Annotated in this window: 55 protein-coding genes (2 of these 55 only partly in view); all 55 read left to right on the forward strand. The window is 43.9% G+C overall.

Going from position 1 to position 57,671, the window contains the following annotated elements; all coding sequences use genetic code 11:
- Positions 1 to 1,234: the 3' portion of a flagellar motor switch phosphatase FliY gene (gene fliY, locus FS736_RS03150; protein ID WP_144475005.1), read on the forward strand. Its footprint begins 44 nt before the window's first position; only the last 1,234 of its 1,278 coding nucleotides appear in the window; the start codon falls outside the window, past its left edge; the stop codon is at positions 1,232 to 1,234.
- Positions 1,235 to 1,252: 18 nt separating this feature from the next.
- Positions 1,253 to 1,615, forward strand: coding sequence for a response regulator (locus tag FS736_RS03155; protein WP_023614882.1), 363 nt, complete (start codon positions 1,253 to 1,255; stop codon positions 1,613 to 1,615).
- Positions 1,616 to 1,640: 25 nt separating this feature from the next.
- Positions 1,641 to 2,318, forward strand: coding sequence for a flagellar biosynthetic protein FliO (locus FS736_RS03160; protein ID WP_395883493.1), 678 nt, complete (start codon positions 1,641 to 1,643; stop codon positions 2,316 to 2,318).
- Positions 2,311 to 2,976, forward strand: coding sequence for a flagellar type III secretion system pore protein FliP (fliP, locus tag FS736_RS03165; RefSeq protein WP_144474883.1), 666 nt, complete (start codon positions 2,311 to 2,313; stop codon positions 2,974 to 2,976). Before FS736_RS03160 ends, fliP begins: the two co-directional genes overlap by 8 nt.
- A 14-nt stretch (positions 2,977 to 2,990) precedes the next feature.
- On the forward strand, positions 2,991 to 3,260 hold the full coding sequence (gene fliQ, locus FS736_RS03170; RefSeq protein ID WP_144474884.1) for a flagellar biosynthesis protein FliQ: 270 nt from the start codon (positions 2,991 to 2,993) through the stop codon (positions 3,258 to 3,260).
- A 4-nt stretch (positions 3,261 to 3,264) separates the two neighbouring features.
- Entirely contained in the window at positions 3,265 to 4,041 is a 777-nt protein-coding gene (gene fliR / locus FS736_RS03175; protein WP_144474885.1) for a flagellar biosynthetic protein FliR, read from the forward strand.
- A 1-nt stretch (position 4,042) separates the two neighbouring features.
- Positions 4,043 to 5,128: a flagellar biosynthesis protein FlhB gene (gene flhB / locus FS736_RS03180; protein WP_144474886.1), complete on the forward strand. Its 1,086-nt coding sequence runs from the start codon at positions 4,043 to 4,045 to the stop codon at positions 5,126 to 5,128.
- Between the two features lie 35 nt (positions 5,129 to 5,163).
- Positions 5,164 to 7,200 (forward strand): flagellar biosynthesis protein FlhA, encoded by a 2,037-nt coding sequence (gene flhA / locus FS736_RS03185; RefSeq protein ID WP_144474887.1) that lies wholly within the window; start codon positions 5,164 to 5,166, stop codon positions 7,198 to 7,200.
- On the forward strand, positions 7,197 to 8,375 hold the full coding sequence (flhF, locus tag FS736_RS03190) for a flagellar biosynthesis protein FlhF (protein ID WP_144474888.1): 1,179 nt from the start codon (positions 7,197 to 7,199) through the stop codon (positions 8,373 to 8,375). The genes flhA and flhF overlap by 4 nt, the downstream gene beginning before the upstream one ends.
- Positions 8,368 to 9,234: a MinD/ParA family protein gene (locus FS736_RS03195; protein WP_144474889.1), complete on the forward strand. Its 867-nt coding sequence runs from the start codon at positions 8,368 to 8,370 to the stop codon at positions 9,232 to 9,234. The genes flhF and FS736_RS03195 overlap by 8 nt, the downstream gene beginning before the upstream one ends.
- Before the next feature lie 7 nt (positions 9,235 to 9,241).
- Positions 9,242 to 10,330 carry a protein-glutamate methylesterase/protein-glutamine glutaminase gene (locus FS736_RS03200; protein WP_144474890.1) on the forward strand — a complete coding sequence of 363 codons (1,089 nt, stop codon included), beginning with the start codon at positions 9,242 to 9,244 and terminating at the stop codon, positions 10,328 to 10,330.
- Positions 10,331 to 10,349: 19 nt separating this feature from the next.
- Positions 10,350 to 12,413, forward strand: coding sequence for a chemotaxis protein CheA (locus tag FS736_RS03205; protein ID WP_144474891.1), 2,064 nt, complete (start codon positions 10,350 to 10,352; stop codon positions 12,411 to 12,413).
- Positions 12,414 to 12,459: 46 nt separating this feature from the next.
- Positions 12,460 to 12,915 carry a chemotaxis protein CheW gene (locus tag FS736_RS03210; RefSeq protein WP_144474892.1) on the forward strand — a complete coding sequence of 152 codons (456 nt, stop codon included), beginning with the start codon at positions 12,460 to 12,462 and terminating at the stop codon, positions 12,913 to 12,915.
- An 18-nt stretch (positions 12,916 to 12,933) separates the two neighbouring features.
- A complete protein-coding gene (locus FS736_RS03215; RefSeq protein WP_144474893.1) occupies positions 12,934 to 13,575 on the forward strand; it encodes a chemotaxis protein CheC in 642 nt (213 codons plus the stop codon).
- On the forward strand, positions 13,568 to 14,065 hold the full coding sequence (locus tag FS736_RS03220; protein ID WP_144474894.1) for a chemotaxis protein CheD: 498 nt from the start codon (positions 13,568 to 13,570) through the stop codon (positions 14,063 to 14,065). Before FS736_RS03215 ends, FS736_RS03220 begins: the two co-directional genes overlap by 8 nt.
- 48 nt (positions 14,066 to 14,113) lie before the next feature.
- Entirely contained in the window at positions 14,114 to 14,875 is a 762-nt protein-coding gene (locus FS736_RS03225) for a FliA/WhiG family RNA polymerase sigma factor (protein ID WP_144474895.1), read from the forward strand.
- A gap of 13 nt (positions 14,876 to 14,888) precedes the next feature.
- Positions 14,889 to 16,277, forward strand: coding sequence for a DUF342 domain-containing protein (locus tag FS736_RS03230; protein ID WP_144474896.1), 1,389 nt, complete (start codon positions 14,889 to 14,891; stop codon positions 16,275 to 16,277).
- 1 nt (position 16,278) lies between these two features.
- Positions 16,279 to 16,593 (forward strand): hypothetical protein, encoded by a 315-nt coding sequence (locus FS736_RS03235; RefSeq protein WP_251541994.1) that lies wholly within the window; start codon positions 16,279 to 16,281, stop codon positions 16,591 to 16,593.
- A 9-nt stretch (positions 16,594 to 16,602) separates the two neighbouring features.
- Positions 16,603 to 17,187, forward strand: a complete 585-nt coding sequence (locus tag FS736_RS03240; protein WP_144474897.1) for a hypothetical protein — start codon at positions 16,603 to 16,605, stop codon at positions 17,185 to 17,187.
- Between the two features lie 143 nt (positions 17,188 to 17,330).
- Positions 17,331 to 18,041 carry a 30S ribosomal protein S2 gene (rpsB, locus tag FS736_RS03245; protein WP_144474898.1) on the forward strand — a complete coding sequence of 237 codons (711 nt, stop codon included), beginning with the start codon at positions 17,331 to 17,333 and terminating at the stop codon, positions 18,039 to 18,041.
- A gap of 148 nt (positions 18,042 to 18,189) precedes the next feature.
- Positions 18,190 to 19,074: a translation elongation factor Ts gene (tsf, locus tag FS736_RS03250; protein ID WP_144474899.1), complete on the forward strand. Its 885-nt coding sequence runs from the start codon at positions 18,190 to 18,192 to the stop codon at positions 19,072 to 19,074.
- A gap of 129 nt (positions 19,075 to 19,203) precedes the next feature.
- Positions 19,204 to 19,929: a UMP kinase gene (gene pyrH, locus FS736_RS03255; RefSeq protein WP_079508458.1), complete on the forward strand. Its 726-nt coding sequence runs from the start codon at positions 19,204 to 19,206 to the stop codon at positions 19,927 to 19,929.
- Complete coding sequence (gene frr, locus FS736_RS03260) at positions 19,929 to 20,486, forward strand: ribosome recycling factor (RefSeq protein WP_144474900.1); 558 nt, start codon at positions 19,929 to 19,931, stop codon at positions 20,484 to 20,486. The genes pyrH and frr overlap by 1 nt, the downstream gene beginning before the upstream one ends.
- 520 nt (positions 20,487 to 21,006) lie before the next feature.
- A complete protein-coding gene (locus tag FS736_RS03265; protein WP_144474901.1) occupies positions 21,007 to 21,783 on the forward strand; it encodes an isoprenyl transferase in 777 nt (258 codons plus the stop codon).
- A gap of 19 nt (positions 21,784 to 21,802) precedes the next feature.
- Positions 21,803 to 22,591, forward strand: a complete 789-nt coding sequence (locus FS736_RS03270; protein WP_144474902.1) for a phosphatidate cytidylyltransferase — start codon at positions 21,803 to 21,805, stop codon at positions 22,589 to 22,591.
- A 77-nt stretch (positions 22,592 to 22,668) separates the two neighbouring features.
- On the forward strand, positions 22,669 to 23,811 hold the full coding sequence (dxr, locus tag FS736_RS03275; RefSeq protein WP_144474903.1) for a 1-deoxy-D-xylulose-5-phosphate reductoisomerase: 1,143 nt from the start codon (positions 22,669 to 22,671) through the stop codon (positions 23,809 to 23,811).
- A 52-nt stretch (positions 23,812 to 23,863) separates the two neighbouring features.
- Positions 23,864 to 25,126: an RIP metalloprotease RseP gene (gene rseP, locus FS736_RS03280; RefSeq protein WP_144474904.1), complete on the forward strand. Its 1,263-nt coding sequence runs from the start codon at positions 23,864 to 23,866 to the stop codon at positions 25,124 to 25,126.
- 96 nt (positions 25,127 to 25,222) lie between these two features.
- Positions 25,223 to 26,926 (forward strand): proline--tRNA ligase, encoded by a 1,704-nt coding sequence (locus tag FS736_RS03285; RefSeq protein ID WP_144474905.1) that lies wholly within the window; start codon positions 25,223 to 25,225, stop codon positions 26,924 to 26,926.
- A gap of 556 nt (positions 26,927 to 27,482) precedes the next feature.
- Positions 27,483 to 31,808, forward strand: coding sequence for a PolC-type DNA polymerase III (locus tag FS736_RS03290; RefSeq protein WP_144474906.1), 4,326 nt, complete (start codon positions 27,483 to 27,485; stop codon positions 31,806 to 31,808).
- A 269-nt stretch (positions 31,809 to 32,077) separates the two neighbouring features.
- The gene (gene rimP / locus FS736_RS03295) at positions 32,078 to 32,548 is read left to right on the forward strand and encodes a ribosome maturation factor RimP (protein ID WP_144474907.1); all 471 of its coding nucleotides are present in this window, start codon (positions 32,078 to 32,080) and stop codon (positions 32,546 to 32,548) included.
- A gap of 120 nt (positions 32,549 to 32,668) precedes the next feature.
- Positions 32,669 to 33,778 (forward strand): transcription termination factor NusA, encoded by a 1,110-nt coding sequence (gene nusA / locus FS736_RS03300; RefSeq protein ID WP_144474908.1) that lies wholly within the window; start codon positions 32,669 to 32,671, stop codon positions 33,776 to 33,778.
- A 16-nt stretch (positions 33,779 to 33,794) separates the two neighbouring features.
- Positions 33,795 to 34,076 (forward strand): RNase P modulator RnpM, encoded by a 282-nt coding sequence (rnpM, locus tag FS736_RS03305; protein ID WP_144474909.1) that lies wholly within the window; start codon positions 33,795 to 33,797, stop codon positions 34,074 to 34,076.
- Positions 34,076 to 34,378, forward strand: a complete 303-nt coding sequence (locus FS736_RS03310; protein ID WP_144474910.1) for a YlxQ family RNA-binding protein — start codon at positions 34,076 to 34,078, stop codon at positions 34,376 to 34,378. Before rnpM ends, FS736_RS03310 begins: the two co-directional genes overlap by 1 nt.
- 19 nt (positions 34,379 to 34,397) lie before the next feature.
- Positions 34,398 to 36,704: a translation initiation factor IF-2 gene (gene infB, locus FS736_RS03315; RefSeq protein WP_144474911.1), complete on the forward strand. Its 2,307-nt coding sequence runs from the start codon at positions 34,398 to 34,400 to the stop codon at positions 36,702 to 36,704.
- Positions 36,704 to 36,985: a DUF503 domain-containing protein gene (locus tag FS736_RS03320; protein ID WP_144474912.1), complete on the forward strand. Its 282-nt coding sequence runs from the start codon at positions 36,704 to 36,706 to the stop codon at positions 36,983 to 36,985. The genes infB and FS736_RS03320 overlap by 1 nt, the downstream gene beginning before the upstream one ends.
- 18 nt (positions 36,986 to 37,003) lie before the next feature.
- Positions 37,004 to 37,384 (forward strand): 30S ribosome-binding factor RbfA, encoded by a 381-nt coding sequence (rbfA, locus tag FS736_RS03325; protein WP_144474913.1) that lies wholly within the window; start codon positions 37,004 to 37,006, stop codon positions 37,382 to 37,384.
- Positions 37,385 to 37,496: 112 nt separating this feature from the next.
- Complete coding sequence (gene truB, locus FS736_RS03330) at positions 37,497 to 38,414, forward strand: tRNA pseudouridine(55) synthase TruB (protein ID WP_144474914.1); 918 nt, start codon at positions 37,497 to 37,499, stop codon at positions 38,412 to 38,414.
- Positions 38,415 to 38,504: 90 nt separating this feature from the next.
- Positions 38,505 to 39,458 carry a bifunctional riboflavin kinase/FAD synthetase gene (ribF, locus tag FS736_RS03335; protein WP_144474915.1) on the forward strand — a complete coding sequence of 318 codons (954 nt, stop codon included), beginning with the start codon at positions 38,505 to 38,507 and terminating at the stop codon, positions 39,456 to 39,458.
- A gap of 124 nt (positions 39,459 to 39,582) precedes the next feature.
- Positions 39,583 to 39,852 carry a 30S ribosomal protein S15 gene (gene rpsO, locus FS736_RS03340; RefSeq protein ID WP_144474916.1) on the forward strand — a complete coding sequence of 90 codons (270 nt, stop codon included), beginning with the start codon at positions 39,583 to 39,585 and terminating at the stop codon, positions 39,850 to 39,852.
- A gap of 294 nt (positions 39,853 to 40,146) precedes the next feature.
- Entirely contained in the window at positions 40,147 to 42,264 is a 2,118-nt protein-coding gene (gene pnp, locus FS736_RS03345) for a polyribonucleotide nucleotidyltransferase (protein WP_144474917.1), read from the forward strand.
- A gap of 168 nt (positions 42,265 to 42,432) precedes the next feature.
- Positions 42,433 to 43,398: a polysaccharide deacetylase family protein gene (locus FS736_RS03350; protein ID WP_144475007.1), complete on the forward strand. Its 966-nt coding sequence runs from the start codon at positions 42,433 to 42,435 to the stop codon at positions 43,396 to 43,398.
- An 86-nt stretch (positions 43,399 to 43,484) separates the two neighbouring features.
- Positions 43,485 to 44,717 carry a M16 family metallopeptidase gene (locus FS736_RS03355; protein WP_144474918.1) on the forward strand — a complete coding sequence of 411 codons (1,233 nt, stop codon included), beginning with the start codon at positions 43,485 to 43,487 and terminating at the stop codon, positions 44,715 to 44,717.
- A gap of 108 nt (positions 44,718 to 44,825) precedes the next feature.
- The gene (locus tag FS736_RS03360) at positions 44,826 to 45,068 is read left to right on the forward strand and encodes a YlmC/YmxH family sporulation protein (RefSeq protein ID WP_144474919.1); all 243 of its coding nucleotides are present in this window, start codon (positions 44,826 to 44,828) and stop codon (positions 45,066 to 45,068) included.
- A 191-nt stretch (positions 45,069 to 45,259) separates the two neighbouring features.
- Positions 45,260 to 46,162, forward strand: a complete 903-nt coding sequence (gene dpaA / locus FS736_RS03365) for a dipicolinic acid synthetase subunit A (protein ID WP_144474920.1) — start codon at positions 45,260 to 45,262, stop codon at positions 46,160 to 46,162.
- Positions 46,159 to 46,755 carry a dipicolinate synthase subunit B gene (dpaB, locus tag FS736_RS03370; protein WP_144474921.1) on the forward strand — a complete coding sequence of 199 codons (597 nt, stop codon included), beginning with the start codon at positions 46,159 to 46,161 and terminating at the stop codon, positions 46,753 to 46,755. The genes dpaA and dpaB overlap by 4 nt, the downstream gene beginning before the upstream one ends.
- A gap of 377 nt (positions 46,756 to 47,132) precedes the next feature.
- Positions 47,133 to 48,182, forward strand: a complete 1,050-nt coding sequence (gene asd, locus FS736_RS03375; protein WP_144474922.1) for an aspartate-semialdehyde dehydrogenase — start codon at positions 47,133 to 47,135, stop codon at positions 48,180 to 48,182.
- 39 nt (positions 48,183 to 48,221) lie between these two features.
- Complete coding sequence (dapG, locus tag FS736_RS03380; protein WP_144474923.1) at positions 48,222 to 49,466, forward strand: aspartate kinase; 1,245 nt, start codon at positions 48,222 to 48,224, stop codon at positions 49,464 to 49,466.
- Positions 49,467 to 49,519: 53 nt separating this feature from the next.
- Positions 49,520 to 50,386: a 4-hydroxy-tetrahydrodipicolinate synthase gene (gene dapA / locus FS736_RS03385; RefSeq protein WP_144474924.1), complete on the forward strand. Its 867-nt coding sequence runs from the start codon at positions 49,520 to 49,522 to the stop codon at positions 50,384 to 50,386.
- A gap of 195 nt (positions 50,387 to 50,581) precedes the next feature.
- A complete protein-coding gene (locus FS736_RS03390) occupies positions 50,582 to 52,252 on the forward strand; it encodes a ribonuclease J (RefSeq protein WP_144474925.1) in 1,671 nt (556 codons plus the stop codon).
- 217 nt (positions 52,253 to 52,469) lie between these two features.
- On the forward strand, positions 52,470 to 52,661 hold the full coding sequence (locus FS736_RS03395; protein ID WP_144474926.1) for a hypothetical protein: 192 nt from the start codon (positions 52,470 to 52,472) through the stop codon (positions 52,659 to 52,661).
- 105 nt (positions 52,662 to 52,766) lie between these two features.
- Positions 52,767 to 53,528, forward strand: coding sequence for a ClpP family protease (locus tag FS736_RS03400; RefSeq protein WP_395883494.1), 762 nt, complete (start codon positions 52,767 to 52,769; stop codon positions 53,526 to 53,528).
- Positions 53,525 to 53,737 (forward strand): YlzJ-like family protein, encoded by a 213-nt coding sequence (locus FS736_RS03405; protein ID WP_144474927.1) that lies wholly within the window; start codon positions 53,525 to 53,527, stop codon positions 53,735 to 53,737. Before FS736_RS03400 ends, FS736_RS03405 begins: the two co-directional genes overlap by 4 nt.
- Before the next feature lie 182 nt (positions 53,738 to 53,919).
- Positions 53,920 to 56,256 (forward strand): DNA translocase FtsK, encoded by a 2,337-nt coding sequence (locus tag FS736_RS03410; protein ID WP_144474928.1) that lies wholly within the window; start codon positions 53,920 to 53,922, stop codon positions 56,254 to 56,256.
- Positions 56,257 to 56,565: 309 nt separating this feature from the next.
- Positions 56,566 to 57,291 carry a GntR family transcriptional regulator gene (locus tag FS736_RS03415; protein WP_144474929.1) on the forward strand — a complete coding sequence of 242 codons (726 nt, stop codon included), beginning with the start codon at positions 56,566 to 56,568 and terminating at the stop codon, positions 57,289 to 57,291.
- Positions 57,292 to 57,379: 88 nt separating this feature from the next.
- A protein-coding gene (locus FS736_RS03420) for a BMP family lipoprotein (protein ID WP_251541956.1) crosses the window boundary here: on the forward strand, positions 57,380 to 57,671 show its start. The gene runs 806 nt beyond the window's last position; only the first 292 of its 1,098 coding nucleotides appear in the window; its start codon is at positions 57,380 to 57,382; its stop codon lies off the right edge, out of view.

A 57,671-nucleotide genomic window follows, 5' to 3' on the forward strand; every position in this document is an offset into this window, starting at 1 on the left:
TCTCAGAGGGACTTCTGATGAGGCGGAAGAAACAGAAAACATGATTGATGTAGATGACTATTTTTCTTTTATGGAGAGAGATGCCCTTGGTGAAATAGGGAATATTTCATTCGGCAGCTCGGCTACAGCATTATCCACTCTGCTAAGCCAAAAGGTTGAAATAAATACACCTACGGTTACAGTTGTGCACAAGTCTAAACTGGAAGACGAATTCCCGGATCCGTATGTGGCCGTTCAGGTACATTATACTGAAGGATTCATTGGCAGCAATATGCTAGTAATCCAGCAAAATGACGCAGCGATCATCGCTGACTTAATGCTGGGCGGAGATGGCATGAATCCAAGGGAACTGCTAGATGAAATCCAGCTTAGTGCAGTACAAGAGGCGATGAACCAGATGATGGGTTCGGCGGCAACCTCGATGTCAACTGTATTTAGCAAGAGGGTCGATATTTCGCCTCCAAATATCAATTTATTGAATGTAGTTGAAGGAGAAGGAACAGAATCGATTCCTGAAGATGATATTTTAGTTAAGGTATCCTTTTCATTAAAAATTGGCAGTTTAATTGATTCAAACATCATGCAGCTTTTGCCGGTAACCTTCGCGAAAAGCCTTGTTGATGAATTATTGAATCCAGGGGGATCAGGATCGGCCCAGGAGGAAGAGACAGTGTCTCAAACACCGCAGGCCAACCATGCTCCCGCAGCGCAAAACAATCCAAATGAACAAGGGCAGCACCAAAATACTGTTCAACATCAGGGTTTCCATCAGCCGGAATATCAGCCTCAGCAGGAGCAGGCTTATTATCAGCCTCATGCGCAGCAAAATATGCCGCAAGGATTTGGATATAATCCTCAGCCGATGCAGCCTGGGCCGCAGCATTATGGAGGAAATGTGATGACCGGAAGCCAGCCGACGGTCCAGCCCGCAGTCTTCTCCAGTTTCGAGAATGTCCAAGGGCAGCAGGCTGAAACAAAGAACCTTAATATGCTGCTTGATATTCCGTTACAGGTAACTGTGGAATTGGGAAGGACGAAACGTTCGGTAAAGGACATCCTTGAACTAGGGTCCGGATCGATCATTGAACTGGATAAACTGGCAGGAGAGCCTGTTGATATCCTGGTGAACAACCGCTTGATTGCACAAGGGGAAGTAGTGGTCATCGATGAGAACTTTGGAGTCCGGGTTACAGATATTATCAGCCAGAGCGATCGAATTAAAAAATTGAAATAATCTACAGGAGGAATTCCAATGGCGAACAAAATTTTAGTCGTAGATGATGCGGCTTTCATGAGAATGATGATAAAGGATATTTTGACAAAGAATGGGTTTGAGGTGGTTGCTGAAGCTGCGGATGGAGCCCAGGCGCTTGAGAAATATAAAGAATTTCAGCCAGACCTCGTCACAATGGATATTACCATGCCTGAAATGGATGGGATCACTTCACTGAAGGAGATCAAAAAAATCAATCCGAATGCCAAGGTCATTATGTGTTCTGCAATGGGCCAGCAGGCAATGGTCATTGATGCCATCCAGGCAGGAGCGAAGGATTTCATAGTGAAACCTTTCCAGGCAGATCGTGTTATTGAAGCGATTTCCAAAACATTAGCATAATGGACTTATTTATATATTTTAGAGGGTGCGGCAATTGTTAAGACTAATCCGAACTGCCTCGGCCATTCTTTTCTTATTAGCTGCTCTGTTCAGTCCTATTGGCTTGACAAAGGCAGAGCAGCTGAATAAAAGTGTTCAGGATTGCATTAAAAATCCTGATTCTTGTGAAGAGGGACAGGCAAAAACTACAGCAAAGCAATCAGGTGAAGCACAGGCACAAGAAGCACAGGTAGGAGTAAGTTTCCTGGATTTTGTCAGGATGATTTTTGCTACGGTGTTCGTGGCAGCGTTAATCTATTTCCTTCTCAAATTCATCAATAAAAAGAGTATGTCATATAAAAGCTCACAGCTTGTTGAGAATCTTGGAGGTACAAGCCTTGGAGCAAACAGGTCTGTCCAGATCGTAAAGGCGGGAAACCGTCTGTTGATTGTTGGAGTAGGAGAAAATATTCAGCTGTTGAGAGAAATAGACGATCCAGAAGAGTACGATCAAGTCATCCAGGAGTATAACAATAAAATGGAACAGCTTATACAGCCAAGCGATATTGTGACAAAGTTGCTTAAAAGAGCGAAGAAAGATGGCAGCGATCCACAAAGTTCCAACTTTTCCGCATTGCTTAAAAGTCAGCTGAATGACATGGCGAGCGGACGAAAGAAGATGCTTGAGGAGATACAAAAGAAAGGATCAAAGAACGATGAATGAGTTCATGGAGTTTTTCAACAGCAGTGATCCAGAAAGTGTATCTACATCCGTAAAATTAATGCTCTTGCTCACTGTTCTTTCGATTGCGCCTGGCATCTTGATTCTAATGACCAGTTTTACAAGAATCATCATCGTTCTTTCCTTTGTCAGAACGGCGCTTGCCACTCAGCAAATGCCGCCTAACCAGGTACTGGTTGGTCTTGCGTTGTTCCTGTCATTCTTCATCATGGCACCTACTTTCCAGGAAGTGAATGAACAGGCACTGACGCCGTTATTTAATGAAGAAATCAATCTGGAGCAGGCCTATGATAGAGCATCGATTCCTTTTAAGGAGTTCATGAGCGCGCATACAAGGCAGAAGGACCTGGCATTATTCCTTCAATATGCTAAGGCGGAAACTCCTGAATCGGTGCAGGATATTCCGCTGACAGCGCTGGTCCCGGCTTTTGCGATCAGTGAAATCAAAACCGCATTCCAGATTGGGTTTATGATTTTCATCCCATTCCTGGTGATTGATATGGTAGTAGCGAGTGTCCTGATGTCAATGGGTATGATGATGCTGCCGCCGGTAATGATTTCTCTGCCATTCAAGATCCTCCTGTTTGTCATGGTGGATGGCTGGTATTTAGTCGTGAAATCATTATTACAAAGTTTTTAAGCAGGTGATTGATAATGACAGCAGAATCGGTAATCTCAATAGCCGAACGTGGAATATATACAGTTTTGATGATATCAGGACCATTGCTTATTTTGGCGCTTGTAGTTGGCTTGATTGTCAGTATTTTTCAGGCAACCACACAAATACAGGAACAGACACTGGCTTTCGTCCCGAAAATTGTAGCTGTCCTCGTCGGAATAATTTTTTTCGGGCCATGGATGCTCAGCTATATGCTTTCCTATGCAACAGAGATTTTTTCAAATCTTACAAGGTTCGTAGGCTGATGAGATGCTAGATTTTATACCATCTTTTCCAGCTTTCCTGCTGATTTTTGTGAGGGTGACATCATTCTTTCTGATGATGCCGTTATTTTCATATCGAACGATCCCGGCAACACATAAAATAGGTCTTGGCTTTATGCTGGCTCTTATCATGTTTTCTGCAATAGGTGCTCCTGAGGTGGCGATTGACAGCGTATATTTCTTGTTAGTCATCAAGGAGGCCCTGGTGGGTTTATTCATAGGGTTCATCGCTGCGTTAATGATGGCTGCTATCCAAATTGCAGGCGGGTTTATCGATTTCCAGATGGGATTTGCAATTGCCAATGTCATCGATCCACAAACAGGCGCACAGAGTCCTTTGATGGGACAATATTTATATACCATCGCACTTTTGTTTTTACTGACTGTCAATGGCCATCATTTGCTATTGGACGGGATCTTTTACAGCTATAACTTTATACCGATAGACCAGATGATGATCCCTTTCGGCAATGAAAACATCGCGGAATTCGTCATTCTTTCATTTAATAAGATGTTCATCATTGCCTTCCAGATGTCTCTTCCGGTTGTGGGCACATTGTTTCTGGTGGACGTTGCTCTTGGGATCGTGGCTAGGACTGTGCCGCAGCTGAACATTTTTGTTGTTGGCCTGCCTATTAAAATCGGTGTCAGCTTTTTGGTCCTCATAGCAGTAATGGGTGTGCTAATCGCGGTTACATCGGATCTTGTTTCGACAACACTCGCGACGATGCGGGGATTGATGGAACTGATCGGGGGAGCATAAAATGAATTTTTTGACATTGGACCTTCAATTTTTTGCTGGTGAAAAAACAGAAAAAGCGACTCCTAAGAAAAGACAGGATGCCCGAAAAAAAGGACAGGTTGCCAAAAGCCAGGATGTCAATACAGCGATAGTGCTGCTTGCCGTATTCCTGTTTTTGATGTTTTTTGGAAAGACGATGACTGAGAGATTGATAGGAGTTCTGCGTCACTCGCTGCAAAATTATATGTTCATGGAATTGACTGCTAATAATATAGAATCAATTGTAATTGAGATACTTGGTGAACTGGTCATTTTCTTAGGACCAGTAATGGCCGTTGCCTTGATTGCAGGGGTAGCCGCTAATTATATGCAGGTCGGCTTTATGTTTTCCACTGAGGCAATCCAGATGAAATTAGAAAAAATCAATCCAATCAGCGGCTTTAAAAGGATTTTCTCGATGAGGGCAATTGTCGAATTGCTTAAATCAATTCTTAAGATCACCTTCATTGGAGTCATCGCTTTTTCGATCCTTTGGCTGAGGATGGATGAAGTTTTGCTGCTTGCCAATAAAAGCGTTGGTGCTGCAATTGCGACTATTGCCGGACTTACGCTCCAAATGGGGCTTTTTGCTTCCGGAGCATTGCTATTTTTGTCATTATTGGACTTTTTGTACCAAAAATATGACTTTGAAAAGGGTATCCGCATGTCTAAGCAAGACTTGAAGGATGAGTATAAGAACATAGAAGGTGACCCGCTCATCAAATCAAAGATCAAGCAAAAGCAAAGAGAGATGGCAATGCGGCGGATGATGCAAGAAGTGCCAAAAGCAGATGTAGTCATAACGAACCCGACTCACTACGCTATTGCTTTAAAGTATGACGAAGAGAAGGCCGATGCACCCGTCGTGGTTGCCAAAGGTGTCGATTTTGTCGCCCAGAAAATCAAATTGATTGCCAAAGAAAATGAAATCATGACTGTTGAGAATCGTCCGCTTGCCAGGGCTTTATATAGTCAGGCTGAAATCGGGGATGCCATACCAGAGGAATTTTTCAAGGCTGTGGCCGAGATTCTCGCGTATGTATATCAAACAAAAAATAAAGTGCTGTAATTTTCAAGGTATGCAGTGTTTAGGAGAGAAGAAATATGTCCGGAAAAGACCTATCTGTCATCTTCGGTGTCATTTTAATAGTTGCGATGCTAATCATCCCTTTCCCATCCTGGCTGTTAAGTATACTGATCATGGTCAATATATCAATCGCGCTGCTTGTGCTTTTGAACACAATGAATATGACGGAGCCGCTGCAATTTTCTGTTTTTCCTTCATTGCTGTTAATTTTAACTTTGTTTCGTCTGGGCCTCAATGTCTCCACGACCCGTTCCATCCTGTCCCATGGAGAGGCTGGGGGAGTTGTTGAGGTATTCGGTTCTTTCGTTGTAGGTGGAAATGTAGTAGTAGGTATGGTTGTTTTCTTCATTTTGGTCATTATCCAATTCATAGTCATCACAAAAGGATCTGAACGTGTATCAGAGGTTGCTGCGAGGTTTACACTCGATGCGATGCCTGGTAAACAGATGAGCATCGATGCTGATTTGAACGCAGGGATGATCTCTGAACAACAGGCCCGTGAACGACGCGAAAAGGTCAGCAGGGAGTCAGATTTCTATGGAGCGATGGACGGTGCCAGCAAGTTTGTTAAAGGGGATGCAATTGCTGGTATCATCATTGTTCTGATTAACCTGATTTTTGGTATCGTCATCGGTATGGCGCAGCAGGGACTGGCGATTGGCGATGCCGCTCAACGGTATTCGCTATTGACAGTGGGAGATGGCATTGTCAGCCAGATCCCAGCATTGTTGATTTCAACTGCTACCGGCATTGTCGTCACCAGGGCAGCATCAGATGGTAATTTGGGTTTCGACATAACTTCACAGCTAACTGCTTACCCAAAGATGCTTTATGTCGCCGGTGGTACGATCTTCATGCTTGGTTTGTTCACACCAATAACAGATTTGCTGACCATTCCGCTGGCCGGGTTATTAGCTTATGGCGGATATGCTTTCTCCCGTGTACCAGAACCTGATCAACAACAGCTTCAGGAAATGGAAGAGGATATCCAGATGGATGAAATGAAGAGTCCGGAAAGTGTTGTCAATCTTTTGAATGTGGATCCAATAGAGTTCGAATTCGGTTATGGACTCATTCCACTGGCAGACGCCAACCAGGGCGGGGACCTCCTTGACCGGATTGTCATGATCAGAAGACAGCTTGCCATTGAACTGGGACTCGTTATCCCAGTCGTCAGGATCCGTGACAATATCCAGCTTCAGCCAAATGAATACAGGCTGAAAATCAAAGGAAACGAAATGGCCAGGGGAGAATTGCTGCTGGACCACTATCTCGCCATGAGTCCCGGAATCGAGGATGAATCGATTGAAGGAATTGATACGGTTGAACCTAGCTTTGGATTGCCGGCGAAGTGGATTACGGAAGAAATGAAGGAGCAGGCTGAAATTTTTGGTTATACCGTCGTTGATCCGCCTTCAGTCGTATCCACACACATTACAGAAGTAATCAAAGCAAATGCCCACGAGCTTCTAGGACGACAGGAAACAAAGCAGCTGATCGACCATCTTCGGGAAAGCTACCCTATACTGGTCGAGGAAGCTACGCCAAATCCATTGTCAGTCGGCGAAATTCAAAAAGTGCTTGGCAAGCTGCTTAGGGAGAATGTCTCAATCAGGAACCTGCCAATCATCTTTGAAACACTTGCTGATTATGGAAAGGTCACAACTGATACGGATATCCTTGCTGAATATGTACGGCAGGCACTGGCAAGGCAAATTACCAACCAGTATTCAAGAAATGGAGAAACACTTAAGGTTATCACATTATCTGGCAGGGTAGAAAAAATGGTAGCCGAAGGTGTCCAACAAACCGAACATGGAAATTATCTATCGCTTGATCCCTCGGTTTCTCAGGGGATTCTTGAATCGGTTGCAAGTCAGGTGGAACAGCTGAGCATCATGGAACAGACACCGATCATCCTCTGCTCGCCAGCAGTAAGAATGTATGTGCGCCAGCTGACGGAAAGATATTTTGCGCAGATCCCTGTATTGTCATATAACGAACTTGAAGCGAATGTCGAAGTCCAAAGTGTCGGAGTGGTGAATATAGAATGAAAGTAAAAAAATATACAGCTTCATCCATGCCCGAAGCAATGAAACAGGTTAGATCCGAGCTTGGCAGCGATGCCGTGATCCTGAATTCCCGTGTGATCCAGACAGGAGGATTCATGGGTTTCTTCAAGAAAAACAGCATTGAAGTCATTGCAGCTATTGATCCGGACACTGAGCTAGTCCCTAAACAGGCAAACATGGATAAATCCATGAAATATCCCCCTTTATCGATAAAAACAGAAGAAACTAAGGCAGAACCGAACTCTTATAAAAAGGGAGCGGGACTGGCGGCATCTTCAATGGCTGACAAAGATTTATTAAAGGAGATCTCACAGCTGAAAGACCTGCTGAAATCATCTGGCACTACAGAAGGAATTTCACTTCCAGAGCCTATAAGCAGACAACTCCAGCACTTAAGGGATCAGGATGTGGACCAGTCCATTATTGATGAATTGTCTGGTGTCATTCTGGAAAAATGGTATTTGAACGGAGCAGCCTCAAGTGAAGGTGAGATAGCCGATTGGAGTGCTCAAGCCATTCAGCAAAGGTTAAGCAGACTTTCTTTCGGAGGAGTTACTTTTACAAAGAAATTCGTCAATGTAGTTGGCCCGACAGGAGTAGGTAAAACAACTACGCTGGCAAAAATCGCAGCTGAATGTGTTTTGAAGCATCAAAAAAATGTAGCTTTTATTACGACAGACACATATAGGATCGCAGCAATCGATCAGTTGAAAACATATGCGAAAATCCTCAATGTGCCAATTGAGGTTTGCTACAACATGGACGATTTCAAGGCAGCGACCACGAAGTTCGCACAATATGACGTGGTTTTTATTGATACAGCAGGACGTAATTTCAGGAATCAAAAATATGTAAATGATTTAAACGATGTAATTGACTTCAGTGAGGAAATGGAAACCTTCCTGGTCCTGGCGCTGACTTCAAAGCAAAAGGATATGGAGGAAATACGGAAGCAATTTTCGCTTATCAATATCGACAAATACATTTTTACCAAACTTGATGAGACATCCGTTTACGGTTCAATGCTCAATATGGCAGAGAAGTTTTCGACCGGTATTGCCTATTTAACCAATGGACAGAATGTACCCGATGATTTAATCGGGGCCAGTCCTGAAATTACGGCCAATACAATTATTGGAGTCAACCACTATGAGTGACCAGGCAGAAAAGTTAAGAAAGCGGCTCATGACAAATATTCCGATGAATGAAGCAAAGACCCTTGCTGTTGTCAGCGGAAAGGGAGGGGTAGGGAAATCGAACTTTTCTCTGAACTTCTCGATTTCCCTGGCAAAGCAGGGAAATCGAGTATTGCTCTTTGATCTGGATATCGGAATGGGAAACATCGAGATTTTAATGGGCAAGCATTCTCCGCTGTCGATAGCTGACTTTCTTTCAGGCAAAGCATCGATGGAAGAAGTGATTTTTCAAGGCCCGCATGGGATTGAATATATATCAGGCGGGACAGGCTTGAGCCATCTGGTCCGGATGGACAGGGAAAGTGTCGAATATTTTACCTCAAGCTTAAGTGATGTACTAAGAAAATATGATTATCTTATTTTTGATATGGGAGCAGGTTTGAATGAAGAAACTCTCTCAATCCTTCTCTCGGTAAACGAAATTTTCGTGATTACCACGACGGAGCCGACCTCCTTGATGGATGCCTACGCTACAATGAAATACATCCATCTTGCCGATGCCGGGCTGCCCTTTTATCTAGTAGTCAATAGGGCAGGCTCTGTCAAGGAAGGCAGGGAAACGATGGCCAGGCTTGAGGATGTACTCGTAAAATTTCTGGGCAGGACACCGATCAAGCTCGGTATGCTGCCGGATGATAAATCCGTCCAGGAAGCGGTAAAGCGGCAAATCCCTTTTGTGCTGTTCAATGAACGGTCACAAGCGTCAAAGGGAATGTCGCAGATTATCGAAAAATATATCAATAAACAGAGCTACAATGCCGAAAAGAGAGATAACAGGAGTTTTACAGCAAGATTGAAGCAATTCCTTTTCGAAAGGTAGTGGTCGAGTGGAAAAGATAAGAGTTCTCATCGTAGATGATTCAGCTTTCATGAGAAAGCTGATCAGCGACTTTCTATCAGAACACCCAGAGATAGAGGTTATTGGCTCGGCGCGAAACGGAGAGGATGCAGTAAAGAAATTCCGGGAAATGCGCCCTGATGTCATTACGCTTGATGTCGAAATGCCAAAACTGAATGGGCTCGATGTCCTGAAAATAATCATGCAGGAACGCCCGCTTCCAGTCGTCATGCTTTCCAGCACGACTAAAGAAGGTGCGGACACGACACTGCAGGCAATTCAGGCAGGTGCTGTGGATTTTGTGGCAAAGCCTTCAGGATCCATATCAATTGATCTACATAAAGTCAAAACAGAGTTAATTCAGAAAGTGTTGTCTGCGAGCAAGGCAAATCTATCCAAAATAAACAGTCAGCACGAACCAAGAACGGTCAGGAAACAGTTATCCATTGCAATAGAACCAGAGAAAAAGCCAGCTGAGGCCCTGTACAACAGAAGATTCAGTCAAGAATCAAAAAAAATCGTCTGTATCGGAACTTCAACAGGCGGGCCAAGGGCTCTGCAGCAAGTTTTAACATCACTTCCAAAAGATATCTGCGTGCCTGTGCTTGTTGTCCAGCACATGCCGCCTGGCTTTACCAAGTCCCTTGCCAGCCGACTAAATTCCTTGAGCGAGATTACCGTCAAGGAAGCGGAGGATGGAGAGCTGCTGCAAAAAGGAACAGCATATATAGCACCTGGAGGATTTCATCTCGAGGTTAAGAGTGTTGGCCCGGCTCTGGCAATCAGCCTGAGTCAATCACCTCCCCGAAACGGTCATCGTCCTTCCGTGGACGTAATGTTCGAGTCGGTCAGTACCATCCAGAATTACTCGAAAATCGCTGTCATCATGACCGGGATGGGTGCGGATGGCTCAAAAGGGCTGGTTGAATTGAAAAAGAACGGCATGGTAAAAGCGATTGCCGAATCGCAGGATACATCGATTGTATTTGGGATGCCTAAAGCAGCGATTGCAACGAACATGGTTGATGAAGTGGCAAATGTCGATCACATTGCTGACACAATCATGAATTATATTTAAGGCCGGAGGTGCGGTGCACATGGAATTAAACCAATATCTTGAAGTGTTTTTAGAAGAAAGTAGAGAGCATTTGCAGAACTGTAATGAGCAGCTGCTCGAGCTGGAGAAAAATCCACAGGATTTATCGATCATTAATGAAATTTTTAGATCTGCCCACACGTTAAAAGGGATGTCAGCAACGATGGGATATGAGGATCTCGCTAGCCTGACGCATCAAATGGAAAACGTTCTTGATGCTATCCGCAATAATCGTTTGCTCACGACTCCAGAAATACTCGATGTTATCTTTATGGCTGTTGACCATCTCGAGGAAATGGTTGAATCAATTGCTGCCGGAGGAGATGGGAAGAAGAACGTTTCCGATACAGTCGAGAAGTTGAAGTTAATTGAAAAGGGAGAGCCCTTGTCCCGTTCGGCAGATTTGGAAGTGGCTGCTGCTGCAACGCTTGAAGCATCTCCTAAGTCCTCCTCCAACTATGATGAATTTGAACTGACCGTTTTAAAGCAGTCTAAAGAGCAGGGGTTCGGTGTGTATGAAATACAAATCGGATTGCGTGAAGATTGCCTGCTGAAAGCTGCCCGGGTGTACATGGTATTTGAAGTGCTGGAAAAAATCGGAGAGGTAATCAAAGCGAACCCTTCAGTTGAACAGCTAGAGGAAGAGCAGTTTGATGATGAGTTTTCTGTAACGATCATCACAAGGGAGAATCCTGAAGATGTCAAAGGCAAGATCATGAAGGTATCTGAAGTGGTCAAAACGGATGTAATGCCAATCGATTTCAATACAGCAAACCCGGAATTAACGATTGAAATCCCGGAAAAAAAAGCCGTTGCAGATACAGAAAAGGCCCCAGCAGCTGAATCGTCCTCTGCCAATGCAATATCAGAGGCAGCGCCTGTCCAAGACGGTAAGAGCAGCATTAAACAGCAGACTAATAGCAAAACTATCCGTGTAAATATCGAACGGCTCGATATTCTCATGAATTTATTTGAAGAATTAGTCATCGACCGCGGCCGATTAGAGCAAATATCCAAGGAATTGGAGAATGGTGAACTAACTGAAACGGTTGAGCGTATGTCCAGGATTTCCGGAGACTTGCAAAACATCATCTTGAATATGCGGATGGTGCAGGTGGAGACGGTATTCAATCGTTTCCCTAGAATGATTCGCCAATTAGCGAGGGACTTGAATAAAAAAATCAATCTTGAAATCGTCGGCGCGGAAACAGAATTGGATCGTACTGTCATTGATGAAATAGGCGACCCGCTTGTGCACTTACTGCGAAATTCTGTAGACCATGGCATTGAATCACCCGAAGCTCGCAGGGCCAAGGGCAAGAACGAAGAAGGAACCGTGGTGCTGCGTGCATTCCATAGCGGAAACCATGTGTTCATTGAAATTGAAGATGATGGTGCTGGAATCAACAAAGACAAAGTATTGCAAAAAGCCATCAGCAAGGGAATCATTACGGAACAATCTGCTGCTGGCTTTACGGATAAACAAGCATTTGAATTGATTCTTTCATCAGGTTTTTCTACAGCAGAGACTATTTCGGATATCTCAGGACGTGGAGTAGGCCTGGATGTTGTTAAGAATACCATCGAATCACTGGGAGGCTCGATTTCTATTGATTCCAAGGAGAATCAGGGCACGATCTTCTCGATACAGCTTCCGCTTACATTATCAATCATTTCGGTCATGTTAGTGGAAATCCAGAAAGAGAAATTCGCTATTCCTCTGTCTTCCATCATTGAGACAGCGATAATCAAGGATTCTGAAATCATGAATGCCCATAATCAAAAGGTGATTGATTTCAGGGGCAAGGTCGTCCCGCTGCTATTCCTAAAAGATATCTTCGAGGTTCCTTACGAAGGTGATGAGGATCAATTCCACTCTGTCATTATCGTTCGAAAAGGAGATAAAATGGCTGGTTTGATCGTCGACTCCTTCATTGGCCAGCAAGAGGTAGTCCTTAAATCGCTAGGAAATTACTTAACCAATGTTTTTGCGATTTCCGGTGCAACGATTCTTGGTGATGGCCAGGTAGCATTGATCGTGGATTGCAACGCATTGATTAAATAGATTCCTTGGCTGGCTAAGGAAGAATGATATTTTAGGAGTGATGAAGATGGCTGAAAGTTTGGTTTCAGATTTGAAAGTGATCGTATTCCAATTGAATCAAAAAGAATATGCGGTTCCTGTTAGTCAGGTTAGGTCAATTGAAAAAATCATGCATATCACAAGAGTTCCACATGTGAACCCGTTTGTGAAAGGGGTTATGAACCTTAGAGGAGTGGTTACTCCGCTATTGGATTTGCGTGTCAGGTTCGGCATGGAGGAACAAAGTTACTCAGACAGCACTCGAGTTATCATTGTTGCGGATGAGGATAAAGAAGTAGGTTTGATTGTGGATGGAGCAAATGACGTCATTGATATACCGTCAAGCATGATTGAACCCCCGCCGGAGGTAGTAGGCCTTGCTGCAGAGGGGTTCATCAAAGGAGTTGCCAATCTCGACAGAAGGTTATTGATTTTAATTGATTTGGATAAAATTCTTGAGTCCGATGAAGAAAAAGCTTTATAGGCGGAAAGGAATCTGGCTATGACTTTTCTAAAAAGCATTTCGGACGTTCACCTGGATATTTTAAAAGAGGTAGGTAATATTGGAGCTGGACATGCTGCAACAGCCTTATCTACCTTAATGAATAAAAAGATTGATATGAAGGTGCCCAGTGTCAGAGTTGTGTCTTTCGATGAAGTGATGGAACTGGCAGGAGGCGCGGACAATGTTGTAGCGAGCGTATTCCTCCGGATTGAGGGGGAGGCTCCAGGGAGTATGTTTTTTATCCTTCCTCTCCCTCAGGCAGAAAAATATATCCGCCAGCTGACTAAGAACCAGACATTCACATTCACCGATGAACAGGACAATGAGCTGGCATTGTCGGCACTTCAAGAATTAGGGAATATTCTATCAGGTTCATATCTTTCTTCATTGTCCGATTTTACAAATTTGAGCCTGTATCCATCTGTTCCTGCTCTTAGTATTGATATGGTGGGGGCAGTCATCAGTTTTGGGCTGTTGGAGTTATCACAGGTAAGTGATTACGCAATCGTGATTGATACTGCACTGGATGAAGAAGATGCAAAGCTGCCAGAAAGTGTGAAAGGCCATTTCTTTTTGTTGCCTGATCCCGATTCATTCCATATCATTTTTTCTGCGCTGGGAGTAAAGGTGGATGCATAAAACAGCAGAAATCATTAAAGTGGGCATTGCCGATATGAATATTGTGAAAGTTCCTGATTTGATCCGGACCACTGGACTGGGATCATGTGTTGGCGTAGTGCTGTATGATCAGGGTGCTGAATTGGCTGGCATGGCGCATGTTATGCTTCCCGATTCATTACTCTCCCGTACCGAACCGCTGAATAAGGCGAAATTCGCTGATACAGCAATCAAAGAACTTTTGGAGCTCATGATTCAATCAGGTGCAAGACAGGCAGGCATTAAAGCAAAGATTGCCGGGGGCGCACAAATGTTCCAATTTTCAGGCAGCAGTGACATGATGAGAATCGGACCAAGGAATGTAGAGGCAGTTTTACAGGAATTGAAAGAATTTCGTATCCCGCTTATGGCCCACGATGTCGGCGGCAATAGCGGCAGGACCATAGAATTCGACCCGAAGACCGGTTTAATGCAGATCAGGACTGTGAATAAAGGGAATAGTGAGATTTAGTTTGGATAGCAACTAGAAAAAAGCGTAATGCGCGTGAGGAGGATGACAATGGTGCGAGGATCCACTTCGGAAGAACAGATTACATGGGATAAATGGGTACAATCCCGAGATCCGGATGCGGGGAATATGCTGATAAAAAAATATATGCCACTTGTTTCCTACCATGTGCAAAGAATCTCTGTGAGTCTTCCGAAGAGTGTTTCCAGGGATGATTTAAGAAGTTTAGGAATGATTGGATTATATGATGCTCTGGAAAAATTCGATCCAAACAGGGATCTGAAGTTTGATACATATTCTTCATTTCGGATTCGCGGGGCAATTTTGGACGGATTAAGAAAGGAAGACTGGCTCCCAAGAAGTACCCGGGAAAAAGCAAAGAAAATAGACGCAGCAATTGAGAGGCTCGAACAGCGCCACATGCGCAATGCGACCATCGAGGAAATCGCCACAGAATTGAATATGGATGAAACGGAGATATACACGACTATAAATGAACATTTTTTCGCGAATGTCCTCTCAATAGATGAGCATCCAAATGAAAATGATGAGCGTGATAACCAGTCATTCATAATCAAGGACGATAAGGCTGAAATTCCTGAGGACAAGCTGATAAAGTCTGAACTGCTTGAAGAAGTAGCTGATAAAATCTCTAAATTGAATGATAAAGAGCAGCTTGTATTAAGTTTGTTTTACAAAGAAGAATTAACGTTAACAGAAATCGGTCAAGTCATGAATTTATCTACCTCCAGAATTTCGCAGATTCATTCAAAGGCAATTTTTAAGCTAAGAAAATGGCTGGAGTCAGCCTGATAGAAGGCAGGAGATGGATTTGGCGACGGATTATTTAGTGAGGATATCCAAAGATAGGCTTTCTGCAGAACTGGAACTCAATATCCAGGATCAGGATTTTGTTATATCTGTTCGAAATCTATTGAGTTACTTGGAGAAAGAGCAAGTCGTGTTCGGTATTAAAATGGATGTATTGGCGCAAATTGCCGAAAGTCCTGCTTCTGTTGAATATCCTGTGGCAATAGCGGTTGGAATGGAGAATGTGGATGGTGAAGATTCCTATCTGCGCAATGAACTAGAACAAACAAGCATTGAGGAACAGAAAGTCTTTCATTTCCGCACGATTATGCATATCCCTTCAGTAACGAAAGGTCAGCTGCTCGCAAGTGTGGTCCCTCCTGTCAATGGAACACCTGGAAAAGACGTGACCGGAAGAATCATTCCTGCAAAGCCTGGCCGGCCGCTAAAGGTTAAAGCAGGGAATAATGTTGTGTTCGAAGCTGGACAATTCTATGCCGCATGCGATGGACAAATGAGTGTTACGCAGAAATCCATTTCCGTTAATCCTGTGTATGAGGTAAGAGGAGATCTTGATCTGAGAACAGGGAATTTGGATTTTGTAGGCAATATCGTCATAAAAGGCAATGTTCCCAGCGGCTATGAACTGAAAGCCGGCGGGGATATCATCGTAGATGGACTTGTTGAAGCAGCCAATCTCCAGGCTGGAGGGAATATTGTCATTAAAGGCGGAGTGGCCGGAGCCATGAAGGGCCGGCTGACTGCAGGCGGGAACGTGTTCGCCAATTACCTTAACCAGGCAAATGTAAAAGCTGGCCAGGATATCATTGTCAAGACATCCATTCTGCACAGCAAACTGACAGCTGCTGGAAATGTGGACTGCCAAACTGGAACCATCATCGGAGGCACTATTTCGGCTGGCCGAAATATTTCAGTCAAGGAATTGGGGAATGAGCTCTTTACTAAAACAGAATTAGCTGTGGGCTGGGACCCATTGTTGGAGAAAACTGAACAGGACACGATTGCTTCCATCGAAACAGCCAAAATCAATATCCGGAAACTGACAGAAATAGAAGTGAAGCTTGCTGAAATTGGCAGGCATGCAGGTACCTTAACGAACGAGCAGAAGCAAATGATAGCGAAACAGCGGAATACCAGGCTGCAAGTTGAAAAATCCCTTGAGGAACTGTTGGCCGATCTGGAGTTTTTACAGCTTGAAAAACAAGATCGATTGAATTCCTGCTTAACCGTAAATGATAAGGTATTTCCAAATACGAAAGTTTTTTTCGGGAAGTACGCTTTCCTGACAAACCAGATATATAAAAAGGTGAATTTCCATCTCGAAAATAGTGAGATTTCGATTAATCCGATTGTAAAACTCGAACCATCACTAGTTAGGAAGTGACATGATGAGCCTCAAAGCAATCGAAATGCAGATTGCTCTTCCGAGGACACATGATGCCGGCAAAATTCAAGAGCAACTTCAACAGCGGGGACAGCATCTTCAGGAACATGCGGCACAAAGTGTGACGAAGGAAGATGAATTAAAACGCAAAACGGTGATTAAAAACAACCAGAAGCAGGAAGCCCGCCTGAATCAGGATGGCGGCCAACCAGGCCACCATCAGCAAAAAGGCAGGGACGATAAAAAAAGCAAGGATGATCAAGATGTACAGCCACACCACCCTTATAAAGGGAAGGTGATTGATTACAGCGGATAGAGGGATATAATGACCACTTTTCTACTACTCTTAAGCCTCATACTGAACGCGGCAGCAATCTTCGCCATTATCCTATTATATTTACGGCAGAATCGGCTTGTTGAAGCAGAAAAAAAACAGGGAAAAATCATCAGCGAAATGGAAGAGATTTTTTCGTCCTATCTATTTGAATTGAAAGAAGAGAATGATAAGTTTCTTGAGTTGATGTCAAACAGCAATATTAAATTAAATACGGACAAAGCGGAAAAGCCTGCTGATGTAACAGATATGGGATCACAGAAGGACCCCGAAGCCAGAGACCACGAAATCCAACAACACCGTCCCGGTAAAGGTATATCTTATCACGCTGCAAGACAGGCATATCATAAAGCCAGTGAAACAACCACAATTACCCCTGGAGATACGGATGAGACAGAAATCGATAGCGGCCAAACTGCGGATCCAGGGCCAGAAACAAAAGAACTCAGCTTGTTTGATCAGGTTACAGCCATGAGACATCAGGGGCTGACGATCGAAGAAATAGCCAGGGATCTTGATAAAGGGAAAACAGAGATTGAACTTTTGCTTAAATTTCGGCAAAATACGAAAGATTAACTTGATTGTCAGTTTTATTTATGCTATATTATCTCATGGTGTTAATACACACGTTCAATGATTTGGCCAGATGGTGCTGCCAGGCAGTTCCTGGCTGAAGGTGATTTGGACGGAGGAAATCAAAACCATTAGGAGGAAACACAATGTCAGTAATTTCTATGAAACAACTGCTTGAAGCTGGTGTACACTTCGGTCACCAGACTCGCCGTTGGAACCCTAAGATGAAGAAATACATCTTCACTGAGCGTAACGGCATCTACATCATCGACCTTCAAAAGACTGTTAAGAAGGTTGAAGAAGCATACAACTACGTGAAAGAGCTAGCTGGTAACGGCGGTACTGTTCTTTTCGTAGGTACTAAGAAACAAGCTCAAGATTCTGTTAAAGAAGAAGCAGCTCGTTCTGGTATGTACTATGTGAACCAACGCTGGTTGGGCGGTACTTTAACAAACTTCGAAACAATCCAAAAGCGTATCTCTCGTCTTAAGAACATTGAAAGAATGTCTGAAGATGGAACTTTTGAAGTACTTCCAAAGAAAGAAGTAGTTCAATTGAAAAAAGAGCAAGAGCGCTTAGAAAAGTTCTTAGGCGGAATCAAGGATATGAAGACTCTTCCAGATGCTCTTTTCATCATTGACCCACGCAAAGAGCGCATCGCTGTTGCTGAAGCACGCAAATTGAACATTCCTATCGTTGGAATTGTTGATACAAACTGTGATCCAGACGAAATCGACGTAGTTATCCCTGCGAACGATGACGCGATCCGCGCTGTTAAATTGCTTACATCTAAAATGGCTGACGCTATTATCGAAGCTAAGCAAGGCGAAGAAACTACAGAAACTGTAGAAGCTTAATTTAAAATAAGGTGATATAGGGAAGCGCCCTTTATCACCTTTTTTTAAGACTTTATTCCATATAAGCCTCGTTAGGGTTTATATTGGCAAAATCAAGTTAAAATAAAGTATAGTTACATATAACCGAGATTTTAGGAGGAATTTCATTATGGCAATTACTGCACAAATGGTAAAAGAATTGCGCGAAAAAACTGGCGCAGGTATGATGGACTGCAAAAAGGCACTTCAGGAAACAAATGGTGATATGGACCAGGCTATCGATTTCCTTCGTGAAAAAGGTATCGCTAAAGCTGCAAAAAAAGCTGACCGTATCGCTGCGGAAGGTACAACTTACATCCTTACAGAAGGAAATGAAGCAGTCATCCTAGAAGTAAACTCTGAAACAGACTTCGTAGCAAAGAACGAAGGCTTCCAGGTTCTTGTTAAGGAAATCGCTGAGCACCTTCTTAAGAATAAGCCAGCATCTGTAGAAGAAGCTAATGCTCAAACTATGGAAAATGGCGATTCAGTAGAAACTACTATCAACAATGCAATTGCTAAAATTGGTGAGAAACTGTCACTTCGCCGCTTTAAAGTTGTAACTAAAACTGATAACGATGCATTCGGTGCTTACCTTCACATGGGCGGACGCATTGGCGTACTTTCAGTTCTTGAAGGAACTACTGACGAAGCAGCTGCTAAAGACGTTTCTATGCACATCGCTGCATTGAACCCTAAATATGTATCACGTGACGAAGTATCTCAAGAAGAAGTTGAGCATGAGCGTCAAATCCTTACTCAACAAGCTCTTAACGAAGGCAAGCCGGAAAACATCGTTGCTAAAATGGTTGAAGGCCGCCTAAGCAAATATTTCGAAGATGTGTGTGTTCTTGACCAGGCATTCGTTAAAAACCCTGACCAAAAAGTACGCCAGTTTGTTGAATCAAAAGGCGGAACACTTCGTGAGTTCACTCGTTATGAAGTAGGCGAAGGCATCGAAAAGCGTGAAGATAACTTTGCTGAAGAAGTAATGAATCAGGTAAACAAGAAATAATCTTTCACTAGCCTATGTAATTGCAGGGAACACTCCAGTGTTCCCTGTTTTTGGACATAGCTTTAATTAGGCTTTTTCCGTGAGCATGCCTGCTTTCGGAAAGCCTTAAATTACATATGGAGGTACCCTATGACCAGCCCTAAATACAAAAGAGTTGTTTTAAAGTTAAGTGGAGAAGCATTAGCCGGAGAACAAGGATTTGGCATCAATCCGTCGGTAATCAAAAATGTTGCAGACCAGGTAAAGGAGATTGCTGAACTGGATGTGGAAGTCGCTGTAGTAGTAGGCGGAGGAAATATCTGGAGAGGCAAGATCGGCGAAGAAATGGGAATGGACAGAGCGACGGCAGACTATATGGGCATGCTTGCTACCGTCATGAATTCCCTGTCATTGCAGGACAGTCTGGAACAAGCGGGAATCGAGACAAGGGTTCAAACTTCCATCGAAATGCGTCAGGTTGCAGAACCGTATATCAGAAGAAGGGCAATCAGACATCTCGAGAAGAAACGCGTTGTTATATTTGCTGCCGGAACAGGGAATCCGTACTTCTCGACGGATACTACTGCTGCACTCCGGGCTGCAGAAATCGAAGCAGATGTAATCCTTATGGCGAAAAATAACGTCGATGGTGTATACTCTGCTGATCCGCGCGTTGATAAGAATGCGACTAAATACGAAGAACTTTCTTATTTGGATGTGTTGAAGGAAGGTCTTGCTGTCATGGATTCAACTGCGTCATCCCTATGTATGGACAATGATATCCCGTTAATTGTATTCTCAATTATGGAAAAGGGGAATATTAAACGCGCAGTAATGGGTGAAACAATCGGAACAATCGTGAGGGGGAAAAACTAATGCCAAAAGAAGCTATTGCTAATGTAAAAGAAAGAATGTCAAAAGCGATCCAAGCTTTTACACGCGAACTTGCCAGCATCCGTGCAGGGAGGGCAAATGCCTCTCTTTTAGACAGGATTCAGGTGGATTATTATGGTGCACCAACTCCGGTCAATCAGCTTGCGGGAATCTCTGTGCCGGAAGCACGTCTTCTGGTCATCCAGCCGTATGATAAGTCAATCCTTGGCGAAATTGAAAAGGCAATCCTAAAGTCTGATTTGGGGCTAAACCCAGCTAATGATGGATCCATCATCAGAATCGCGATTCCTCAGCTAACAGAAGAACGACGGAAAGAACTTGCGAAGCTCGTGAAAAAGGAAGCTGAAGAAGCAAAAATCGCTGTCCGCAACATCCGCCGTGATGGAAATGAAGATTTGAAGAAACTAGAGAAAAACGGAGAAATCACTGAAGATGACCTTCGTGGATACTCTGACGATATTCAAAAGCTTACTGATGAGCATATTGCCAAGATCGATCAGATTGCGAGAGACAAAGAAAAAGAAATCATGGAAGTTTAATTCCAGGTAATGATCATCGAAAACCCTCTGTTTTCCAGGGGGTTTTTTCTCTATACATATTAGCGGGAATGAAGAAAAGTGGAATTGGCACCAGCCAACTAAGTCAGGGTTTTGCTAGAGAGACTTTTGGGAAGTGGAATCAGCTTTCATTCTGATAAAACTGCAAATTTTCGTAAAGTACATAAAACAATGAGTTTACGTAAACGGCCTGAATGATAGAATATAATAATATCAGCCGTATTATTCTGTTTTACTTTTGAACAACATAGTCTGTTTATAAGGCTGCTATTGAAATGGAGCAGACAAAAACAAAATAATATCACGCATAGTCCATCCGTTTATAGAGATATCTTTATTCTTTTTTGGTATGATAGTGGCATATGGAAAAGAAAGAGAGAAGAAAAGGATTACTCTATGGCTTTTGGTGAGCAGTCCAGCTTCAGTGCCAAACCATTTCCGGTAAAAGTCAGCCGGAATGAATGTTTGGTGCTAAAGATAATCTTTTGGGGGAGCTGTCACAATGTTAAATAAAATGAATCCGTGGAAGAAGGAGCCAAGTCCATCCGGTTTCCGAGATCGTATACTTCAGATAAAAGAACATCAAGTACCATCTCATGTAGCCATTATCATGGATGGAAACGGACGCTGGGCCAAAAAACGCGCATTGCCCCGTGTAGCTGGCCACCACGAAGGGATGAAGGTTGTCCGCAAAATAACCAAACTGGCCAATGAGATTGGAGTCAAAACACTGACTGTATATGCTTTCTCTACAGAGAACTGGAAAAGGCCGAAAATGGAAGTTGATTTCCTTATGAAGCTGCCCGAAGAGTTCCTGGGTACCTTCCTTCCTGAATTGATTGAAGAAAATGTCCGTGTCGAAATGATTGGATATATGGATAAGCTTCCGGAGCATACAAGAAAAGCGGTCGGGAAAGCGATGGAGGATACAAAGGATAATACGGGCCTTGTTCTGAACTTTGCCCTTAATTACGGTAGCAGGGCAGAAATTTTAGATGGTGTGAAAAAAGTCATTGAAGATATAAAAAATGGCAAGATTTCAGAGGATGATTTAACCGAAGAAGCTTTTTCTTCATACTTGATGACAAAGGACATGAATGATCCCGATTTACTGATTAGGACAAGCGGAGAAATTCGTTTGAGCAATTTCATGCTTTGGCAGCTTGCCTATACAGAGTTCTGGTTCACAGACGTACTTTGGCCCGACTTTAACGAAGAACATTTAATTGATGCAATAGAAGCATTCCAGGGCCGTCAGCGGCGTTTTGGAGGAGTATAAAAAAGGTGTGAATAAGTAAATGAAGCAAAGAATCATTACAGCAGTCATAGCAGCAGCTATTTTCCTTCCAATCGTGATTTTCGGGGGCTGGCCATTCATCGCAATGGTATATTTAATAGCTTCCGTAGCCTTATATGAAGCGCTGAAAATGAAGCAGTTAAATCTTTTCTCAGTTCCGGGGATTCTATCCCTGGTCCTATTATGGATTTTCCTGATTCCCAGTCAGTACAGCGGCTTTCTAAATGAGATTGATTATACAAAATTGGAGCTTTTCTTCCTTGGAGTACTTTTGTTTTTGACTTATACTGTCATCACTAAAAATCGCTTCACTTTTGAAGATGTTGCCTTTTCGATTATGTCGACTCTTTATGTCGGACTTGGTTTTTATTTCTTCATTGAAACCCGTGAAGCAAGCCTGATTTATGTATTTTATTCGCTGTTCATCATTTGGGCGACCGATTCAGGAGCGTATTTTATCGGAAGGGCAATTGGCAAACATAAGCTTTGGCCAGAAATCAGCCCGAACAAGACGACAGAGGGCTTTTTTGGCGGTGTAGGATCCGCGCTTGTCGTTGCTCTGCTGTTCAGCATATTCGGTGATATGGATGTACCGGCCATCATCCTTTTGGCTGCGACTGCCTTCTTATCAGTTTTTGGACAAATAGGCGATCTTGTCGAGTCAGCACTGAAACGCCATTATAATGTAAAGGACTCAGGCAACATCCTTCCTGGACATGGCGGCATGCTAGACAGGTTTGACAGTCTGCTGTTCGTCTGGCCATTAATCCACTTAATCCATCTGTTGTGATTGATTTTCAATTCAAAAGCATGATCGTTCAGGATGTGGACCTTAACCCCGTTGAAGATATTAGGAGTGAAAGTATTGTGAAAAGAATCAGCTTGTTGGGTGCGACAGGATCGATTGGGATCCAGACACTTGAAGTCCTCAGGGAGCACCCTGAGGAATTCAAACTTGTTTCAATGTCTGCTGGCCGGAACATAGAGCTTTGCAGGAAAATCATCAATGAATTTCAGCCGGAACTGGTTTCGGTACAGGAGAAAGATGATGCTGACCGGTTAAAGCCAGAATTTCCATCGGTCAAAATAGTGCATGGGCTGGATGGTCTTGAAGAAACAGCGGTCTTTAACAAGGCTGATGTACTTGTTAACGCTGTTCTTGGCAGTGTAGGGTTAAAGCCGACACTCGAAGCAATTCGTTCAGGCAAAACCATCGCGATTGCGAATAAAGAAACACTTGTCACCGCCGGCCATATCGTCATGGAAGAAGCAAAACGCCATAAAGTGGCCATCCTTCCGGTCGACAGTGAACATTCCGCCATCTTTCAGGCTTTACAGGGAGAAAAAGAAAAGAATATTGAACGTCTAATTCTTACGGCCTCAGGAGGAAGCTTCAGGGACCGGACAAGGGAAGAACTGCATGGTGTGACAAAATCAGATGCTTTGAACCACCCAAACTGGTCGATGGGAGCAAAAATAACGATTGATTCCGCGACAATGATGAACAAAGGTCTAGAGGTCATCGAAGCACACTGGCTATTTTCTCTTCCTTATGACGATATTTCGGTTTTGCTCCACCGGGAGAGCATCATTCATTCGATGGTTGAATTCCATGATACCAGTATCATCGCCCAGCTTGGGACGCCAGATATGAAAGTGCCGATTCAGTATGCTCTTACATACCCAGACAGGCTGCCGCTTGTGTCAGGGAAGAGGCTGAACCTGGCCGAAATCGGAAGGCTTCATTTCAAGGATATGGATTTTGAACGATTCCGCTGTCTGAAATTTGCTTATGATGCCGGGCGGGCAGGAGGTACGATGCCTGCAGTGATGAATGCGGCAAATGAAGCCGCGGTTGCCGCCTTTTTAGAGGACAAAATCACTTTCCTCCAAATTGAAGACTTAATAGAGAAAGCAATGGAACACCATGGCATCATTGAAACTCCGGACCTCGAAACAATCCAAGAGGTTGACAGAGAGACAAGAAACTTTGTAAATTCGCTAGTATAAAGGTGAGTCTAACAAAGTGGATTCTTATCCTTAAAAAAGGTGGTTAGATAATTTGAATACAGTTATAGCCTTCATTGTTATTTTTGGCGCCCTCGTATTCTTCCATGAACTTGGGCATCTGATATTCGCCAAACGGGCTGGCATCCTTTGCCGGGAATTTGCGATTGGATTCGGTCCTAAAGTCTTCTCGCACAAGAAAAATGAAACGGTTTATACGATCCGTCTCCTCCCCATCGGCGGCTTTGTGAGAATGGCTGGCGAAGACCCTGAAATGATTGAAATCAAGCCAGGGCACAGAGTGGGTTTGCTTTTTAATAAGAATGATGAAGTTCAAAAAATCATCCTTACGAACAAGGAAAAGTATCCTGATGCAAGAGTCATCGAAGTTGAAAAAGCGGATATTGAACACGAGCTTTTTATTAACGGTTATGAGGAAGGGGAGGACGACAGCCTGCTGAAATCCTTTCCTGTCAGTAAAACAGCGGTACTTGTCGAGAACGGGGTAGAAACACAGATTGCGCCATTTGACAGGCAGTTCGCTTCTAAAACACTTGGCCAAAGAACAATGGCAATCTTCGCAGGACCGATGATGAATTTTATCCTGGCAATGGTGATTTTCATTATCCTTGCTTTGTTCCAGGGGATTCCATCGAATGAACCGGTACTGGGCAAGCTAACTCCTGATGGCAGTGCCCTTAAGGCGGGTCTTCAGGAAGGGGATGTAGTCAACAGCATTGAAGGCTCAGAAGTTTCAAGCTGGCAGGATGTTGTGGAAATCATCCGCAAAAACCCTGGAAGTGAGCTTGATTTCTCGATTAACCGGGAAGGACAGAGCATGGATGTGACGGTTACGCCTGAAGTGAAAGACGTAGAAGGTGAAAAAATCGGTTTGATTGGTGTTTATAGCCCTGTTGAAAAATCACCATTAAAATCGATCTCATACGGAGTCAAAGAAACGTATTTCTGGACAACGGAAATTTTCTCCATGCTGGGGAAACTTCTGACTGGCCAATTTTCGATTGACGCCTTGTCGGGCCCGGTAGGAATCTATGTGTCCACTGATACTGTGGCCAAGTCAGGGATTTTCTATTTAATGAAATGGGCTGGGATCCTGAGCATTAACCTTGGGATCATGAACTTGCTTCCATTCCCAGCTTTGGATGGCGGCAGGCTGACCTTTTTTGCAGTTGAAGCGCTTAGAGGAAAACCAATCGACAAGCAAAAAGAAGGAATGGTCCACTTCATTGGATTCGCGTTATTGATGCTTCTGATGCTAGTTGTCACATGGAACGATATTCAAAGGTTTTTCCTGTAAAAAACAGAAGGATAGAAATGGACTTCCTGCCTGGGATTCATCGGGCAGGAAGATTTTTTCAAAAGATATGAAATTATCATAATGAGGTGTTAATCAATGAAGCAAAGTATGTCGCTTATTCCTACTTTAAGAGAAGTACCAGCTGACGCAGATGTAAAAAGCCATCAGCTTTTGCTAAGAGCCGGCTTCATCCGTCAAAATGCTAGCGGTATCTATACATACATGCCTTTAGGACGAAAGGTCCTGCAAAAAGTAGAGGCAATCATCAGGGAAGAAATGAATCATGCCGGTGCGGCAGAGTTATTCATGCCTGCACTTCAGCAAGCGGAACTCTGGCAGGAATCCGGCCGCTGGTATTCTTATGGACCAGAGCTAATGAGACTGAAGGACAGGAATGATCGTGAGTTTGCCCTCGGTGCGACTCATGAAGAGGTCATCACCAGCATTGTGCGTGATGAAGTAAAGTCTTATAAGCGCCTGCCGCTGACACTTTACCAGATCCAAACGAAATTCCGCGATGAAAAGCGCCCAAGATTCGGACTCCTTCGCGGCCGCGAATTCATCATGAAGGATGCGTATTCTTTCCATGCCACCCAGGAGAGTCTGGATGAGGTATATGAACGCATTTTCCAGGCGTATTCCAATGTGTTCCGGAGGTGTGGGTTGAATTTCCGTGCGGTCATTGCTGATTCGGGAGCAATGGGAGGAAAGGACACACACGAGTTCATGGTTCTTTCAGATATTGGAGAGGATACCATTGCCTACTCTGATACGTCTGATTTTGCTGCAAACATTGAAATGGCTCCAGTCACTGCAGTGTACGAAAAGAGCGGCGAACCGGCTAAGGAACTGGAAAAAGTCCACACAGAAAGCAAGAAGACAATCGAAGAAGTTTCAAGCTTCCTGAATGTCGAAGAAAAAGACTGCATCAAGTCACTTCTGTTCAAAGTAGATGATCGCTTTGTACTTGTTTTAGTACGTGGCGACCATGAAGTGAACGATATCAAGCTTAAAAATTATTATGGAGCTGCTATCGTTGAATTAGCAGATACCAATACAACTAAAGAAGTACTTGGCTGCTCTGTTGGCTCCCTGGGACCAATCGGAGTGGATGGCGTAGAGGTGCTTGCAGACCATGCTGTTGAAGCAATTGTCAACGGTGTCTGCGGTGCCAATGAAGAAGATTACCATTATACAAATGTAAACCCTGAACGTGATTTCAAGGTTACAGCCTACACTGATCTTCGTTTTATTAAAGAAGGAGATCCATCACCTGATGGGCAGGGGACGATCGTTTTTGCAAAAGGAATCGAAGTAGGACATGTATTCAAGCTTGGCACAAGGTATAGTGAATCAATGAATGCTGAAATCCTTGATGAAAATGGAAGGTCCAAGCCGATGATCATGGGTTGCTATGGTATCGGGGTATCCCGTACAATGGCAGCAGTTGCAGAACAATTCAATGATGAGAACGGACTAGTATGGCCAACGAATATTTCTCCATTCGATGTCCATCTCATTGCTGTGAACATGAAAGACAGTGCCCAGGCAGACCTGGCTGAAGAACTGTATTCCAGCCTGCAGCAAGCTGGAATGGAAATCCTGCTGGACGACCGACAGGAACGCCCAGGAGTGAAGTTCGCTGATTCGGACCTCATTGGTTTGCCTGTAAGAGTCACCGTCGGCAAGAAAGCCAGTGAAGGAATCGTCGAAGTGAAAATCCGTAAAAATGGAGAAATGCAGGAAGTACACAAAGATGACCTGGCGGATACGCTGAAAAACATTTTGAAAGAACTATAATCAGAAGGCGGATCCTTTTCAGGGTCCGCTTTTTTCATTACACGCAGATAATTATATTTTTATTGTGATTGGAGTGGAAGGCGGTAGACTCCTCCGAAAATGCTAACGCATTTTCATCGTGAGTGGGCAGGTTCAGGAACCTTCTCAATGTCCTGTGGGATCAGCTTGACAGGTGAGACCCCGCAGACGCCAACGGCGGCGAGGAGGCTCACCGCCAGCCCCAAGAAAGAATTGCTTATGAAAAAGACAGCAGATAGTCTTTTTCATATTCTTCCACCGGAAAGCGAAGCGCCTGAAACGGAAATCAACAGCCCACTTCCCAACTCGAATAAGTGGAAAAAGGTTAATTTTGTCTTGATTTTAACCACTCGAGATTAGTTGTCAGGAATGTATTGATTAATCGAAATGGAAATATCAAACACAGGTAACGGCACAACCATTTTATGTTATAATAACCTTTGCTATTAAACACTTAATATAAAACTAGAACAGTTTCCAACGGGCCATTTTGCCCGATAGATAGAATTCAAGCTTTTCAGATGGGAGAGAAATAAACATGAGTGATCTTTCGTCAGGGAAAAAAGAAAGGTTTCAGCTCCTGCTGCAGCAGCTGCAGCTTACAGAAGATGCCATTGTCACCTATTTTCAAAATGCTGAAATTGACAGGGTCATAATTGAAAAGCAGGCAAGGAAATGGCATTTCTTTTTCCAGTTTGAAAGAATCATTCCTTGTCAGCTTTTTAGCAGCTTCGCAGAAAAACTCGAACAGACTTTTTCACATATTGCAAAAATATCCTACTCGGTGAAAGTGCTGGAGCAAGCAATCAGCGAACAGCAAATCCTTGATTACTGGAAGATGTGCATCAAGGAAATCGATGGTATAGCACCTCCGTTGTTGAAACTTCTGAATGAACAGGTACCGAAAGTACAGGGGACAAAAATCATTCTAACAGCCAGGAATGAAGCAGAGGGACTTGCTCTTAAAAGGAAATACGGAGTCATTATTGCTGAGATCTACCAGGGTTTCGGTTTTCCGCCATTGTCGATCGATACTGTCGTCAGTGAAGAGAGTACTTCTGATGAATATGAAAAGTTCATCAAGGCAAAGGAGAAGGAAGACCAGGAACGCGGATTGATGGCGATGATTGAAATGCAGAAGAAGGAAGCAGAAAAAGCTCAGGGTGATGGACCAGCTCAGGATGGGCCAGTAACCATCGGCCTGACAATCAAAGATGATGCTGATTTCCGCAAGCTTGAAGACATCGTTGATGAAGAGCGCCGCGTAGCCGTGGAGGGATATGTTTTCTTTGCTGAGACAAAAGAGCTTCGCAGCGGCAGGACGCTTCTGACTTTCAAGATTACCGATTACACCAGCTCCATCATGGTAAAAATGTTCTCTCGAGATAAGGAAGACGCTGCTATTTACCAGCGCATATCAAAAGGAATGTGGCTAAAGGTAAGAGGAAGCATCCAGAACGACACCTTTGTTCGCGATCTAGTCATGATTGGAAATGACGTGAATGAAATCAAACCTAAAGGAAGAATCGATTCTGCGCCAGAAGGCGAAAAAAGAGTCGAGCTTCACCTTCACAGTCCAATGAGCCAGATGGATGCTGTGACTCCTGTAAGCGCACTGGTCGCCCAGGCAGCAAAGTGGGGACACAAGGCTGTTGCGATTACAGACCATGCAGTCGTCCAGTCTTACCCGGAGGCATATGGTGCCGGGAAGAAAAATGATATCAAAATTCTTTATGGTGTAGAAATCAACCTCGTGGATGATGGGGTGCCGATTGCCTATAATGACGCTCATCGAGTCCTTGCTGATGATACGTATGTTGTTTTTGACGTCGAAACAACTGGTCTGTCAGCTGTATATGATACGATCATTGAACTTGCCGCTGTCAAAATACGCGGCGGTGAAATCATTGACCGGTTCGAATCGTTCGCAAACCCGCACCATCGGTTGTCGGCCACGACAATTAACCTGACCGGCATTACGGATGATATGGTCCGAAATGCACCAGAGATAAGTGAAGTCCTGCAAAAGTTCCATGATTGGACAGCAGACAGTGTTCTTGTTGCCCACAACGCATCATTCGATATGGGCTTCCTGAATGTCGGCTATAAAAAGATTGGGATAGGAAAAGCTCCAAATCCGGTAATCGATACACTGGAATTAGGCCGCTTCCTGTACCCTGATATGAAGAACCACAGATTGAATACCCTTGCGAAAAAGTTCGATATTGAATTGACACAGCATCACCGTGCCATTTATGATGCCGAAGCGACTGGGTACCTATTGTTGAAAATGCTGAAGGATGCCGCTGAAAAGGGACTGGAATACCATGACCAGCTTAATGATAATATGGGGCAAGGGAAAGCTTTCCAGAGAGCGCGTCCATATCACGCTACTTTGATGGCTAAAAATGAAGTCGGTTTGAAAAACATCTTTAAGCTTGTTTCGATTTCTCATATTGATTACTTTTACAGAGTGCCAAGAATTCCGCGTTCTTTGCTGAATAAGCATCGCGAAGGGATCCTGATTGGTTCCGGATGCGACAAAGGGGAAGTTTTTGAAGGCATGATGCAAAAAGGACCAGAAGAGGTCGAAGAGGCAGCGCAGTTCTATGACTATCTTGAAGTCCACCCAAAAGCGGTTTATGCCCACTTGCTTGAGCTGGAATTAGTCCGGGATCAGAAAGCGCTTGAGGATATCATTAACAATATCGTCAAGCTTGGAGAGAAGCTGGACTTGCCAGTGGTGGCTACAGGAAATGTACACTATTTGAATGAGAATGATAAGATATACCGCAAAATCCTGGTCAATTCCCAGGGTGGTGCCAATCCGCTGAACCGCCATGAGCTTCCTGACGTGCATTTCAGGACCACAAATGAAATGCTAGACGCCTTTAAGTTTCTGGGAGAGGAAAAAGCGAAAGAAATTGTCGTTGAAAATTCGAATAAGATTGCTGACATGATCGATGCCATCAAACCAATCAAAGACGATCTTTACACGCCGAAAATTGAAGGCGCCGATGAAGAAATGCGCAGCATGAGTTATGGGATGGCCCGAAGCATCTATGGGGACGACCTTCCAGAAATCGTAGAGGCGCGCCTTGAAAAAGAACTGAAGAGTATCATAGATAATGGATTTGCTGTTATCTATCTGATTTCTCACAAACTAGTTAAAAAGTCACTGGATGACGGCTATCTTGTAGGTTCGCGTGGATCGGTCGGATCTTCCTTCGTTGCAACGATGACGGAAATCACCGAGGTCAATCCGCTTCCTCCGCACTATGTATGCCCTAAGTGCAAAAAATCAGAGTTCTTCAATGATGGGTCCGTCGGTTCAGGTTTTGACCTTCCTGACAAAGATTGTCCTGATTGCGGAATTAAATATAAAAAAGACGGCCATGATATTCCGTTTGAAACTTTCCTCGGATTTAAAGGAGACAAGGTTCCCGATATCGACTTGAACTTCTCAGGTGAATACCAGCCGCGCGCCCATAACTACACAAAGGTATTGTTCGGTGAAGATTATGTTTATCGTGCCGGAACAATCGGTACCGTTGCCGATAAAACCGCTTATGGTTATGTAAAAGGCTATCAGGGTGACAATAACCTTAATCTGAGAGGGGCAGAAATTGACCGCCTTGCATCTGGCTGTACGGGTGTCAAACGTACAACCGGACAGCACCCTGGCGGCATCATCGTAGTGCCGGATTACATGGATATTTTTGATTTTTCGCCGATCCAGTTTCCGGCAGACAGCAGCACTTCCGAATGGAAAACAACCCACTTTGATTTCCATTCGATTCACGATAACTTGTTAAAGCTGGATATTCTCGGTCACGATGATCCGACGGTAATCAGGATGCTGCAGGATTTAAGCGGGATCGATCCCAAGACAATCCCGACTGATGACCCTGAAGTGATGAAGATTTTCAGCGGCACAGAGTCATTGGGAGTGACAGAGGAACAAATCATGTCCAAGACTGGGTCATTGGGAATACCGGAATTCGGTACACGATTTGTACGCCAGATGCTTGAAGACACGAAGCCAACGACATTCTCTGAGCTTGTCCAGATTTCAGGACTTTCACATGGAACGGACGTTTGGCTCGGCAATGCCCAGGAATTGATCCATAACAATATTTGTAACCTTAGTGAGGTAATCGGCTGCCGTGATGATATCATGGTATACCTGATCTATCAGGGACTTGAGCCGGCATTCGCGTTTAAAATCATGGAATCCGTCCGTAAAGGTAAAGGCCTGACAGATGAAATGGAAGAGGAAATGCGGAAAAATAAGGTTCCTGAATGGTATATTGATTCTTGTAAAAAAATCAAGTACATGTTCCCTAAAGCTCACGCGGCTGCCTACGTTTTGATGGCTGTAAGGATCGCGTATTTCAAAGTGCACCATCCGCTCATGTACTATGCAGCATACTTCACGGTCAGGGCAGATGATTTCGATGTAGACGCTATGGTCCGTGGATCTGAAAGTATCCGTGCCGTCATCGAGGAAATCAACGTTAAGGGGCTTGATGCTTCCACAAAAGAGAAGAACTTGATGACCGTCATGGAACTAGCACTTGAAATGTGCGAGCGAGGTTTTGGATTCGCAAAAGTAGATTTGTACAAATCGAGTGCGACAGAATTCATCATTGAAGGCGATAAATTGATTCCGCCATTCAATGCGATTCCAGGACTTGGTACAAACGCTGCAATCAATATCGTCAATGCGCGTGAACAGGGAGAGTTCCTTTCTAAAGAAGACCTCCAGCAACGGGGGAAAATTTCAAAAACAATCCTGGAATATCTCGACAATCATGGCTGCCTGGAAGGAATGCCCGACCAGAACCAATTGTCATTATTCTAAAGCTGACTTACTAGTAATGAATAAAATAGACTCCGTTTCCGGGGTCTATTTTTGTTAGACAATAAACATGGCTAACTGCATGAAATCAACGTTGAGACACCCTTTATTTGCAATAAATATCTGGTTATGTTATATTTTTATTGGAAATACTAAGGATAACTCTGGCAGAGGAGAGTGGGGCAACCCGCTCTTTCTTGTTTGTTAAGCACTTTTTCGTGGGATGATAACCAAAAAAGTATGAAGTCATGTTATGTCAAAGGAGGGATTTTATGAGCAAGGTTACAGAAACAGTGGAAGAGCTAGTAACTCCCATCTTAAATGAAAATAACTTGGAATTAGTAGACATTGAATACGTCAAAGAGGGAAAGAACTGGTTCCTGCGCGTATACATTGATAAGGACAACGGTATTGATATTGAGGAATGCGGCATCGTCAGTGAGCGCCTTAGCGAGAAGCTTGATGCCATTGATCCAATCCCGCATAACTACTTTTTGGAAGTTTCCTCACCAGGTGCAGAACGCCCTTTGAAAAAGGAAAAGGATTATCAAAAAGCCATCGGCAAAAATGTCTTTATAAAGACGTATGAACCAATAGATGGGGAAAAGGCATTTGAGGGGATCTTGACCGATTATAATGGTGAGACCGTAACTGTGGAAATGAAGATTAAAACCCGAAAGAAAACAGTTCAAATACCTTTTGATAAGATTGCCGGCGCAAGGCTTGCAGTCACTTTTTCATAATCTGTCCAGAAATATCTTCAGTTAATTAATTTAAAGGCCAATTTGGGATTATTCTGGTTACATAGTTTCTGAAAAAAGCCTTAAAAAGATGGGTAGTTAAAAAAGGGGGATTTATATCTCATGAGCAGCGAATTGTTGGATGCTCTTACAATTCTTGAAAAAGAAAAAGGGATTTCCAGGGACGTTTTAATTGACGCAATTGAAGCAGCACTTATTTCTGCGTACCGACGCAACTTTAATCAAGCCCAAAACGTTCGGATCGACTTGAATTTGGGAAATGGTTCAATGCGTGTTTTTGCCAGAAAGGAAGTCGTTGATGAAGTCTTCGATCCGCGCCTGGAGATTTCACTGGAAGAGGCACAAAAAATCAATCCTAACTATGTGGTAGAAGATGTTGTCGAACTCGAGGTCACACCGAAGGACTTCGGCAGGATTGCTGCACAGACTGCCAAACAAGTTGTCACACAGCGTGTCCGTGAAGCTGAAAGAGGTATCATCTATTCAGAATTCATCGATCGTGAAGAGGATATCATGACAGGCATTGTCCAGCGTCAGGATCCAAAGTTCATCTATGTGAGCCTGGGTAAGATCGAGGCGATCCTGCCAGCGAATGAGCAGATGCCAAACGAACATTACAAGCCTCATGACCGCATCAAAGTTTTTATCACCAAGGTTGAAAAAACCACTAAAGGTCCACAAATTTTCGTTTCCAGAACCCACCCGGGGCTGTTAAAGAGACTTTTCGAAATTGAAGTACCTGAAATCTATGACGGCACTGTTGAAATTAAGTCAGTTGCACGTGAAGCAGGAGACCGTTCAAAGATCTCTGTCCATTCTGATAATTCAGAGGTTGACCCAGTTGGTTCATGTGTCGGTCCACGCGGAAATCGTGTTCAGGCTGTCGTCAATGAGCTTAAGGGCGAAAAAATCGATATCGTCAAATGGTCTGAGGATCCAGTTGTATTTGTTGCAAATGCATTGAGCCCTTCTAAAGTACTTGATGTCATTGTCAATGAAGAGGAAAAAGCAACAACGGTAATCGTTCCTGATTATCAGCTATCACTGGCGATTGGAAAACGCGGACAAAACGCGCGACTTGCCGCTAAGCTGACTGGATGGAAAATTGACATCAAGGCGGAAACTGAGGCGAGGGAGTCCGGGATTTATCCACGTGACAATGAGCCATTATTATCTGCTGATGATGATTATGAAGATGAAGACATCGATTAATGTGAGGTGAATGATCGTGAACAGCCGTAAAAAAGTTCCTATGCGAAAATGTGTCGCAACCGGTGAAATGAGACCGAAAAAAGAACTAGTTCGCATCGTTCGCTCTAAAGAAGGAGAAGTATCCGTTGACCTGACGGGGAAGAAATCAGGCCGTGGAGCTTATCTTTCAAAAGAAAAAGAAGCAGTGGAATTAGCAAGGAAACGAAATATATTGTCCAAGCAGCTTGAGACACAAGTGGACGATGCAATATATGATGAGCTAAATGAACTCATCGAAAAGGAGAGCAGACGATCCTGATGAACTCTAATCAATGGATGTCACTGCTTGGTTTAGCCAATCGAGCGCGGAAAATTATTTCAGGGGAAGAGCTTTCCGTCAAAGAAATCAGAAGCGGAAAAGCGAAACTCATTTTGCTTTCAGCGGATGCATCCGCAAATACTACAAAAAAGATTACCGACAAGTGTAAATCCTATAACGTTCCCTGCAAGATGGTTCCGGACAGGTTCCAGCTTGGCCAGGCGATTGGAAAGGATGCACGTGTTGTAGTAGCCCTGTTGGACGAGGGTTTTGCAAAAAAACTGTTGACGTTGCTCGATTAATTCTAGCGGGGGTGAAAATATGAGTAAAACACGCGTTTATGAATATGCAAAGAAGCATAATTTATCGAGTAAAGACGTGATTATAAAATTAAAAGAAATGGACATTGAGGTTTCCAACCATATGACTGCAATGGAAGAGGAAACTGTCAAGAAGCTTGATGCGATCTACCAAAAGAAGGATGGTAATCAGCCAGCAAAGAAGCCGCAGCAAAACCAGCCAAAGGCTTCACAGGGCGACAATCAGGGCCAGAACCGCAACCAGGGACAACAAAAGCCAAACCAAGGCCAGAACCGCAATCAGGCCCAAAATCAACAAAGAAACAATAATGGACAGCAAAAACCGCAGCTTAAGACGACTGCCAGCGCGTTTTCTGATGATGAGCGCCGTGCGACAACACCTGAAAAGGTAAAAACATCAGCAGCAGCTAAAAAGCCTGGTAATTCCCAGCCGTTCAACAAAAACAATAAGAACAAACAAAACAACAACAACAACAGGAACAGAAACCAGCAGAACCAAAATAAAGGCAGACAGAACCAGCAGCAGGTGCAACAACAGCCGAAGAAGGTAAAAGAGCTTCCAGCAAAGATTACTTTCAGTGAATCCCTCACAGTAGCTGAACTGGCCAAGAAGCTGAACCGTGAGCCTTCAGAAATCATCAAGAAGCTCTTCATGCTGGGTGTCATGGCAACAATCAACCAGGATCTTGATAAAGACGCGATCGAATTGATTGCAACTGACTATGGTGTTGAAGTAGAAGAGGAAATCAAGATCGATTCAACAGACCTTGAAGTATACTTCACTGAAGATGAGTCTGCAACACTAGTTGAGAGACCTTCAGTCGTTACGATCATGGGCCACGTTGACCATGGTAAAACAACGCTGCTAGACTCTATCCGTAATACTAAGGTGACTGCTGGCGAAGCTGGCGGAATCACTCAGCATATCGGTGCTTACCAGGTCGAAGATAATGGCAAGAAAATCACATTCCTTGACACACCAGGTCACGCGGCCTTCACAACCATGCGTGCCCGCGGTGCGAAAATTACGGATATCACGATTCTCGTTGTTGCTGCTGATGACGGTGTAAAGCCACAGACAGTGGAAGCATTGAACCATGCAAAAGCGGCTGAAGTACCAATTATCGTTGCCGTGAACAAGATGGATAAACCAGCTGCAAATCCTGATCGTGTAATGCAGGAATTGACAGAGTATGGCCTTGTACCTGAAGCATGGGGCGGGGATACAATCTTTGTACCAATCTCGGCATTGACAGGTGAAGGGATCGACAGCTTACTTGAAATGATCCTTCTTGTAGGTGAAGTGGAAGAATACAAAGCAAATCCAAATAGAAATGCAATTGGTACTGTAATTGAAGCTCAGCTCGACAAAGGGCGCGGCTCTGTGGCGACATTGCTTGTCCAGAATGGTACTTTGAAAATCGGGGATCCGATCGTTGTTGGAAACACATTCGGACGTGTGCGTGCTATGGTGAACGACTTAGGACGTCGCGTTAAAGAAGCTGGCCCGTCTACTCCTGTTGAAATTACAGGTTTGAATGATGTACCACAGGCGGGTGACCGCTTCGTTGTGTTCGAAGATGAAAAAACTGCACGCCAAATTGGCGAAACACGTTCACAGCAGGCATTGCAGGCACAGCGCAGCGAAAAAACACGCGTAAGTCTCGATACATTGTTTGAACATATGAAACAAGGGGAAATGAAAGACCTAAATCTAATTATTAAAGCCGACGTTCAAGGTTCAGTTGAAGCACTTGCTGCAGCATTGCAAAAACTGGAGGTTGAAGGTGTAAATGTAAGAATCATTCACACTGGTGTTGGTGCGATCAATGAGTCTGACATCACCCTTGCAGCAGCTTCAAATGGTATCGTCATCGGTTTCAACGTCCGTCCGGACAATAACGCAAAACGTGCCGCAGATTCTGAAAGTGTCGATATCCGACTTCACCGCATTATCTATAAGGTAATCGAAGAGATCGAATCAGCGATGAAGGGCATGCTTGATCCTGTTTATGCTGAAAAGGTCATTGGCCAGGCTGAAGTCCGCCAGACTTTCAAAGTATCAAAAATCGGAACAATTGCTGGCTCATATGTCACTGATGGTAAGATCACGCGTGACAGCGGCGTTCGTCTGATCCGTGACGGAGTCGTCATTTTTGAAGGGGAAGTCGATGCGCTGAAACGTTTCAAAGATGATGCCAAGGAAGTAGCGCAGGGTTATGAGTGCGGTATTACCATTAAAAACTTCAATGACGTCAAGGAAGGCGATGTAATTGAAGCATATATCATGGAAGAAGTGGAACGTTAATGGTAGTAGGCTTAGCAGCCTGTGAATGCATCATCTATGATGCTCATTCTCTAAAAGAAAAGAGAGCTGTACTGCAGCGGATTATCACAAGGCTGAAGCAAAAGTTCAATGTCTCAGTTTCTGAAGTGGACCACCACGATGTCTGGCAGCGGACAACGATAGCGGTTGCTGCTGTCTCTGCATCAAAGGTGGCTACAGAGAGAGAGCTTCATAATGCCTTGAAAATGATTGATTCTTTTCCTGAGATCGAACGTACCATCACCAATATAGAATGGCTTTGATTAAAGAGGTGATTGAAAATGGGTCATAGAGTAAATCGTGTTGGCGAACAAATGAAAAAAGAATTGGGCGACATCATCAGCCGTAAAATCAAGGATCCGCGAGTCGGTTTCGTGACCGTGACGGATGTCCAGGTTACCGGAGACCTACAGCAGGCGAAGGTGTACATCTCTGTTTTAGGCGACGAACAACAGAGAGAAGATACACTAAAAGGGTTGGCAAAAGCCAAAGGGTTCATCAGGACAGAAATTGGCCAGCGAATCCGACTGAGAAAGACGCCTGAACTGATCTTTGAGTTTGATGAAACAATGGCATACGGAAATCGCATCAATTCACTGATCCATGAGCTGCAAAGAGAAAAACAGCCTGGAGAAGAAGAGCAAGATAAAGATACTGACTAAAAGGTTAATTTAGTCAGGAAACTTAACCGATAAAAATGGATAGACAAAACGTCTATCCATTTTTTTCGAGATTTTTTATTTTTAATACATAAAGACTTAAGGAGGAAGGGATATGGAAGGGATTCTGCCTCTTTTTAAACCAGCTGGAATGACTTCACATGATTGTGTGTTTAAACTAAGAAAGCTGTTAAGGACGAAGAAGGTGGGCCATACAGGGACTCTGGACCCTGATGTAACCGGGGTACTGCCAATCTGTGTCGGCAAGGCAACGAAAATAGCAGAATACATTACAGATGCAGGAAAAGCCTATGAGGGTGAAGTAACCCTTGGATTCACCACAACGACCGAAGATGCTTCAGGAGAAAAGGTTGATGAAAAATCAGTGGACCGGACACTGACAAAAAAGGAAATAGAAAGTGTCCTTCATTCACTTGTGGGTGAAATTGAGCAAACTCCACCGATGTATTCGGCGGTAAAAGTGAACGGAAAGAAACTTTATGAATATGCAAGGCAAGGAATCGAAGTCGAACGCCCAACCAGGAAGGTGACGATCTATAGCATAGAACTGCTCGATGATCGAGATTCTTATGCTGGCGAGCTGGTCAGCTTTAAGTTCAGGGTATCTTGCAGCAAAGGTACATATATTCGGACCTTAGCGGTTACGATTGGTGAAAAATTAGGATATCCGGCACATATGTCTTCGCTTGTCAGGATTCAGTCGGCCTCCTTTTCCCTGGAAGATTGCTTTACATTCGCGCAGCTTGAAGAAATGGCGGAGGAATCCAGGCTCGAAACAGCTCTATACCCTTTGGAAACTGGTATTTCTTATTTGCCGAAATATCGCATTAATGATAAAGTAGCAGAGAAAGTGAAAAATGGGGCATTGCTTCAAATTCCAAAGGATCTTGAAGGGGTTGAAGGCCCTATTGTAGCAGAAACAGAAGACGGAAAAGCGCTCGCTATCTACAGGGCACACCCAACCAAACACGGGATGATGAAACCTGACAAAGTATTGAGAAATGAGCAATAAAAAGTATTGCCACATTAGGATACGTAATCAGCAATCAATAAGAAAGTCCTGATTAAAAGAGCAGCTGGGTCAGAAAAGGTGAGTTAAATCGTGGAATTGATTAAGCTAAACCATCCTCATGGGTATAAAATAGAAGATTTTCCGGCAATGGCCATCGCATTAGGCTATTTTGACGGAGTTCACCTGGGCCACCAACAGGTGATCAGAGAAGCGAAAAAAGTGGCCGAAGCCAAGAGAATCAAGAGTGCAGTTATGACATTTGATCCCCACCCTTCAGTCGTGCTGGGAAAAAGCATCCAACACATAGAATATATCACGCCATTGGAAGAAAAGGCCCGATTGATTGAAGCAATGGGAGTAGATTATTTATTCGTGATCACCTTCTCGACCGAATTCTCAGGTCTATTGCCCCAGGAGTTCGTCGATCAATATATCATTGGACTGAATGTCCGTCACGTCGTGGCTGGCTTTGATTACTCCTATGGCAAGATGGGCAAGGGGAATATGGAAACAATCCAGTTCCATTCAAGGTCAAAATTTGATTTCACAATAGTATCCAAACTTTCCACTCCAGAAGATGAAAAGGTAAGCTCTACCTTGATCCGCGGATTCTTAAGAGATGGAAAAGTAGATGAAATGCCACATTTGCTAGGAAGATACTTTACAACAAAGGGAATCGTGATTAATGGTGAGCGGCGAGGACGCACAATCGGGTTTCCGACTGCGAACGTGCTGATGGATGAAGAATACATCCTCCCGCCAACAGGTGTTTATGCCGTGAAAATCAAGGTTGACGGCAAATGGCATGAAGGGGTCTGCAATGTCGGCTATAAACCAACCTTCCATCTGGAGAAAAAAGCAAAACCATCGATAGAAGTCCATATCTTTAACTTCAACAAAGAAATTTACGGGGAATCGGCCATTATTGAGTGGCACCTCCGACTGAGAAGTGAACGTAAATTCGAGGGGATTAAGCAGCTTGTTGCCCAAATCGAAAAAGATAAACAGGAAGCAATCCTTCACTTTGAAAAAAACAAGGGTTAGACTTGCTTTTTGTCGTAAAAAGATGTATTCTTATTAACGTATCAAAAAGGAACCTTTGCTTGGCAAGTCGAGTCACCGACGCTTGCTCGGTAACAGGGGATTATAAAATTGGAGGTGAACATGGATGGCAATCTCAAAAGCACGTAAAAATGAACTGATCAATGAATTCAAAGTTCACGAAAGTGACACTGGATCTCCAGAAGTTCAAATCGCTGTCCTTACTGCAGAAATCAACACATTGAACGATCACTTACGCGTTCACAAAAAGGACCATCACTCACGTCGCGGTCTTTTAAAGATGGTAGGTAAGCGTCGTAACCTTTTGACTTACCTTCGTAACAAGGATGTTGCTCGTTACCGCGAGTTAATCAACAAGCTTGGTCTACGTAGATAGTCTGTAAAAGCGGGATTTATCCCGCTTTTTTATTAGGCAATTTTTTGTCCTTTACATAACCTTTGATTGATATGAAGTGCTCGTTTTTTGGAGATAATATAACATAAAAGACATTTTAACGTAACTCCCTTGAAAAGTACCTGTTGATGGACTAGCTTTTATCTAAAGCTGGATAGGGAGGTTTATGGGTTTTATCATTGTTTATTAAGGTATATTGGTTATATGACAAACATGTTTAAATAAATACCCGGGCACAGCCAGGGTGTATTTAGTGGTAGAGAGGGGCTAAAAAGCATGGTACAAGAAAAACAAAGTTTTTCCTTTGACTGGGCAGGACGCAAGCTGACAGTCGAAATCGGACAGCTTGCAAAGCAGGCAAGTGGTGCAGTCCTTGTCCGTTATGGAGATACAGCTGTATTAAGTACAGCTACTGCGTCAAAAGAACCGAAGAATCTGGACTTCTTCCCTTTGACTGTTAACTATGAAGAGAGACTATATGCTGTCGGGAAAATCCCTGGCGGTTTCATTAAGCGAGAAGGCCGCCCTAGTGAGAAAGCGATCCTTGCAAGCCGTTTAATCGACCGACCAATCCGCCCGCTATTTCCGGATGGATTCCGAAATGATGTTCAGGTAATCAGCATTGTCATGAGTGTTGACCAAGACTGTTCATCAGAAATGGCTGCTATGTTTGGGTCATCTTTGGCACTTTCAGTTTCTGATATTCCATTTGGAGGACCAATCGCTGGTGTTACTGTGGGAAGGATCGATGGTAAATTTGTGATTAATCCATCAGTTGAAGAAACCGAGAAAAGTGATATGCACCTCGTAGTGGCTGGTACAATGGATGCAATCAACATGGTTGAAGCAGGTGCTGAAGAGGTACCTGAAGAAGTGATGCTTGAAGCAATCATGTTCGGACATGATGAAATCAAGCGCTTGATTGCGTTCCAACAGGAAATCGTCGCACAGGTTGGTAAAGAAAAAAGAGAAATAAAACTTTTTGAATTGGATAAAGAGCTTGAAGCTGAAGTCCGCGGAATCTGTGAGCAAGACATGGTTGCTGCTATCCAGGTCCAGGAGAAGCATGCACGTGAAGACGCGATCAAAGAAGTGAAAAATGCTGTTGTCGCCCGCTATGAAGAGCAGGAAGCGGATGACGACAAGCTGAAGCAGGTCAAACAAATCCTTGATAAAATTGTAAAAGGTGAAGTTCGCCGCCTGATCACAGAGGAAAAAGTCCGTCCAGATGGACGTGGCGTCGATGAAATTCGCCCGCTTTCTTCTGAGGTAGGCATGCTTCCTAGAACCCACGGTTCCGGATTATTCACAAGGGGCCAAACTCAGGCATTGAGCATTTGTACTCTTGGTGCAATGGGAGATGTGCAGATTCTGGACGGCCTTGGAATCGAAGAAGAAAAACGATTCATGCACCATTATAATTTCCCATTATTCTCTGTTGGTGAAACAGGACCGATCCGCGGACCTGGCCGACGTGAAATCGGGCACGGTGCACTTGGTGAAAGAGCACTAGAACCAATCATTCCAAACGAAAAAGATTTCCCATATACAATCCGTCTTGTTTCAGAAGTATTGGAGTCAAATGGCTCAACTTCACAAGCGAGTATTTGTGCAAGTACATTAGCGATGATGGATGCAGGTGTACCAATTAAAGCACCTGTAGCGGGTATTGCAATGGGTCTAATCAAGTCAGGTGAGCACTATTCAATCCTTACTGATATCCAGGGCATGGAAGACCACCTTGGCGATATGGACTTCAAGGTAGCAGGTACTTCCAAGGGTGTTACTGCTCTTCAAATGGATATAAAGATTGAAGGCTTGTCACGTGAGATTCTTGAAGAGGCTTTGCAGCAGGCTCAAAAAGGCCGCATGCAAATCCTTGAATCAATGATGGCAACAATCAACGAGCCGCGCGGCAACTTATCAAAATACGCTCCAAAAATCATCACAATGTCTATCAATCCTGATAAGATCCGTGATGTCATTGGACCAAGCGGCAAGCAAATCAATAAGATCATCGAAGAAACCGGCGTAAAAATCGATATCGAACAAGATGGTACAGTTTTCATTGCTTCCGTTGATGAAGAAATGAATCAAAAAGCAAAGAAAATCATCGAAGATATCGTCCGTGAAGTCGAAGTTGGCCAAATGTACCTCGGAAAAGTCCGCCGTATCGAAAAGTTCGGTGCTTTCGTGGAAATTTTCCCTGGAAAAGATGGTTTGGTCCATATTTCCGAACTTGCTGAAGAGCGAGTAGGAAAAGTCGAAGATGTCCTGAAGCTTGGCGATGAACTCCTTGTCAAGGTCACCGAAATTGACAAACAAGGAAGAGTAAATCTTTCACGCAAAGCAGTATTGAAAGAACAGCGCGAAAAAGCTGAAAAACAATCATAAGATAAAAACAAGGCCGGGAAATCCCCGGCCTTTTTATGTATGTGAACAAATCACACTCGTTCTACCTTGTCCTTCTGCTTCATAAAATAAAATAAGGCCATCTTTAATCAAAGACGAACATACATAGCTTTGGATGCCCTAACAGAAGAGGAGGCACATAGAATGAGAATGAGAAAAATTGCGCTGGTTTCTATCATGCTGATTTCAGCCTGGACCATGGTTAATAATCCATTTTCCCATACATATGTAGCAGGACTTAAAACGGGAAGCATGGCTGTTTCAGGACAGGAAGATTCCTTGATGGCGGAAATTGAAATGAAGGCAAAAGATTATGAGGTTGAACCCTCTGACGCAAGAAAGGATCCAGTCTGGAAGGTAATTCCGGGCTATAACGGACTAAAAGTCGATGTGAAAAAATCATACGCCAGGATGAAAAAGGCAGGCAAATTCAATCCTGACAAGCTTGTTTTTGTTCAAGTGCCGCCTGAAATCCATTTGAGTGACTTGCCGCCTCAAGCAGTCTACAAAGGACATCCAGAAAAACCTATGGTCAGCTTTATCATCAATGTGGCATGGGGAAATGAGTATCTTTCCGGTATGCTTGCCACATTAAAAAAGCATAATGTGACCGCAAGTTTCTTTCTGGAGGGAAGATGGGTAAAAAATAATCCGGGTATGGCGAAAATGATTTCTGATGCAGGCCATGAAATTGGCAACCACTCCTTCACGCACCCTGATATGAAACAACTATCAGCACCTAAAATTAATGAGGAAATCAGGAAGACAGATGAGGTCATTGAAGCTGTGACTGGTGAAAAGACTAAATGGTTTGCACCACCAAGCGGTTCTTATAAAGACGAAGTAGTAGACATTGCAGCAGCTCATAACTTAGGCACAGTCATGTGGAGCGTGGATACGATCGATTGGCAGAAGCCCACCCGGGAAAAGCTGATTAGCAGGGTGATGGGAAAGGTTCATAACGGAGCATTGATCCTGATGCACCCCACCGAGGCGACTGCTTCATCGCTGGACCAATTGATCACGGAAATCAAGAGTAAGGGCTTGCAAATAGGAACTGTATCGGAATTGTTAAGTGAAAATCGCATCCTCCCGGCAAAAAATATGAAAGAATAGCATTGTATTTGGAAAAAGTAAGTTAAATGGACTATACTAAGTAAATGCAGTAGTTTTTTAGCAGCAGGTTCCAGAGGAGGAATATAATGATAAAGAAATATACATGCCAAAATGGGGTAAGAATTGTACTAGAACAAATCCCGACAGTCCGGTCAGTAGCCATAGGAGTTTGGATTGGAACGGGCTCCCGCAATGAAAATCCTGATAATAATGGAATCTCCCATTTCCTTGAACATATGTTTTTTAAAGGCACCAAAACCAGGTCTGCCAGAGAAATAGCCGAATCATTTGACAGCATCGGCGGTCAGGTGAATGCCTTCACCTCCAAGGAATATACATGCTATTATGCAAAAGTATTGGATAACCATGCCCAATATGCCCTTGAAGTATTGGCTGATATGTTCTTTCATTCTACTTTTGATTCTGAAGAATTGAATAAAGAGAAGAATGTAGTCAATGAAGAAATCAAAATGTATGAGGATACGCCTGATGATATCGTCCATGATTTGCTAAGCCAGGCTATTTACGGTGATCATCCACTGGGGTATCCGATCCTAGGTACTGAGGAAACGCTCCAAACCTTTACAGGAGAAAAATTAGAGCAATACATGCATGACATGTATAGGCCTGAGAATGTAGTCATTTCAATTGCCGGGAATGTCCCGGAATCATTCATTAAAAATGCTGAACAATTCTTTGGCTCCTACGAAGCGAGCAAGGAAGAGTTGGAATACATTAAGCCGGAATTCCATACGAAACAAATATCACGCAAGAAAGAGACTGAGCAAGCCCACCTTTGCCTGGGATTCGAAGGGCTGCAGATCGGCCATTCTGACGTATACAACTTGATTGTCCTGAATAATGTGCTCGGCGGAAGCATGAGCAGCAGATTATTTCAGGAAGTCAGGGAACAGCGCGGTCTAGCCTACTCTGTATTTTCCTATCATTCCGCATACAGGGATAGCGGGATGGTCACAATTTATGGAGGAACTGGTTCAAATCAGCTGAATGTTTTGTATGAGACCATTCAGGAGACGCTCGATAAGCTTCGCGCAGACGGCATTACGGAAAAAGAACTTAATAACAGCAAAGAACAACTGAAAGGCAGTTTGATGTTAAGCCTTGAGAGCACAAACAGCCGGATGAGCAGGAATGGGAAAAATGAGCTTCTGCTTGGAAGGCATCGCTCTCTTGATGAAATCGTCGAACAAATCGATCAGGTGACAAAGGACCGTGTTGACGGCATGGCCAATAAGATATTCACAGACCAATATTCAGTATCCCTGATCAGCCCTAGCGGCGAGCTCCCAACACAATAATGAATTCCAGGACAGCAGTTTCTTTAAGAAGCTGCTGTTTTTTATATTCTAAAAAGGGTTCCGAAACGATAAATATAGAATAAGGACAAAGTGACGGGGAGGTCCATCATGAAACTGAGTGAACTTGGCGGCAAAGAAATTGTCGATGTGAAAAGGGCAGAGAGGTTAGGAGTACTTGGTCAAACAGATTTGGAAATCAACGAAAGAACAGGGCAAATCGAAGCATTGATCATTCCATCATTAAAATGGTTTGGCCTCCGCAAGCAATCCGGGGAGGTAAGGGTGCCATGGAAGCACATCAAGAAAATCGGTTCAGATATGATCATCATCGATATACCAGATGATGAGTAAAAAGCGGGCTTTCATGCCGGCTTATTTTTTTTGCTGATTATTAAAAGATTAGTGAGTTCACAGCCGCTTGTGGGTGCTTTTCTTTTATGGAAAACTCACCTATTCCGCGTTTGATACATATGATGTTGAAGTAGTTCATGTTGAATAGAAATTTTAATCCAGGATTAATGGAAAAGAAGGTGATTGTTCTCATGCTGACAGGTATGCAAATCGCGGTTATCGGCGGTGATGCTAGACAGCTGGAGATTATTCGCAAGCTGACAGAGCTTGATGCAAAGCTTTCTTTAATAGGCTTCGAGCAGTTGGACCATGCTTTCACAGGTGCCTCAAAAGAAAAGATAGATGAAGTTGATTTTTCAGTACAGGATGCTTTGATCCTGCCTGTTCCCGGAACTAGCCTGGAGGGTCAGGTCGAAACCATTTTCTCAAATGAAAGAGTTGTAATCATAAAAGAAATGCTTGAACGGACTCCGGAACACTGTAAGGTTTATTCTGGTATCAGCAACTCGTACTTGACGGGGATCGCCAGCCAGGCCAACCGCAAACTCGTACAGCTATTCTCCCGTGATGATGTCGCCATTTATAACTCGATTCCGACAGTGGAAGGAACGATCATGATGGCAATCCAGCACACGGATTTTACGATACATGGTTCCAATGTTTCTGTTCTGGGACTTGGCAGGGTCGGTATGAGTGTTGCGAGAACCTTCCATGCGCTTGGAGCAAAGGTTAAGGTAGGTGCCCGGAAAAGCGAGCATATTGCAAGGATTACTGAAATGGGATTAGAACCTTTCCTTTTATCAGACATAGGAAAGGCAGTTTCTGATAGCGATATTTGCATCAATACCATTCCTAACCAGATTGTTACTGCTTCTGTCATTTCGAGGATGCCCGCCCATACCTTGATCATTGACCTTGCATCGAAACCAGGTGGAACGGATTTTCGCTATGCTGAAAAACGGGGAATCAAGGCTTTGCTTGCGCCAGGTTTGCCGGGCATCGTAGCCCCAAAGACTGCTGGGCAAATTCTGGCGAATGTTCTTTCTCAGCTGCTTATGGAAGACTTTTCTAACCGAAAGGAGAAAGAAGTATGAGTTTACAAGGAAAAAAGATCGGATTTGGATTGACAGGTTCTCATTGTACGTATGATGCTGTTTTTCCCGAAATTGAAAAATTAGTGAATGCAGGTGCAGAAGTTCTGCCTGTTGTCACCTTCACCGTAAAAAATACTGAAACACGTTTTGGAAAAGGGGAGGACTGGGTACAGCGGATTGAGGAGCTTACCGGCAATAAGGTGATCGATTCAATTGTGAAGGCAGAGCCTCTTGGGCCCAAAATCCCGCTGGATTGCATGGTCATTGCGCCTCTCACCGGAAACTCGATGAGCAAGTTTGCAAATGCCATGACTGATTCACCAGTTTTGATGGCTGCGAAAGCGACTTTAAGAAACCAAAAACCAGTAGTGCTCGGCATTTCCACGAACGATGCCTTGGGACTCAATGGCGTCAACCTGATGAGACTAATGGCAACCAAAAATATTTTCATGATTCCTTTTGGCCAGGATGATCCGGTAAAAAAACCAAATTCAATGGTTGCCAGAATGGAGATGCTCTCCGAAACGGTTTTGGAGGCAATGGAAGGAAAGCAATTGCAGCCAGTTCTTGTTGAACGTTATAAGGATAACTAGGGAAAATCCAAGGAAGGATACCGTCAAATCAGCAGAAATCAAGATAAACGACCTGACTAGTCTAACTGGAAACGCTTTTCTCCGGCAGTGAAGCAAAATCTTTCTTTCCTTAATGATTGAATATGATAAAATATAGGATAATATACAAGGCGGTTTTTAAGACAAGTAAAAAATGTCTAGAATCTGCGCCTGGCCTGTTTTAACTCAGGAGAACGTCCCAAAGTACCATGCGAAAAGCTTTCGTACGGAGTGAGGATGGGTTTCTGGGCTGGCCTGGGCGCTTGCGCATTTCTTATAAGCCGCCGTTATACTTATGTTCAAACAACCGGCTTTTAACGGATATTAAAACGATAATGGCAGTGGAAGGGGAAACAGATATGTCAGAGAGAAAAGGTTACCGAGTAGCAGTAGTTGGAGCAACAGGAGCAGTTGGGCAGCAAATGATCCAAACGCTTGAAAACAGGGATTTTCCAGTTTCGGAACTATTACTGCTTTCTTCAGCAAGATCTGCTGGTACGAAGGTTCATTATAAAGGTAACGAAATAACAGTTCAGGAAGCAAAACCGGAAAGCTTTGAAGGAGTGGATATAGCTCTTTTCAGCGCAGGCGGCAGTGTATCGAAACAATTGGCTCCTGAGGCTGTCAAGCGCGGAGCAATCGTTGTTGATAACACAAGTGCCTTCAGGATGGAAGAAAATATTCCGCTGGTAGTACCAGAAGTTAATGAAGAAGATTTGCGCAATCATAATGGAATCATCGCTAATCCAAACTGCTCGACAATCCAGATGGTCGTGGCACTGGAGCCGCTCCGCAAGAAATACGGCCTTGATAAGATCATCGTCTCAACCTACCAGGCAGTTTCTGGTGCAGGTGCAGCAGCCGTGGAAGAGATGAAGGAACAAACTAGGGCGATTCTGGATGGCAAAGAATATGAGCCAAAGATCCTTCCTGTTAAATCTGGAGAAAAGCACTACCAGATTGCCTTCAATGCCATTCCGCAGATTGACACATTCGTTGAAAATGGGTTCACGTATGAAGAAATGAAAATGATCAATGAAACCAAGAAAATCATGCATATGCCTGAGCTTCAGGTTGCTGCTACTTGTGTGCGGCTCCCTGTCGGTACTGGCCATTCTGAATCAGTTTACATCGAAATTGGCGAAGGCGGAGTAGCCGCATCTGAAGTGAAGGAATTGCTCGCAGATGCTCCAGGAGTTGTCCTTCAAGATAATCCGGACCAGCAGTTATATCCTATGCCTGCATTCTGTGTAGGAAAAAACGATGTATTCGTTGGCCGAATAAGGAAGGACCTTGACAACGATAAAGGCTTCCATATGTGGGTAGTATCAGATAACCTGCTGAAAGGTGCTGCGTGGAACTCTGTCCAGATTGCTGAAAGTCTTGTAAAACTCGGTCTTGTAAAATAATTGCATTAGGTTAAATGACAGAATTTCTGAGGTGTTACGATGAAAATAATCGTTCAAAAATTTGGCGGTACGTCTGTTCGTGATGAGCAAAGCCGCAGTCACGCAATAGGCCATATTAAAAATGCGGTTGCTGACGGATATAAAGCAGTTGTGGTTGTTTCTGCGATGGGCAGGAAGGGTGATCCGTACGCTACAGACACTCTCCTCAGCCTGATTGGTGGAAATGGGAGCAGGATCAGCAAGCGCGAGCACGACCTGCTGCTTTCTTGCGGTGAAACGATTTCGAGTGTGGTTTTTACAAATATGCTGATAGAAAATGGCATCAATGCGACTGCCCTTACTGGTGCACAGGCAGGGTTCAGGACCAACAGCGAGCATACGAACGCAAGGATCCTGGATATGAAGTGTGACCGTTTGCTGCGGGAACTGGACCATGTTGATGCAGTCGTTGTAGCAGGATTCCAGGGAGCAGCCAAAAATGGAGACGTAACAACGATTGGCAGAGGCGGCAGTGATACGTCCGCAGCAGCATTAGGCGCGGCTTTGAACGCTGAATGGATTGACATCTTTACCGATGTTGAAGGAATCATGACAGCTGATCCGAGGATTGCGGATAACGCACGGCCTCTTTCTGTGGTGACCTATACAGAGGTGTGCAATATGGCATATCAGGGCGCGAAGGTCATCCACCCTCGTGCTGTCGAGATTGCCATGCAGGCAAAAGTACCGATCAGGATCAGGTCCACGTATTCTGATGGCCTCGGGACATTAGTTACAACCCTGAATCGTGAAAATAAAGGAACTGACATCAAGGAGCGTCCTGTTACAGGCATCGCCCATGTTTCGAATGTCAGCCAAATCAAAGTTTTTGCCAAAAAGGACCAATACAATCTACAATCAGAAGTGTTCAAGGCTATGGCCAATGAAAACATCAGCGTGGATTTCATCAATATTTCCCCTAATGGAGTAGTGTATACTGTGCTGGATGAAATGACAGACCGGGCAGTGAAAGTCCTCGAAGGATTAGGCCACACACCGCAGATAGAGAAGAATTGTGCGAAGGTCTCTGTCGTAGGGGCAGGTATGGCAGGTGTTCCAGGTGTGACCTCGAAGATCGTTACAGCACTGTCTGAGAAGGGCATCCGGATTCTCCAATCCGCTGACAGCCACACAACCATTTGGGTCCTGGTCAAACAGGATGATTTGGGGAAGGCAGTGAATGCACTTCATGATGCTTTCCAGCTCGAAGAAGAAACAATAGAGTTCGAAAGACACGATATATAAAATGGCTTCCAGCCTTGGCAGACGGAAGCTTTTGAGAATAGGAGTGAACAGGAATGGTTCAATTCGGAAGAGTATCTACAGCAATGGTGACCCCATTTGATCATAAAGGTCACATTGATTTCGCTAAAACGACCCAGCTAGTCAACCATTTGATTTCGAACGGTACAGATTCACTGGTTGTCGCGGGAACGACAGGTGAATCTCCGACTCTTTCAAAGGAAGAAAAAATCGCTTTATTTCAGCATGTCGTGAAAGTCGTTGACAAAAGAGTTCCCGTCATAGCAGGTACAGGCAGCAACAACACTTATGCTACTATCGAATTGACGAAAAAAGCCGAAGAAATTGGTGTGGACGCGATAATGATCGTTGCCCCTTATTATAACAAGCCAAACCAGGAAGGACTCTACCAGCATTTCAAAGCAGCAGCTGAAGCTACTTCATTGCCAGTGATGGTGTATAACATCCCGGGCAGGTCTGTAGTCAATATTCTTCCTGAAACGGTGATCAAGCTGGCAGAAATCCCGAATATCGTGGCCGTCAAGGAAGCAAGCGGCGACCTTAACGCGATGACGAAAATCATTGCCAGCACACCTGATGATTTCCTTCTTTACAGCGGTGACGACGGGTTGACACTTCCTGTGCTTGCTATTGGCGGGGTGGGCATCGTCTCTGTAGCATCCCATGTGATTGGCAACGAGATGCAAGCGATGGTTGATGCATTCTTCAGTGGAAGAAACGAGGATGCAGCGAAAATGCACCAGCGTCTCCTTCCAGTCATGCAAGGTTTGTTTGCCGCACCGAGCCCTGGACCAGTTAAAACTGCATTGCAGCTGAAAGGGCTCGACGTCGGCTCAGTGCGCTTGCCGATGGTTCCATTGACAGAGCAAGAAAGAACAGCGGTAGCGAAATTATTCGAATAGTACAAGGGCCGGCCTGGTAAGGCTGGCCTTATTTTATTGTGTATAAGTGTTTTGTATTTTTCTTTTTATGACCTGGATATGGAAGCCCACTGCCAATAGAGAGCCGGAGAATAAAGTTGTAAAGATTTTCTGCCATCAAGTATAATGATTTTAACTGATTTTGTTCGGGAGAAAACTCATAGGAGGGGCAGGGAATTGATTAAAAAGAAAAACGAAATTATTAAAATCATTGCGCTAGGTGGCGTAGGGGAAATCGGCAAAAATATGTATGTCACCGAAGTGGACAATGATATTTTTGTGGTGGATGCCGGGTTGATGTTTCCGGAGGATGAAATGCTGGGGATCGACATCGTCATTCCCGACTTTTCATATTTGAGTGCTAACAGTGAAAGAGTAAAAGGAATTTTCCTGACTCATGGCCATGAAGACCATATAGGAGCGCTGACCTACGTCCTGCGGAAAATGAATGTCCCGGTATATGGAACAAAGCTTACTCTTGCGCTGGCAAAGGAAAAAATGAGTGAGCAGGAATTTGTCGGCAAAGTCGAATTCCATGAAATTACGGCAGATACCAAACTGGACTTTGGCGTGGTTTCTGTTTCATTTTTCAAGACAAACCATAGTATCCCAGACTCTGTCGGAGTTTGTATCCATACATCGGAAGGGGCCATTGTACATACAGGGGACTATAAATTCGACCAGGCTGCAGCACCGATGTATAAGCCGGATATCGGCAGGATGGCCGCCATTGGCGAGCAAGGGGTTCTCTGCCTTCTTTCGGACAGTACAGAGGCTGAAAAACCTGGTTATACGCCTTCTGAAACAACTGTTATAGAGGAACTATCGAGCGTTTTTTATAAGGCAAATGGCCGCATCATTGCTGCCTGTTTTGCTTCGGATTTAAACAGGGTCCAACATCTTTTCAATAGTGCAGCTTCGCATGGCCGCAAGGTAGCGGTGGTGGGAAAAAGCCTGAAAAGGGTTTTTGATATCGCTCTGGAGCTCGGCTATCTTCAAGTTGAAAGTGACTTGCTCATTGCAGTGGATGACCTGAAGAAGTACGGCGATGCTGAAGTAGTTATTTTAACGACTGGCAGCCAGGGAGAGCCAATAGAAGTCCTGCAGAAAATGGCTAAGCAAGCCCATCCTCAGGTGAATATCAAGGAAGGGGACACTGTCCTGTTCGCTGCCTCTCCTCTAAGGGGAAGCGAAGTATTCATTTACAAAACAATGGATATGCTTTACCGGGCCGGAGCGAACGTAGTGGCGAGCAAGAAAAGTGTCCAGGTTTCAAGTCATGGAAGCCAGGAAGAATTAAAATTCATGATCAATTTGATGAATCCGAAATTCTTCATTCCTGTACACGGTGAATATAAAATGTTGAAAGCACATAAAAAAGTAGCTCAGTCATGTGGCATACCTGAAGAAAATATTTTCATACCTGACCGTGGAGATGTGATTGAGATTTCAGGCGGTAAACTAAAGGCCACAGAAAAAGTGCAGGCAGGAAACATATTGATAGATGGAATCGGTGTTGGAGATGTAGGGAATATCGTACTCCGTGACCGGAGACTGCTTTCACAGGATGGTGTATTAATTGTTGTCGTGACACTGAATAAAGCAGACAGGAAAATTGCTGCAGGGCCAGAAATTATTTCACGTGGGTTTGTATATGTACGCGAATCGGAAAAAATGATGGCAGAGTCAGCCTCCCTTATAAGGGATATTGTTGAAAAAAACCTTCTAAAAGAACCCTTCGACTGGGCTGGCTTAAAGCAGGAAATGCGCGATTCCTTAAATCAATATTTATTTGAAAAAACAAAACGCCGTCCTATGATCATGCCAATCTTAATGGAAGTAAAATAATAAGAGAAAAGAGGGTGTCTCAATAAGTTGTATAACATCAATTGAGAGTCCGCCTTTTTTCATTTCCTCATGTTTTTTGGTGGCAATTAAATAATCCCTAAAGAGGAATGATCTTGTTTTAATTTTATTTGTAAATAAATTTTGAAACCTGAGTTGATTGGAGTGGAAGGTGCGAAGACTCCTGCGGGCTCAGCGCCAGCCAAGAAGAATTTGGTCTTTGAAAAAGCTGGCACTTGAGCTTTTTCATAATTCTTCCCCCGCGGAAAGCGAAGTGCCTGGAATTGAAATCAACGGACCCATTTTACAAGCCGACCTAAATAAAGAGGGTGTCCCAAAATTTTATACCTTTTGGGATACCCTCTTTATTGTTTGCTGTTTTTCGATAGGTTCAACTGAAAAAGCCCTTTAGGTAAATTGATTTGCTTGAAAACATCCTTCATAAAAACCGCTTCCGGAATGAAATTGAGGATGATGTTCATACTAAAATTATCATGCCTGAAGGGAGCATTTAAGGATGGATAAGGAAATGAATATAAACAGTGCAGAAACCCAGGAAGGACAACAAGGACCAGAGGGGGAACAGGAAAATAAACCATCAGGCCTTCTTGAAAAGATCCAGCAGCTTGGCCAGACGAATGTACCGCAGCTGTCCCAGGATTCGAAAATCCATTGCCTGACGATTGTAGGCCAAATTGAAGGCCATATGCAGCTGCCGCCTCATAACAAGACAACAAAATATGAACATCTTATTCCGCAGCTTGTTGCTATTGAGCAGAACCCGAATATCGAAGGCCTTCTTGTCATCCTGAACACGGTTGGCGGTGACGTAGAAGCGGGTCTAGCCATTTCAGAGATGCTTGCTTCCCTTTCGAAGCCGACAGTCTCGATCGTGTTAGGAGGAGGCCATTCAATCGGTGTGCCGATCGCAGTTTCCTGTGATTATTCTTTTATCGCTGAAACAGCGACGATGACCATTCATCCAATCAGATTGACTGGTCTGGTAATCGGGGTTCCTGCAACCTTTGAATACCTGGATAAAATGCAAGAGAGAGTTGTTAATTTTGTGACGAAGCATTCGAACATTCCTGAGGAAAAATTCAAAGAGCTTATGTTTGCCAAAGGAAACCTGACCAGGGACATTGGAACAAATGTCGTTGGCCATGATGCAGTGGACATGGGCTTGATCCATGAAGTCGGCGGCATCGGACAAGCAATGAAGAAGCTCAATGAACTGATCGATATAAATAAGCCAAAGACAGAAGTGATCGTGCAATGATCCTGTATACAATGATGCCCCATGAACAGATATTCCCTTATAGCGAGGAAGAAGCGATTAACCAGGTTATGATTTCCTACAACGGAATCCCGCTAATGGCTGAATGGACAGAAAATAATGAATACCGGATCGTCAGGGTCATGAGTACGGATCCGAATCACTATATGGACCCAATATGCAGACCCGGGTCGACCCTTTCACTTTCTTAGAATGGTATTGTTTTTATGCGCTTATTAAAACGAAGTGCCGTTTCAACTGGCAAATATGATATAATATGGATACACTCAGCATTGGGCAGCCGGATAGGGCTGCTTTTCTTCTTACTGAAGTTTGAAGGTTCGTTTTGTTGTTTATGCTGTAAGTGAAGCTATATAGATTCAGGTGATATATAATGGCCAAAAAGAAAAGACGGCAATCGAGAAAGAAGAATGCAGTAAAAACAACCGTTCAATATGAACTTGCCGGGTTAGCCTTGCTCGCATTGGCCATCATTGCGATGGCAGATCTGGGCGCTGTCGGAAGAACAATCGTGATGTTTTTCCGCTTTTTCTTCGGCGAATGGTACATGCTCAGTCTCGTTGGACTTGTCGTATTCAGCATCTTTATAATGTGGAAAAGACGACTCCCTTTCATTTTCCACACTAAATTGATTGGTACATACCTGATTATCGGTGCGATTTTGTTGCTGAGTCATGTGACCTTGTTTGAGCTCTTATCCAATGGGGGGAAGTTTAAAGACCCCAGTGTCATCAAGAATACCTTTGAATTATTTGTCATGGAAGCGAAAGGCGAGACAAGCACCACAGACCTTGGCGGCGGAATGATCGGCGCAGTGATGTTTGCGTTGTTTTACTATTTATTCGATGCAGCAGGCTCCCAGCTGATTGCGTTTCTTTTAATTATCATTGGCGGAATTCTTGTAACAGGCAGAACCTTTACAGAAGTTACGAGTAAGATTATTGCGCCTATGGGCGGGTTCATCAGAGATCAATGGCTTTCATTCATTGAGGACTTGAAGCAATGGAAAGAAAATCAGCAGCAAAAGAAATCAGTCCAAAACAAAGAAGCTAAAAAGGCTAAAAATGAAGGTAAGCAGACAGCCATGGAAGAGGGTTCTGTGGAAAAAACAATTGACATTCCTGTGGAACCGACTCCAGAACCAATCATCTCCAGCTTTGCAGAACGGGCATATGCAACTCCGTCTGAAACACAAATACAGCAGCCCGAAAAGAAAGCTAAAGCGGAAACTAAATCCGAAGACGATGGAGAGGACCTGCAGCAGCCGATTACTTTTACAGAGGTAGAGAATACTTCTTATGAGCTGCCGCCAATTGATTTATTGAAACTCCCGAATAAAACCGACCAAAGCGGCGAATATGAAATGATTCATGCAAATGCGGCTAAGCTTGAGCGAACATTCCATAGTTTTGGGGTGAAAGCAAGGGTTACCCAGGTCCATCTCGGGCCAGCCGTTACAAAATATGAAGTCCATCCGGATGTCGGAGTGAAGGTCAGCAGGATTGTTAGCTTGAATGATGATTTAGCGCTTGCTTTGGCTGCAAAGGATATCAGGATTGAGGCGCCAATTCCAGGTAAGTCTGCAATCGGGATCGAAGTTCCCAACTCAGAGGTGGCAATGGTTTCTTTACGGGAAGTCATTGAATCAAAGCAGCATAATAAACCAGGGTCAAAGCTCCAGATTGGACTTGGACGTGATATTACAGGCGAAGCAGTGCTGGCAGAATTGAATAAAATGCCCCATCTCCTTGTTGCCGGAGCGACAGGCAGCGGAAAGAGTGTCTGTATAAACGGAATCATCACAAGTATCCTGATGCGGGCCAAGCCTCATGAGGTCAAACTGATGATGATCGACCCTAAAATGGTCGAACTGAATGTCTACAATGGTGTCCCTCATTTGCTGGCGCCAGTGGTAACGGATGCGAAAAAGGCATCTCAGGCGCTCAAGAAAGTGGTCAATGAGATGGAAAGGCGTTATGAACTCTTCTCACATACCGGAACAAGAAACATAGAAGGCTATAATGAATATATCAAGCGGTACAATAATGAGGAAGAGGCCAACCAGCCACTTCTGCCTTTCATTGTTGTCATTGTGGACGAGCTGGCAGACTTGATGATGGTCGCATCCTCAGATGTCGAAGATTCGATCACACGGCTGGCACAGATGGCCCGTGCGGCTGGAATCCATTTGATCATCGCTACCCAAAGGCCTTCTGTCGATGTCATTACCGGCGTCATCAAAGCGAACATTCCTTCAAGAATCGCATTTGCCGTATCTTCAATGACAGACTCAAGGACGATACTGGATATGGGCGGCGCCGAGAAGCTGCTGGGAAGAGGAGACATGCTGTTCCTGCCGGTTGGCGCATCGAAGCCTGTCAGGGTACAGGGAGCATTTTTGTCAGATGATGAGGTAGAAGAAGTTGTGAATTATGTGATCGGGCAACAGAAGGCGCAATACCAGGAAGAAATGATTCCTGAAGATGTTCCAGAGAATACCTCGGAAGTCGAGGATGATTTGTACAGTGATGCTGTGGACCTTGTCGTCGAGATGCAGACAGCATCTGTATCTATGCTCCAGAGAAGGTTCAGGATTGGATATTCACGTGCTGCCAGACTAATTGATGAGATGGAACTTCGCGGAATTGTCGGGCCATATGAAGGCAGCAAACCACGTAATGTTCTGGTTGCTAAGTCAGAAGAAGCATAAGAATTGACTGTGAATGGGCAAAAAGTCGGATGCGTGCATCCGGCTTTTATTATTGTTTCTGGGGATTTAGCACTTGTAAAACCTAATAGTGTCATACTATTAAAAACGCTTTCAAACTACAATTATATCAGAAATATAGGTTATTTGTCCCGAAAAAATTGACAATTTTGGTCTTTCTAGCTTTTTTCGACAAAATGTTGAAACTCTATTTATTTATCCTTAAAAAAGTGTTATAGTATTTTCGATTAGTAGGAATGCTATACATCAGAGGTCTGATGTCTTTGAGCAAAAAGGTTGGAGGAACGCCTCATGTCGATCAAATCAGATAACCGGCACCTGTATTTACAAGTAATCGATCACCTGAAGCAGGATATTCAGAAGGGTGTTTATAAAGAAAGAGAAAAACTCCCATCAGAATTCGATCTTGCCAAACAGCTTGGCGTAAGCAGAGCTACACTAAGGGAAGCCTTGCGGATTCTTGAAGAAGAAAATGTGATTATCCGCCGGCATGGTGTAGGTACTTTCGTGAACGCTAAACCATTGTTTTCTTCAGGAATCGAGCAGCTTAACAGTGTTACCGCAATGATTGAACAGGCCGGGATGAAGCCAGGAACCATCTTTTTGAACTCTACGACTACCGGGCCAACTGAAGAGGATATCCGTCGTTTTTCATGCTCTGTGGATGATGAAATCACTTTGATTGAACGAGTAAGGACCGCAAATGGGGAACCTGTTGTCTATTGTCTGGACAAAATCCCCGGAAAAATCCTGTCTGGTGACTTTTCATATGAAGATGAATCACTGCTTCATCTCCTTGAAGTCATGTCGAACAGGAAGGTTACATATGCGGTCGCACAAATCGAGCCGATAGGCTATCATGAAAAAATTTCACCGATCCTGGAATGTGAACCCGAAACTGCCCTGCTTGTTTTAAAGCAGATGCATTTCGATGAAAATGACGTACCAATCCTTTATTCCGTAAATTACTTTAAAGCCGATAAGTTCAGTTTTCATGTCCTGAGAAAGAGAGTTTAATTTTTTCTGAGTTATGAAAACGCTATCTGTTCGGTTTTTCAGAACATTCCTGCGAAATCCAACAAACATTCTCTAGGGGGTACAAACCTTGAAAAAGCGTAAATTTGGTTTGGTAATGTCATTGCTTTTGGCAGCAGGCACAATGTTAGCTGGCTGTGGCAGCGATAGCGATGAAAAAGGCGGCGACAGCAAGAAGTCAGATTTAAAAGTTGGTATGGTTACGGATGCTGGTACAATTGATGACAAATCATTCAACCAGGGAACATGGGAAGGTATCCTGAAGGCTGAAGATAAATTCGGAGTCGACACAAAGTACCTTAAGCCTGCAGGAACAACTGAAGCTGAATATTTAAAAGAAATGGGTAACCTTTACGACGCAG

Origin of the sequence: Cytobacillus oceanisediminis 2691, assembly GCF_007678455.1 — a bacterium.
GTDB classification, from domain to species: domain Bacteria; phylum Bacillota; class Bacilli; order Bacillales; family Cytobacillaceae; genus Mesobacillus; species Mesobacillus oceanisediminis_A.

Excerpts from the sequence above, each read along its gene's own strand:
- FS736_RS03155 (WP_023614882.1), top strand. The coding sequence starts at position 1,253 with ATGGCGAACAAAATTTTAGTCGTAGATGATGCGGCTTTCATGAGAATG.
- fliP (WP_144474883.1), top strand. The coding sequence starts at position 2,311 with ATGAATGAGTTCATGGAGTTTTTCAACAGCAGTGATCCAGAAAGTGTA.
- fliQ (WP_144474884.1), top strand. The coding sequence starts at position 2,991 with ATGACAGCAGAATCGGTAATCTCAATAGCCGAACGTGGAATATATACA.
- fliR (WP_144474885.1), top strand. The coding sequence starts at position 3,265 with ATGCTAGATTTTATACCATCTTTTCCAGCTTTCCTGCTGATTTTTGTG.
- flhB (WP_144474886.1), top strand. The coding sequence starts at position 4,043 with ATGAATTTTTTGACATTGGACCTTCAATTTTTTGCTGGTGAAAAAACA.
- flhA (WP_144474887.1), top strand. The coding sequence starts at position 5,164 with ATGTCCGGAAAAGACCTATCTGTCATCTTCGGTGTCATTTTAATAGTT.
- flhF (WP_144474888.1), top strand. The coding sequence starts at position 7,197 with ATGAAAGTAAAAAAATATACAGCTTCATCCATGCCCGAAGCAATGAAA.
- FS736_RS03195 (WP_144474889.1), top strand. The coding sequence starts at position 8,368 with ATGAGTGACCAGGCAGAAAAGTTAAGAAAGCGGCTCATGACAAATATT.
- FS736_RS03205 (WP_144474891.1), top strand. The coding sequence starts at position 10,350 with ATGGAATTAAACCAATATCTTGAAGTGTTTTTAGAAGAAAGTAGAGAG.
- FS736_RS03210 (WP_144474892.1), top strand. The coding sequence starts at position 12,460 with ATGGCTGAAAGTTTGGTTTCAGATTTGAAAGTGATCGTATTCCAATTG.
- FS736_RS03215 (WP_144474893.1), top strand. The coding sequence starts at position 12,934 with ATGACTTTTCTAAAAAGCATTTCGGACGTTCACCTGGATATTTTAAAA.
- FS736_RS03220 (WP_144474894.1), top strand. The coding sequence starts at position 13,568 with ATGCATAAAACAGCAGAAATCATTAAAGTGGGCATTGCCGATATGAAT.
- FS736_RS03225 (WP_144474895.1), top strand. The coding sequence starts at position 14,114 with ATGGTGCGAGGATCCACTTCGGAAGAACAGATTACATGGGATAAATGG.
- FS736_RS03230 (WP_144474896.1), top strand. The coding sequence starts at position 14,889 with ATGGATTTGGCGACGGATTATTTAGTGAGGATATCCAAAGATAGGCTT.
- FS736_RS03235 (WP_251541994.1), top strand. The coding sequence starts at position 16,279 with ATGATGAGCCTCAAAGCAATCGAAATGCAGATTGCTCTTCCGAGGACA.
- FS736_RS03240 (WP_144474897.1), top strand. The coding sequence starts at position 16,603 with ATGACCACTTTTCTACTACTCTTAAGCCTCATACTGAACGCGGCAGCA.
- rpsB (WP_144474898.1), top strand. The coding sequence starts at position 17,331 with ATGTCAGTAATTTCTATGAAACAACTGCTTGAAGCTGGTGTACACTTC.
- tsf (WP_144474899.1), top strand. The coding sequence starts at position 18,190 with ATGGCAATTACTGCACAAATGGTAAAAGAATTGCGCGAAAAAACTGGC.
- pyrH (WP_079508458.1), top strand. The coding sequence starts at position 19,204 with ATGACCAGCCCTAAATACAAAAGAGTTGTTTTAAAGTTAAGTGGAGAA.
- frr (WP_144474900.1), top strand. The coding sequence starts at position 19,929 with ATGCCAAAAGAAGCTATTGCTAATGTAAAAGAAAGAATGTCAAAAGCG.
- FS736_RS03265 (WP_144474901.1), top strand. The coding sequence starts at position 21,007 with ATGTTAAATAAAATGAATCCGTGGAAGAAGGAGCCAAGTCCATCCGGT.
- FS736_RS03270 (WP_144474902.1), top strand. The coding sequence starts at position 21,803 with ATGAAGCAAAGAATCATTACAGCAGTCATAGCAGCAGCTATTTTCCTT.
- FS736_RS03285 (WP_144474905.1), top strand. The coding sequence starts at position 25,223 with ATGAAGCAAAGTATGTCGCTTATTCCTACTTTAAGAGAAGTACCAGCT.
- FS736_RS03290 (WP_144474906.1), top strand. The coding sequence starts at position 27,483 with ATGAGTGATCTTTCGTCAGGGAAAAAAGAAAGGTTTCAGCTCCTGCTG.
- rimP (WP_144474907.1), top strand. The coding sequence starts at position 32,078 with ATGAGCAAGGTTACAGAAACAGTGGAAGAGCTAGTAACTCCCATCTTA.
- nusA (WP_144474908.1), top strand. The coding sequence starts at position 32,669 with ATGAGCAGCGAATTGTTGGATGCTCTTACAATTCTTGAAAAAGAAAAA.
- FS736_RS03310 (WP_144474910.1), top strand. The coding sequence starts at position 34,076 with ATGAACTCTAATCAATGGATGTCACTGCTTGGTTTAGCCAATCGAGCG.
- infB (WP_144474911.1), top strand. The coding sequence starts at position 34,398 with ATGAGTAAAACACGCGTTTATGAATATGCAAAGAAGCATAATTTATCG.
- FS736_RS03320 (WP_144474912.1), top strand. The coding sequence starts at position 36,704 with ATGGTAGTAGGCTTAGCAGCCTGTGAATGCATCATCTATGATGCTCAT.
- rbfA (WP_144474913.1), top strand. The coding sequence starts at position 37,004 with ATGGGTCATAGAGTAAATCGTGTTGGCGAACAAATGAAAAAAGAATTG.
- truB (WP_144474914.1), top strand. The coding sequence starts at position 37,497 with ATGGAAGGGATTCTGCCTCTTTTTAAACCAGCTGGAATGACTTCACAT.
- rpsO (WP_144474916.1), top strand. The coding sequence starts at position 39,583 with ATGGCAATCTCAAAAGCACGTAAAAATGAACTGATCAATGAATTCAAA.
- pnp (WP_144474917.1), top strand. The coding sequence starts at position 40,147 with ATGGTACAAGAAAAACAAAGTTTTTCCTTTGACTGGGCAGGACGCAAG.
- FS736_RS03350 (WP_144475007.1), top strand. The coding sequence starts at position 42,433 with ATGAGAAAAATTGCGCTGGTTTCTATCATGCTGATTTCAGCCTGGACC.
- FS736_RS03355 (WP_144474918.1), top strand. The coding sequence starts at position 43,485 with ATGATAAAGAAATATACATGCCAAAATGGGGTAAGAATTGTACTAGAA.
- FS736_RS03360 (WP_144474919.1), top strand. The coding sequence starts at position 44,826 with ATGAAACTGAGTGAACTTGGCGGCAAAGAAATTGTCGATGTGAAAAGG.
- dpaA (WP_144474920.1), top strand. The coding sequence starts at position 45,260 with ATGCTGACAGGTATGCAAATCGCGGTTATCGGCGGTGATGCTAGACAG.
- dpaB (WP_144474921.1), top strand. The coding sequence starts at position 46,159 with ATGAGTTTACAAGGAAAAAAGATCGGATTTGGATTGACAGGTTCTCAT.
- asd (WP_144474922.1), top strand. The coding sequence starts at position 47,133 with ATGTCAGAGAGAAAAGGTTACCGAGTAGCAGTAGTTGGAGCAACAGGA.
- dapG (WP_144474923.1), top strand. The coding sequence starts at position 48,222 with ATGAAAATAATCGTTCAAAAATTTGGCGGTACGTCTGTTCGTGATGAG.
- dapA (WP_144474924.1), top strand. The coding sequence starts at position 49,520 with ATGGTTCAATTCGGAAGAGTATCTACAGCAATGGTGACCCCATTTGAT.
- FS736_RS03400 (WP_395883494.1), top strand. The coding sequence starts at position 52,767 with ATGGATAAGGAAATGAATATAAACAGTGCAGAAACCCAGGAAGGACAA.
- FS736_RS03405 (WP_144474927.1), top strand. The coding sequence starts at position 53,525 with ATGATCCTGTATACAATGATGCCCCATGAACAGATATTCCCTTATAGC.
- FS736_RS03410 (WP_144474928.1), top strand. The coding sequence starts at position 53,920 with ATGGCCAAAAAGAAAAGACGGCAATCGAGAAAGAAGAATGCAGTAAAA.
- FS736_RS03415 (WP_144474929.1), top strand. The coding sequence starts at position 56,566 with ATGTCGATCAAATCAGATAACCGGCACCTGTATTTACAAGTAATCGAT.